The sequence below is a fragment of the Nitrobacter sp. MLSD-S21 genome (genome assembly GCF_058809865.1).
In genome coordinates this window covers 57672-115342 of record NZ_JBXASZ010000005.1, presented here as the reverse complement: position 1 = coordinate 115342, position 57671 = coordinate 57672, and the positions used below count along the sequence as shown (strand labels likewise).

Here is a 57671-nt window from a genome sequence, read left to right as displayed (position 1 = left end):
TGTCGATCGCCTCGCGCATCCGGTCCTGGTCGCAGATCGTGACGTGTCCGGTAGGCGCCGACACGGCGATGGTTTGCTGCTTGTTAACCGCTGATAGCTGATTGGCCTCGGAGACCTCGGCGACCAGCGCCGCGATATCGACCGGCTCGCGCTTTATAGTGATATCGAAAGCATCGGCCATGGCGTCTGAAATCAGGTGATCGACCATCGTAATCAGGCGCTTGGTGGCGTCGCGAATGTGATCGACCTGCACGGTGACGGTGTCACCGTACGAGCCTGCGCTGACAAGTTCGGCGAGCATTTCGGTCCGCCCCAGGATGACCCCGAGAGGATTCTTCAGGTCGTGCGCCACCGTTCCCAGAATCTCATTCTTGAACCCGTTGGCCCGCTGCAACCGCAGCCATTGCGCGGAAAGCCTGCGATTGGCTTGCATCAACGCGCGCGTGCGCTGCGCCACGCGGTCTTCGAGCTGCGCGTTGGCGTCCTGCAATTGCTCATAGAGGATCACGTTGTCGAATGCGATCGACAGCCGGCTGCCGAAGATCTCCACGAGGGACCGATCAGTATCCGATAGATCGCGCTCGGCCTGTAACAACACCACGACTTCGCGTCCACTGCCGGTGCGGATATAGAGGACCGAACGGTGATCGACGAATTCGTGCTTACGCCGCCTGAAGGCGTCCTCGACCGTCTGCTTGAGATCGGAATCGAGCGATGCCTGGCCGTCGACCCCGCTGAAGCAGCTGTAACAGCCGGACCCCGCAAGAACCGCAAAGTCATCATCGACCGCGCCGCCGTCGCGCAACACCAGAATGCCCGCACAGTCGATGTTCAAAAGCGACGCGATCTGCGTCAGGACGCCTTCGGCCAACCGCTGCATCGACTTAAAATCGTAGAGCGTGGAAGCCGCATCGATGATGATCTCGAGGCCGCGACGGGTCTGCACCATCCGTTCGAGCTGCTGATTGCTGCGCAGCGCCGCGGTCAAGGAGGTGAACAGTTTGTCGGCGGTGAGTTCCGTTTTGGCCTTGTAATCGTTGATGTCGTAGTCGACAATAACGCTGCGCTCCGGCGCTTGTCCCGGTTGCCCGGTGCGCAGGATGATGCGCACGGTTTCGTTCCGCAGCTCGTTACGGATGAATTCGACGAGATCGAGGCCGGCTTCGTCGGTCTCCATGATCACATCGAGGAGCACCGCGGCGATGTCAGGGTGCGCGCGCATTAGCTCACGTCCCTCGGCAGCCGAATAGGCCGACAGAATCTCCAGCGTCTGTCCGTTGAGACTGTAATCGCTCAGCGCAAAGCGCGTGCCTTCATGCACCGCCCGATCGTCGTCGATCACGGCGACCTTCCACTGGCGAACCGTCGACGCCCCGGGGCGATCAGCTCCAGAATCGTCGATCAGGTCGAGGAGATCATCCTGGTAGGCCATTGTACTGTCCCGCTGTCTGTTTCCGTGCCAGCGCCGGCGCCGGATCGCGGCATGATAATGCGAAAAGTCGTTCCTTGTCCCAGCTCTGATTTCACCGTCATCTGACCGCCGAGCTGCTGTATGACAAGATTGTAGACAATGTGAAGCCCAAGGCCGGTGCCACCCTCGTTGCGGCGTGTGGTAAAGAAGGGATCGAACGCCTGCCGCTGGACGTCCGGTGTCATCCCGATACCATTGTCGGAAAAAATGATCTCGATGTCATCATTGGCGCGCAGGCTCGCCGCGATGGAAATCGTACCCGATCGCCCATTGGGGAACGCGTGATTGGCAGCGTTGAGAAAAAGATTAGTCAAAATCTGCCCGTATGAGCCGGGAAACCCATCTATAATCAGACCCTCCGGGACATCGACAGCGATGTTTATCGGAGATCGCTTCAGAACCGGACGGAGGCTGGCGACGATCTGGCCGGTGGATTCACTCAAGCTGAACTGGCGGCGCTCAGCGTGAGATCGATCGACGGCAACCTGCTTGAAGGACTGGATCAGTTCGCCGGCCCGGTGCAGATTTGCAACCAGCTGACGAGCTGCATCGCGACAGGTGCTCACGAATTCCTCAAGCTGCGAACGCTTCAGTGGCGTCTTGGATCTCAATTCGGCGTCGAATGTGTCGGCGCGCCAAGCGAAACTCGAAGCAACAGTGAGGCTGATGCCGATCGGATTGTTCACCTCGTGCGCGACGCCCGCGACCAGCCCCCCGAGCACTGCAAGCCGCTCAGCGTCGATCAGATTGCGCTGCACCGCGTTCAATTCTAGCAAAGCATTTTCGGCCCTCTGCGTCGATGCCCGCAATTCGTCCTCCGCCGCGCGCTTGGCGATGGCGTTCTTGCGGAACATCTCGACCGCGCGCGCCATAGTGCCGATTTCATCCCGCGCGTCGGTGCCGGCGACTCTGCGACCGTAGTCGCCGGACATGATCGCGCGCATCGACGTCATGAGCTGCCGCAGGGGCAGACGGATGCTGAGCGCGATGACAACGCCGGCAATCACTATGATGGCGAGAAAGATCGCGGCGATCGACAGCATCTTGCGGGAGATGCTTGTGAGAGTGCGGTCAAACGTCAACTGCGCATTCTGCTCCCGCCGACGCATCTTGACAGACAAGCCGTCGATCGCAGCGATGGTCTCAGCCTGGCTGGCGTCGATGGAGTTGCGCGAAAGATCAGTTCGCTTGGTGAGCAGATCGGACAGGCTCGCGATCCCATCATGCAGCGCAGATGTTCGTGTTTTGAGCCGCTGTAATGCGTCGTGCTGGAGATCGTTCTCGGCAAAATCGATCATCGCCGGGATCGTGCGCGCGACCGCATCGATATTCTTTCGGACTTCGTCCGCACTGGTTGACGCGGGTGCGAGGTAGTAGGCGTTGGCGTCCACCAGCATCGCCGTGAATGCCTCGCGTGATTTGCCAAGTGTCGGCCATATCCGCGCGTCGCGGCGACTGGTCGCACCCTCGATGATCGAATAGAGGCCGGCCATGTCCTTGGTAGGCGTCAGGATTTGGTTCTCATAGGTCTTGGCAATCGTCGTCTGTAATGCGCGCAATTCCCTGAAACCGCTGAGAAAGCGTTCGGTGGCGCGTTCCAGTTCGTCGACCGTACCCAGCAATATCGGGTCAGTCGAAGCGCGCGCTCTCAAGGTGCCGAGGATGGCCTCGCGCAACAGCAGGATTTCCGCAAACAGATCGGGACCGGGCTGATTGACGTAGCGATGGATCAGGTTTTGCAGTCGACCGGTCTCGCTCTCGAGAACCGCAAGGATCTTATCGGAGTTCCTGACCTGACGCACGTCGTCCCATGCCGACCCCAGGGTCTTGGCACCGCTCCATATCAACAGCGCAAGAACCAGCACGGCCGCAGAATTCAAAGCCGTGATTGAGAAAATGCGCCAGCGGATCGGAATAGCGCGAACCAGGCCGACGATGCCCGAGCGGCCCTCTTGCTGCTCTTCGGCTATGCCGTTCTGGGTCTCGGCTGGAACCAAATGGAGCTACCTTGCGGATTCGTTCGCTGCGGCTTTCCCGGCGACAATGGCTTCAAACGACAGCCTGGCGACGATTGTCGCGCACGGCACACCGACGCGTGACCCCTTTGTGAGAGTCATCCATCTCAAGAAAAGGTTCAACGCGAGGAAATACCAATCTGACACTTGATGGACTGGGACTGGCAGGCGCCCCGGTCGTCAATTGCAGGCCGTGAGGGGTGTCAGGCAATGGCCGCGGAGTTCGGCTCCGCCGGGACAGAGGGCGCACAGGATGCAGGTACGAGCATGGAGACCGCGCTGCTGTTCTGCATGAGCCGAAATCCCCTTGGATTCCCGGTCGGCGACCTCAGCGTCATCTGTTCGATCATGATCGCAGACCCGAACACCTACTCCTTCTTCGGCTCTTTCGACATCCGTTCCAGGCGGTCCTGCATCTCCCTCATCTGCTGGCGAAGATCTTCGATATTGTCGCCGGGATCGGGAGTATCGGGCGTTTTCTCCGGCTCGGGCGCGGCGGTCCCATTGCGCGGCGGCACGAATGGCTTGAACATCGAGAACGTGCGCTCGAAAAGCTCCATGTTGCGGCGGACATGCTCCTCAAGCGGCGCGAACGGAGTGCCGCTGAAGCTGCTTGTCATCTGCTTGCGAAACTTCTCCTGCTCGCGGGTCAGCATGTCGATCGATCGTTCGAGATACTTCGGCACCACCATCTGCATGCTATCTCCGTAGAAACGGATCAGCTGCCGCAGGAAGGTGGTCGGGAGCAGGTTCTGCCCCGTTTTGTTTTCCTGTTCGAAAATGATCTGCGCCAGCACTGAACGGGTGATGTCGTCTCCAGTCTTTGCATCGAAGACAAGGAAATCCTCGCCCTGCTTGACCATCCCCGCGAGATCTTCGAGCGTCACATAGGTGCTGGTGCCGGTATTATAGAGCCGCCGGTTCGCATATTTCTTGATTGTCGTCGGTGTCTCTGATTTCGCCATAGATCCCACACGTCCCTGCCGAGGACAAGAAACCCCGCCGGCATCCACGATGGGGTTAACACGTAACGCATTGCAGCAAAGTAAGCACTTTCAGCCCGCTTCGGCTACCGTTTTATAAAAAACAGTTAATGCCAATGCATAGAAGTGCTCACGATCATGTACGGGTGCAACTTCCAGCCATTGGCATGATTGACACACTCTCGTGAGGTCAACAGGATATATATCTGAGTAGATCGCGGACCGCCGGTGCGGCCTGTCATCATCGAATTTCAAGTCACTCAAGCCCCAGCATGTCACTTAAGCTCCAGGAGGTGTCCATGTCAGACGGTGTCGTCATCGTCAGCGCCGCCCGCACTCCAGTGGGAAGTTTCAACGGCGCGCTTGCCACGACGCCCGCCCACGCCCTCGGTGCTATCGCCATCAAGGCTGCGCTGGAGCGGGCGGGAATCGAGCCCGGACGGGTCTCCGAAGTCATCATGGGCCAGATTCTGACTGCGGCGCAGGGCCAGAATCCGGCACGTCAGGCGTCGATCGCCGCTGGCGTTCCGGTGGAAAGCCCGGCCTGGGGCGTCAACCAGCTCTGCGGTTCGGGCCTGCGCACTGTCGCGCTCGGCTATCAGGCCATCCTGAACGGGGATTCGGATATCGTCGTCGCGGGCGGACAGGAATCCATGAGCATGGCGCCGCATGCGCAGCACCTGCGCGGCGGCGTGAAGATGGGCGGCCTTGAACTGATCGACACCATGATCAAGGACGGGCTGTGGGATGCGTTCAACGGCTACCACATGGGCAACACCGCCGAGAACGTCGCCCGTGAGTACCAGATCACCCGCCAGCAGCAGGACGAATTTGCCGCCGGCTCGCAGAACAAGGCGGAAGCCGCGCAGAAAGCGGGCCGATTCAAGGACGAGATCGTGCCCGTCACCGTCAAGAGCCGCAAAGGCGATGTTGTGGTCGACACGGACGAATATCCGAAGGCTGGCGTGACGGTCGACGCCATCGCCAAACTGCGACCCGCTTTTGAAAAGGACGGCACTGTGACCGCGGCCAACGCGTCGGGAATCAACGACGGCGCCGCGGCCGTCGTCCTGATGTCGGCCGCGCAGGCGGCGAAAGAGGGCAAGACCCCCCTCGCCCGCATCGTCTCCTGGGCCCATGCCGGGGTCGATCCGAAGATCATGGGCACCGGCCCGATTCCGGCCTCCCGTGCCGCGCTGAAAAAAGCAGGCTGGACGATCGGCGACCTCGACCTGATCGAAGCCAATGAAGCCTTCGCCGCACAGGCCTGCGCCGTCAATAAGGACCTCGGCTGGGATACCTCAAAGGTCAACGTCAATGGCGGCGCGATCGCCATCGGCCATCCGGTCGGTGCCTCGGGCGCGCGCGTGCTGGTGACCCTGCTGCACGAAATGCAGAAGCGAAACGTCAAGAAGGGCCTTGCCACGTTATGCATCGGCGGCGGCATGGGGATCGCCATGTGCGTTGAGCGCGGCTGAGCGGATGAAGGCGGCGAAAATGGACATTGAGTCGCGCTGACAACCAAATGCTCGGCCTCGTGCCGGGCATTTTTATCCGCAAAGCTTTTGTTTCAACGATCAGGATAAATCCGGCTTTCCGTAGCGTTTACGAGCGAAGTGGGTACCGGTTCGCGTCAAGAAGCGCGTCAAAACAAAAGCTGGAACTCCAGGAGGACGACGCATGGCAAGAGTGGCATTGGTGACGGGGGGAACGCGAGGCATCGGCGGCGCGATCAGCAGAGCGCTGAAAGCGGCCGGATACAACGTCGCGGCGAGCTACGCCGGCAACGACGCGGCGGCGGAAAAATTCAAGGCGGAAACCGGCATTCCCGTTTACAAGTGGGATGTCGCTTCCTTCGATGCCTGTGCTGGCGGCATCAAGCAGGTCGAAGCGGACCTCGGCCCCATCGAGGTGCTCGTGAATAATGCCGGCATCACCAAAGACGGCGCCTTCCACAAGATGACGCTCGAGCAGTGGAGCGCCGTCATCAACATCAATCTCGGCTCGCTGTTCAACATGACGCGCCCGGTGATCGAGGGAATGCGCGCGCGCAAGTTCGGCCGCATCATCAACATCTCTTCGATCAATGGCCAGAAGGGCCAGTTCGGCCAGGTGAACTATTCGGCGGCGAAGGCCGGAGACATCGGTTTCACCAAGGCGCTGGCGCTGGAGAATGCCAAGAACGGAATCACCGTGAATGCGATCTGCCCCGGATACATCAACACGGAAATGGTGCAGGCCGTGCCCAAGGACGTCATCGAGAAAAACATCCTGCCGCAGATTCCGGTGACCCGCCTCGGTGAGCCCGATGAGATCGCGCGCGCGGTGATATTCCTCGCCGCCGACGATGCCGGCTTCATCACGGGATCGACGCTGAGCATCAACGGCGGCCAGTATCAAGCGTAATGAAGAGTGCATAGGGTGGACATGCCGCTTCTTTCCTTCTCCCAAGAGAGGAGAAGGAAGAAATCATGACCTCCCGGACCGCCACACTCACCGGCCTCGCCGCCATCCTGATGTGGTCGCTGCTCGCGGTCATGACGGTCGCAACCGGGCACATTCCCGCGTTTCAACTCGCGGCCATGACGTTTGCAATTGGTGGTCTTGCCGGCTGCACGAGCTGGCTGTTCCGTCCCGAAGGCGTCAGCGCGTTGCGACAGCCGGCGGTTGTATGGCTCGTGGGGGTGGGAGGGCTGTTCGGCTATCATGCGTTGTATTTCATCGCGCTGCGACAGGCGCCACCCGCCGAAGCGGGCCTCCTGAATTATCTCTGGCCACTGTTGATCGTGCTGTTCTCCTCGATGCTGCCAGGCGAGCGGCTGGCGTCACATCATCTGATCGGCGCGATCCTCGGGCTGGCCGGGACGGTTTCGCTGTTTGCGGGCGGTACCTCGATTGTGTTCGAACGCGTCCAGATGTCCGGTCTTGCGGCAGCGTTCATGGCGGCGTTTGTCTGGGCAGCGTATTCGGTGCTGTCGCGACGCTTGGCCTCGGTTCCAACCGACGCGGTCGCGGGCTTTTGCCTGGCGACGGCTGCACTCGCGGCGGTTGCGCATCTGCTCATGGAACAGACGGTGTGGCCGGACAGCGCGGCACAGTGGCTCGCGATCGCCGCGCTCGGCATCGGTCCAGTCGGCCTTGCCTTCTATGTCTGGGATATCGGCATGAAGCGCGGCGACATTCGCGTGCTCGGCGCCGCCGCCTATGCGACGCCGCTACTTTCGACCGCGTTCCTGATACTGGCGGGTTTCGCGAAGCCGACTGCGGCGCTCGCCGTCGCGTCCGTGCTGATCGCGGGCGGCGGGTTGATCGCGGCAAAGGACATGATCTGGAAATAGCGTTTTCGAGCGAAGCCTATCCTCGGGCTTGACCCGAGGTAGGTACCGGTTCGCTGCGCCACCGTTTACGCCCGCAACGCGGCAAAGTGCCCGCGCCGCTGCAGCCAGGCCAGTAGGATCAGGCTTGGTATGGCAGCGGCAACGCAGATCGCAAAGAACAGCGGCCATCCCGTCGCCTCGGCGACGAACCCGGCGCTGGCGGACAGATAGGTTCGGCCGACCGCGGCAAGCGCCGTGAGAAGCGCATATTGGGTAGCGGTGTGCAGCGGATTGCGGCACATCGCCGACAGATAGGCGACGAAGATCACCGTGCCGATGGCGCTGGTGAAATTCTCCGCTGTGATAGCGAGAGCCAGCGCCCATTGATTGACGCCGACCAGCGCCAGCCATGAGAACGACAGGTTGGCGACCGCCTGCAAAATGCCGCCAACCCATAAGCTTGCCGCCAGCGGGTAGCGCCGCGCCACGAAGCCGCCGGCAAAACCGCCGATCAGCGTCGCGGCAAGACCGACGCCTTTGACGATGGCGGCGTAGTCGTTGCGGGTGAAGCCAAGATCGATGACGAACGGTGCGGTCATGGTGCCGGAAAACGCGTCGGTGAACTTGAACAGCACGATGAAGGCGAGCGCGGCGAGAGCGTCCTTGCGGCTCAGGAATTCAGAAAATGCGCCGACCGCGGCATTCATGACCCGCGCGAAACCGCCCTTAGCCCGCGTCGCCAGTTCGGCGCGCACGGATTGCTCGGGCTCAGTGGCCGCCAGCGCCGTGACGGTGCCGATCAGAACCATCGCCGCCATGCTAATGTAGCCCCACGCCCACGCCGAGGCGCGGACCTGGCCTGTCCCTTCGAATGCGCTGACCAGGAAGAGAGCTCCGGCGGTCGAGACCAACATGCCGATACGATAGGCGGCGACATAACCCGCCATGCCGGCAGCCTGCTCGCTTTCCGGCAGGCTCTCGACCCGAAAGGCGTCGACCACGATGTCCTGCGTCGCCGACGTCGCCGCCACGAGCACCGCGCCGAGCGCGACAAACCACGGCGCTTTCACTGGATCGGTCGAGGCCAGCAACAGGATTGCCGCGATCAGAAGCAATTGCGAAAAGACGAGCCAACCGCGACGGCGGCCGAACCGCCGCGTCAGCAGCGGAATATGCAGGGCATCGACCAACGGAGCCCACAGAAACTTCAGCGTATAGGGCGTGCCAACGAGAACAAACAGACCGATGTCGTGCAGATCGATGCCGGATTCTTTCATCCAAATCTGCAGAGTCGAGCCCGACAGCGCCAGCGGCAGGCCGGACGAGAAGCCGAGCATCATGACAATGAGGACGCGCGGTTGCAGATAGACCGCAATGCTCTCGCGCCAAGACGCGCGGGAGGCAGCCTCGGATACGGTTGGGGCGACGTCCGGAGTGGTCATGCCGCTGTGCTAGCAGATTCGGCCAGTTCCGCCCTCCTCTTACTCACCCGCCTGGATCTTGCGGGCGAACTGCGGCGGAAACACCGTCGGTTCGACGGGCTCGACGATCCGTGGCGTCTCCGCCGCCGCCTCGTCCTTGCTGAAATCGAGTTCCTCGATCCTCATAGCCCGTTTGCCGATCTTACCGGCCGAGATCAGGACCTGCCTCACATCCTCGCTGACCTGATCGAAATGGCTGCCGAGCCTGTTGACCCGGTCGCGCAGGCGCTCGACATCACCCATCATGTTCATGACCTCGATCCGTACCTGATCCGCGGCATCGCGCATCCGCGCGTCCTTGAGAAGCTGTTGCATCACCTGAATCGCCAGCATCAAGAGTGACGGCGATACCAGCACGATCCGGGCACGATAGGCCTTCTGGATCACATCGTCGAAGCTGTCGTAAATCTCGGCATAGACCGATTCCGATGGCACGAACATCAGCGCGGTGTCCTGGGTCTCGCCCGGGATCAGATATTTTCCGGCGATGTCGGTGACGTGCCGCATAACGTCAGCGCGCAGCCGCTGAGTTCCGAGTTTCCTTTCGTCGTCGGTTCGGGCGTCGCGCAGCGCCGTCATCGCCTCAAGCGGAAATTTCGCATCGATGCAAAGCGGGCGCTGATCGGGGAGGAAGATTACGCAATCCGGCCGCTTACCGTTTGGCAGCGTATACTGAAAGGCGAACGAGCCCTTCGGCATTCCGTCCTGCACGATCGCCTCCATCCGCGCCTGCCCGAACGCGCCGCGCGACTGCTTGTTGGCGAGCACATCGCGCAGCGTCGTCACCTGCGTCGTCAGTTCGGTCAGGTTCTGGTGCGCGTTGTCGATAATTCCGAGCCGTTCGTGCAGCACCCGCAGACTGTCCATGGTGTTGCGTGTGGTCTGCTCCATCGACTGGCCGACGCGGTGGGTGACCGCGTCCAGCCGATCGCTGACCGCCCTCGCCATCTCCGCCTGTCGCCCTGCGAGCGCCTTGCCCATGGCATCGACACGGCCGGTGGCCTCGGCCTGCGTACGCATCATGTCGATGAGACGCTCCTCGAGTTCATCCGCGCGACTTGCTTGCGCGGTCGCCATTTCGGTTCCCCGGCGTCCCGAGCGCGCGATCACGATCGCAATGCTCAGCAACAATGCCAGCGCCAGCGCGCCAAACGCGATCAGCACGGTGCCGGTCCGCACCGGCACATCGCCCAGCATGAAAAGAATGTCGCTCATCCGCCCATCGTAGCCGATTCGGCCATGTTCGCGAACGAAGAGCGAACACACGGAGTTAACGAAAGCTCAATGTGCCTGCTCATGACGGCCGGACGGTCAATGCAGCTCGCGGATTGACCCGGACAGACTCGGGGATTACATCGCCGGCATGGCCATTCGCGAAATCATCATTGTGCCGGACAAGCAGTTGCGCCTCGTGTCAAGGCCGATCGAAAAGGTCACGCCGGAAATCCGCAAGCTTGCCGACGACATGTTCGAGACCATGTACGACGCGCCGGGCATCGGGCTCGCCGGCATCCAGATCGCGCAGCCTGTCCGCATCGTCACCATGGACCTCGCCAAACGCGACGAAGAAGGAGAGACGAAACCGCGGCCGCGTGTTTTCATCAATCCGGAAATCCTCTCGGCTTCGGAGGAGCTGTCGGTCTATGAAGAAGGCTGCCTGTCGATCCCCGAATATTACGAGGAGGTCGAACGGCCGGCGCGCGTGCGGATTCGCTTCACCGATCTTGACGGCAAGGTTCACGAGGAGGATGCCGAGGGTCTTTTCGCCACCTGCATTCAGCATGAGATCGACCATCTCAATGGCGTGCTGTTTGTCGATTACCTCTCGAAACTGAAACGCGACCGTGTGATGAAAAAATTCACCAAGGCCGCGAAGCTCGCCGCAAGATAAAGCGGTTTTTTGCCGCGCAGAAATCAATCAGATGCCGCTTCGCCTGATTTTCATGGGCACGCCCGAATTTGCGGTGCCGACGCTGCTGCAACTCGTGGCCCACGGCCACGAGATCGCGGCCGTATACAGCCGCGAGGCGAGGCCCGCCGGCCGTGGCATGAAGCTGCAGCCGAGCCCGGTGGCGCGGGAAGCGCAGCGCCTCGGCCTCCCCGTGCTGACGCCAAAAACGCTGAAGACGCCGGAGGCGCTGCTTGAGTTTCAATCGTTCGTCCCCGATGCCGCGATCGTCGTCGCCTATGGCATGATCCTGCCGCAGGCGATCCTCGGTGCGCCGCGATATGGCTGCTACAATCTGCACGCATCGTTGCTACCGCGCTGGCGCGGTGCTGCACCGATCAACCGCGCCATCATGGCCGGTGATGCCGAAAGCGGCGTCATGGTCATGAAGATGGATGCCGGCCTCGACACCGGCGACGTGGCCCTGGCCGAGCGGATCACCATCACCGATGCGATGACGGCGTCGGATCTTCATGACGCGCTGGCGCCGCTTGGGGCTGATCTAATGGTGCGTGCGATGGCCTCGCTGTCGCGCGACGGCCTGCAGTTGACGAAGCAGAGCGAACAAGGCGTCACCTACGCTGCCAAGATCGATAAGACCGAGGCGCGCATCGACTGGAACAGACCCGCGCGCGACGTGCTGCGCCATATTCATGGCCTGTCGCCGTTTCCGGGCGCCTGGTGCGAGATGCCGGTGGATGGCGAGCCGGTCCGCGTCAAGCTCCTGCGTTGTGAGCTGGCGGAAGGCGCGGGATCGCCGGGGAGCCTCCTCGACGACCGCCTGACGGTCGCCTGCGGCGAAGGCGCGATCCGCATCCTTGAATTGCAGCGCGCGGGAAAGCCTCCGATGAAGGCCGGCGCCTTTCTGAACGGCACGCCGCTGACGCCGCCGCTGCGGCTCGTCTGATGCCCCGCTACAAGCTGACCATCGAATATGACGGAGGTCCCTTCTGCGGCTGGCAGTACCAGGACAACGGTCCCTCGGTACAGGGCGCGCTGGAGGCGGCAGTGAAGGCGATTTGCGGTGATTGCGTCCGCGTGCACGGCGCGGGCCGCACCGATGCCGGCGTCCATGCGCTGGCGCAGGTTGCCCATTGCGACATCGCGAAGCACTTCGTACCGAATCGATTGCGTGACGGGCTCAACGCGCACCTGCGCCCACATCCGATCGGCGTGCTCGAAGCCGAGATCGTGCCCGACAACTTCGAAGCGCGCTTCTCAGCACGCCGGCGACATTACATCTATCGCATCGCCAATCGGCGCGCGAACCTCGCCATCGATGTCGGCCATGTCTGGCGCGTGCCGCGGTCGCTCGATGCGGAGGCGATGCACACGGCGGCACAGCGGCTCATCGGAAAGCACGATTTCACGACATTTCGCGACACTGAATGTCAGGCGAAGTCGCCGGAGAAAACGCTCGATCAGCTCGACGTCGTCAGGAACGGCGACAGCGTCAACATCATCACGTCGGCGCGTTCGTACCTGCACAGCCAGGTGCGCTCGATGGTGGGATCACTGGTGTGGGTCGGGCATGGCCGCTGGAGCGCAGATGACCTGTCCAACGCGTTGGCTGCGCGGCGGCGTGAAGCGTGCGGGCCGGTGGCGCCGCCCGACGGATTGTATCTTGTGCGGGTGGATTACTAAGAGCGAATCCGTTCCAGCGCATCCCAGAACAGGCCCTCGCCATCCTTCACATTGGCGGTCCAGTCCTGATGCGCGAGGTCGTTGGCGTCGTCGGTGATGAACTTGAACGCACGCCACGGCAGGCCGTGCCGCCGGCACACCTGCGCCACCGCGAACAGCTCCATGTCGACGATGTCGATATTGTTCTCGATCAGCCACGGATCGGAGCTTGTGACAAAGCTGTCGCCGGTACCGCAGACGACACCGCCCTGGCCTGAAGTCAACAGATCAAGCTCCGGGGCGAACGGCGTACGTCCGCGCGGCGCCAGCGGCATCGCCATCATGTCGCGCTGGACGACGTTTGAAACCTCCACGAGACCCTGGAGCGTCTCATTGATCTTTCCCGCGGTACCGTAATTGATGACAAGTGACGGGTGCATCGTCAGCAGTGCCAGCGTGGTTGCGCTGGCGGCATTGATCTTGCCAACGCCGGTGTAGATCACCCGGACGCCATCGGGCGCGCGTGCCTTGTCGAGTTCGTCGTCGATGGCGGTGAGGACGAGGATTTTGTCGTTCATGCGAAGTAGCGATCCAGCACGCCGCGGTAGATACGGGTCAGCCTTTCGAGATCGGCCACCGGCGTACGCTCGTCGATCTGGTGCATGGTCTGCCCGACCAAACCAAACTCGATCACCGGGCAATAGTCCTTGATAAAGCGCGCATCCGAGGTGCCGCCGCCGGTGCTGAGCTCCGGTTTGCGGCCGGTGACCTCCTCTATGGCTGCGACCAGGAGATCGGTGAAGGGACCGGGCTCGGTCAGGAATACGTCGGCGTTCGACGGCTCCCAGACGATGCGCGTTTGGACACGGTTACCCGCGGCTGTGGCAACGCGCGCCTCGATCAGCGCACGCAGCGATTCCTGACTGTGATGGTCGTTGAAGCGGATGTTGAACTTCGCGCGCGCCTGTCCCGGAATCACATTGGCCGCCGGATTGCCGACATCGACCGAGGTGAATTCCAGATTGGAGGGCTGAAACTGAGCACTCCCCCGGTCCAGCGGCTCACTGACAAGCGCGGTAATCAACGCGGCGATGTCCGGAATCGGATTTGACGCGCGATGCGGGTAAGCGACGTGGCCCTGCACGCCATCGACATAAAGCGTGCCGGACTGTGAGCCCCGGCGGCCGATCTTGATGCAATCGCCAAGCTCCTCGATATTGCTGGGCTCGCCGAGCACGCAGTGGTCGAATTTTTCGCCGCGTGCAGCGGCCCATTGCATCAGCTTGACAGTGCCGTTGACGGCGATGTCTTCCTCGTCCCCGGTGATCAGGAACGAGATCGAGCCGTCGCCGTCTTTCCCCGGCTGGCCGCCATGCTCCGCGAGATAGTCAAGCGCGGCGGCGACGCTGCAGGCGATTCCGCCCTTCATGTCGACCGTGCCGCGCCCATAGAGAAAACCATCAACCACGTCACCTGAGAACGCGCCACGGGTCCAGGCGTCCTCATCGCCTGGAGGCACGACGTCGGTATGGCCGGCGAACGCGATGTGAGGGCCGGTCGTGCCGATACGGGCATAGAGATTGTCGATATCAGCGGCGCCCGGTTCGCTGAAGGTGATGCGGTGGACATCGAAGCCCGCACCCTTGAGCAGCGTTTCCAGCACGCCGAGCGCGCCTGCATCTGCCGGCGTCACCGACGGGCAACGGACGAGATCGCGGGCGATGGAGAGCGCGTCGGACGGCATCATTGCGGCGACGCTTCAAGTGGATCAGCGCCGAAGCGGTTTGGCCCTTGCGTGCCGCGCAGGCAGCCGAGTTCGATGATGATCCAGACGGTCACCGCGAAATTCCCGACGTCAAGGATGAACTTGCTGCTGGGCGTCGTGGCAGTCTCCTGCAGCAAGCCGACGATGGCACTGACTCCCCAAAACACGAGCATCCACCATCCGCTTTGGTCTCGGTCATGCAAACGCTTAATTCCCGTAGCTGTGCTTGACCATATCACCAATAGACCGACGACAACGAAGATCGCCATAAACAAGTAGTTCACCGGCGCGCCGGTCGAAGGAGTAGCGTTCGAAATCTCAAGCCCTATGAGGGCTAAGGCAAAGACCAGGCAAGCAGTAAGAATGGCAAGATTGATCAGCGCTACCCACCAGTATCTGGCTCGATTGATCCGGCCCTGAAAGCTGAACAGCAGCGTCGTCAGGTTCATGCGCGGTCTCCGGAAGGCGCTCAGTCCCGCAACAGTTCGTTGATGCCGGTCTTGGAGCGAGTGCGTTCGTCGACGCGCTTGACGATGACTGCGCAGGCGGTGGACGGACCGGGCTGGCCGTTCTTCAACGGCTTGCCCGGCAGCGCTCCCGGTACCACTACCGCATATTCCGGCACTTCGCCCATGAAGATCTCGCCGGTTGCACGATCGACGATCTTGGTCGAGGCACCGAGAAAAACGCCCATCGACAGCACAGCGCCCTTGCGTACGATGACGCCTTCCGCCACTTCCGAGCGCGCACCGATGAAGCAATCGTCCTCGATGATCACAGGCCCGGCTTGCAGCGGCTCCAATACACCACCGATGCCCGCGCCGCCGGAGATGTGGACCCGCTTGCCGATCTGGGCACAGGAGCCGACCGTGCACCAGGTGTCGACCATGGTGCTTTCGTCGACATAAGCGCCCAGATTGACGAACGACGGCATCAACACCGCGTTCTTCGCAATGAAGGCTGAGCGGCGCACGATCGCACCCGGCACGGCCCGAAAGCCCGCGTTACGAAACCGGTTCTCGTCCCAGCCCTCGAACTTCGACGGCACTTTGTCCCACCACACGGCGTTGCCGGGACCGCCCGGAATAACGCTCATGTCGTTGAGGCGAAACGACAGCAGCACGGCCTTCTTGAGCCACTGATTGACGATCCACTTGCCGTCTGCCGCGCGCACGGCGACGCGCACCTCACCCTTGTCGAGCAGGTCGAGCGCATGATCCACCGCCTCGCGCACCTCGCCTTTGGTCGCGGGGGTGACAGTCTCGCGTACATCGAACGCGCCGTTGATGGTGGTTTCGAGCGAGGCGAGCGACATCGGATTTCCTCGTGGCTTTACTGCGCGGTCGTAGTTTGTCAACGCGGTGTTCTCTTGGACGGAGGCAGACATGTCAAGCCGAGCGCGCCGTCAGCCCCGCCAGAAATCCGGAGAGGTCGTCGGTCACATGGTGGACATGCGGCGCGCCGCGGCCTTCCATTTCCCATTCCTCCCGCACCACCTCGCGCGTCCCGTCCGGCACCACCAGCACGGTCGTCATCCCCAGTTCATGCGGGACGACGAGATTGCGCGCCAGATCCTCGAACATCGCGCTTTTCGCAGCATCGACGTGATGCCGTTCGAGAAAGCGACGATAAGTCCGCGGCGACGGCTTTGGCTCCATCTCCGCGGCAATGATGTCGAACACGGCCTCGAAGTGATGACCGAAACCAAGCCGCTCCAGCACCTTACCGGCATGGGCGGTCGAACCGTTGGTCAGAATCAGCTTGCGGCCTGGAAGCCTTTCGATCGCCGCGCCCATCGCCGGATTAGGATCGAGCGGCGAGTGGTCGATCTGATGGACGTAAGCGAGATAGTCGTCAGGTGAGACGCCGTGCTCGGTCATCATGCCGCGCATGCTGGTGCCGAAGCGCTTGTAGTAATCCTTCTGGATGCGCCGGGCCTCGACGGGATCGACGTTGAGGAACTGGCCGATGTATTCGCCGATCCGGGCGTCGACCTGCTGCCAGAGGTTGACGTGATGCGGATAGAGCGTGTTGTCGAGATCGAACACCCACGTGTCGATGTGACTGAAGCCGCGGTGTGGATGTTGCTGCGCGTCGATCACTTGTGAATCAGCGTTCCCGTACCCTGATCGGTAAAGAGCTCCAGGAGAACCGCGTGAGGAGTCTTTCCATCGATGATGACGACGCCACCGACGCCCTGTTCGAGCGCGTAAATGCAGGTTTCGACTTTCGGGATCATGCCACCCGAAATAGTCCCGTCGGCGATAAGCTTGCGCGCGTCGCTGATCGAGAGCTCCGGAATGAGCTTCTTCGACTTGTCGAGCACGCCTGGAACGTCCGTGAGAAGCAAGAGACGCTTGGCTTTCAGCGCGCCTGCCACTGCCCCGGCGAAAATATCGGCATTGACGTTGAATGTCTGGCCGCCTTTTGAGGTAGCCAGCGGCGCCAGAACCGGAATCAGTTCGTGACCGATCAACTGATTCAATAGCGTCAGATCGACGTGTTCGGGTTCGCCGACAAAGCCGAGATCGACGACCTTCTCGATGTTCGAATCCGGATCCGCCATCATTCGCGTAGCCTTCAAGGCGGTAACCATGTTGCCGTCCTTGCCGCAAAGTCCGACGGCCTTGCCGCCGGCCTCGTTAATGTAGCCAACCAGTTGCTTGTTGATCGAACCGGCGAGCACCATCTCGACGATTTCAATCGTCGCGGCATCGGTAATGCGCAGGCCGGCGGCGAACTCGGATTTTATCCCGAGCCGTTGCAGCATAGCCGCGATCTGAGGACCCCCGCCATGCACCACCACCGGATTGATCGCGGTCTGCTCGAGCAGCACGATGTCGCGGGCAAACTGGCGGGCGACCTCCTCCGAGCCCATGGCATGGCCGCCGTACTTGATGACGATGGTCTCCTCGTCATATCGCTGCATGTGCGGCAGCGCCTCGGACAGGATGCGCGCCTGATCGAGCGGGCTGATGCGGGATTCATCGGACATGAAGCTGATCTCTTGAGACTAATCTCTTGGCCGGCGGGATAAGCGGGTTCTGAGCAGTATCGCTTCTGATTGAATCAGAAGCGAAGCTCAATCTTTATGTTTGACGCGTTTTCTTTACGCGAACCGGAATCCACTTCGCTCGAAAACGCTATAACCGATTGGCGGCAGGACCGCAAAGCCGCTTCGGGTCAGGATCCAGACTGCTCGGAACGGGACGCCGCACGAGGCCAGATGGCGGCGATCGCGAGCAAAAACCAACCCAGAATCATCAGCGTTCCGCCGGACGGAGCGGCTCTCGGGAAAAGGTGGTGGTCGAGGAATTGCCGCACCGTCAAGTCCACGCTGAACAGGATTGCGCCTGCGGCAAAGCAGCTGGCAATCGCGAGACCGAGACGTGGGCGAATAATCTGCCGATCCGCCAGGAGCACCGCCAGCAGCGCGGCGGGAGCATGAAACAACAGCATCGACGAGGCCGAGAGCAGAAGTGTGCCCCCTGTCTTGTGCGCCGCGACCGCAGCCAGGATGACGCCGGCGCCGCCCATCAGCCCCGCCGCAAAAACGATGATCCGAAAACAGCAGAACTGCGTCATCGCTGAAGCTCTCCGATCAGGCGGGCCATGGCGGCGCGCAACTCCGGTATTCCGTAGCCCGTGCGCGACGACGTGACCAGCACATCCGGGAACGCTGCAGGATGTTTGGCGAGCAGCGCCTTGATCGCTTCGGTACGCTCCGCCATCTCAGCGGCCTTGACCTCGTCCGCCTTGGTCAGCACGATCTGATAGCTCACCGCGGACCTGTCGAGCGTGGTCAGGATGTCCTGGTCGGTATCCTTGATGCCATGGCGCGCATCGATCAGGACATAGACGCGCGCAAGGGTCGCCCGGCCGAGCAGGAATTGGTGGATCAGCGACGTCCACGACGCGATTTTGGCCTTCGGCGCCGACGCGAAGCCGTATCCCGGCATGTCGACCAGCCGGACGTCGGCACCCTTGGGACCCTCGAAGAAGATCAGCTCCTGGGTTCGTCCCGGCGTGCGTGACGTTCGGGCCAGCGTGCTGCGCCCCGTCAGCGCGTTGATCAGGCTCGACTTGCCGACGTTGGAGCGTCCGGCGAATGCGACCTCGAGGCCCGCCATGGGCGGTAACGTTTCGATCGACGGCGACGCCCAGATGAATTGCCAGTCTCCGGCAAACAGTCTTCGGCCTTGCTCGATCAGCTCCGTATCAAGGCCGGTTGTCATGCGAAGAGGCCTTCCTGACTTGGCATTGCACCTTCGCGGCAAGATCAGCCGATTTTGCGCGGAGCGACGGAATCAGAAACGTTCCCGCCGATCATTGGACGGCTTCGTCCGCAATGCGCCCCCGCAACGATCGCAAGGCGGCGATCCGTCTATGTGGTCTTCGCCGGCTTGTCGGAGGATTTGCGGCGGAAGGTCGATTTCACGTTATCAAACAGTTCTACTTTCACGCCGTTGCGGCGCATGATGTAGCTCTGCTGGATCACCGAGAGCGTGTTATTCCACGCCCAATAGATCACGAGACCGGCCGGGAAAGACGCGAGCATGAAGGTGAAGATTACCGGCATCCAGTCGAAGATAATCTTCTGAGTCGGATCCGGCGGTGTCGGATTCAGCTTCATCTGAAACCACATCGTGATGCCCATGATGATCGGCCACGCACCGATCGCCAGATAAGGCCCGAGCAGCGGCACCACCGAGGGATCGTATGGCAGCAGTCCGAACAGGTTGAAAATGTGGGTCGGATCGGGCGCGGACAGGTCCTTGATCCAGGCGAAGAACGGTGCGTGACGCATTTCAATGGTCACGAACAACACCTTGTACAGCGAGAAGAACACGGGAATCTGAAGGAGGACCGGAAGACAGCCCGAGATCGGGTTGATCTTCTCCTTCTTGTAGATCTCCATCATCTCCTGCTGCAGCTTCATCTTGTCGTCAGGGAAGCGTTCTTTCAGTGCGTTGATCTGAGGCTGGACCGCCTTCATCTTCGCCATCGAGGCATAGGACTTGTTGGCGAGCGGGAAGAAAATCAGCTTGACCAGTACGGTCACGACCAGAATCGCGACGCCGAAGTTGCCGAACACATGAAAGAAGAAGTCCAGCGCGAGGAACATCGGCTTGGTGATGAAGTGGAACCAACCCCAGTCGATCAGCAGGTCGAAATGGTTGAGGTCGAGTTGCTTGTTGTAGCCGCCAAGCTCCACGAACGGAAAATTGAGGCCGACAACACCGGCTTCCTTGGCGCCGGCAAAAAGACGCGTGTTTACCGAACCGGTACCGCCAACCGGGATCGTCTGCGCATCCTCCAGATAGTCGGTCTGGTAGGTCCTGACTGAACCCGCCAGATCGGATGAGAAGCGCGCCTGCAATCGCGCGCTGGTGTCAGGCAGCAGGGCCGCGGCCCAGTATTTGTCGGTGATGCCGAGCCAGCCGTTGGTGACATTGAAGGTCACCGATTGGGCTTCGTCGATCTTCTTGTATGTATATTCCTGCAGCTTCTGATCGCCGAGAAAGCCAATAAGGCCTTCGTGTAGAATGTAGTAACCGGAAACCGCCGGAGTACCATGCCGTGAAATCAGCGCGAACGGGTACAGTGTCACCGGCGCGCTGCCGGCGTTTGTGACCTCATCCTTGACCGTGAACAGATAGTGCTCGTCCACCGAGATGGTGCGACGGAACGTCAGCCCTTCGCCATTGTCATACTTCAGCGTGACCGGCGTGGACTGCGTCAGCGCCCCCGACCCTTCCTGCACCCACACCGTCTTCTGATCTGGAACCCGGACGGTGGATCCGGTGGCGGGAACCCATCCGAATTCGGCATAATACGGATTGGCCGTACCGGAGGGTGAAAACAGCTCGATCGCAGGCGAAGCGGGATCGACCGTCTCGCGATACTTGGTCAGCAGGAGGTCATCGATACGCGCGCCAGTCAGCGACAGGCTTCCGCTCAGGCGAGGGGTGCTGATCTTGACGCGCGGCTTGGACGCGATGGCAGCATCCCGGGCAACCACCGCGGTTTCAGCTGCGGGTTGAGCGGGCGTGGGGGAATTCGGCGCCGCCTCAGTCTGAGACTTGGCAAGCTCGCTTTGCGCCTGGTGCGCGGCGCGATCCTTTTCCATCTGCGGAATGTTGTAGAAATACTGCCAGGCGATCAGCACGAGAGCCGACAGAACGATAGCGATGATGGTATTGCGGTTCTCAGACATCGTTCAGGATCTCGTCACTCAATTCGGATTGCGGCTGTATACACCGTTGATGTCGTCGATTTGACGCTGCGTTCATCCTGGATGCCGGCGGTCGAGGCGATGAAACGCCGAACGCAAATCATCAAGCATCACGGCATAACGGCGGTTGAGCGCAGCACGGCGGCCGATTATCACATAATCGCTGTGCGGTCGCATGGATACGGCGTCCAGGCGCTTCACCAATTCGCGAAGTCTGCGGCGGATGCGGTTTCGCTCGGTCGCGGTGCCATTTTTTTTTGTCACCGTGAAGCCGATCCTGATCGGACCGCCATCGTTGCGGCGACGATTTTGTACCACGAAGGCAGGGGTGCTCACCCGCGGCCCATTGGCAACGGCGAGGAAATCCGCCCGCTGCCTCAACCGGTCCATGATGGTTCTCGGGACGATCCGCTCAGGCACTCAGGCGCTTGCGGCCCCGCGCGCGCCGCGCGGCAAGAACCTTCCGGCCGCCGGTGGTCGCGAGGCGGGCACGAAAACCGTGGCGGCGCTTGCGCACCAATTTGCTGGGTTGATAAGTCCGTTTCACGGGAGTCTCCGCTGACCGGGCACGTCGCCTGATGTTGAGGTTAAGTCCGGTAATACCGACCTGAACCGAGCCTTTATTCGGCCCGAACAAGCCGTCCCGATCGAAACCGAGCCGTCACGGACAATTGGCGCGGCTTATACGGGAGTGGCCTCTTTTCGTCAATCTTGCCCTGTACCGTTTCCCAGCCCGGCCGAATTGGCCAAAATCTCGCGCCGACCTATATTACGCATGTGTTCCGGCAGTGGTTCAGAGGCCGGCGTGCTCCATTCCAGGAGCGCGGATCACGGTCAGTTTGCCGCAGGCCCTTCAGAGGACAACCGTGTCACAGGCGATCGAACAGCTCCGGATTCGGGCCTCACGTCTCTCATTGCGCGGCCGGCTCGGCCTGTCCGGCAAGCTCCTGCTGCTGACGATTCCGCTGGTCATGATCGCCGAAATACTGATCTACGTCCCCGCTATCGCCAATTTTCGGCTGAATCGACTCAACGATCGCCTGGCAGCCGCCAACACCGCAGCGCTGGTGCTTGATGCAGCTCCCTCTGGCATGGTGCCCGACTCGCTCGCACGGCAGATTCTCAACAGCATCGGCGCCCGTGCGGTCGCCATCAAGATGGGTCAGCAGCGCCGGCTGCTCGCCAGTGCCGATCTACCGGCGGCGATCGATCATGACATCGACATGCGCACCATGACTCCGTGGTCGGCCATTGTCGGTTCATTCGAAACCATGCTGGAGAGCGGCAACCAGGCGATCCGCATCATCGGACCGGGGTCGCGCGGCGCGCAGTTCATCGAGGTCGTCACCGACGAGGAGCCGCTGCGCCAGTCGATGTACCGCTTTTCGCGCAACCTGCTGCTGGTCTCGCTGGCGATAGCGATTCTGACTGCAGGTTTGGTCTATCTGGCGCTGCACTACCTGTTCGTCCGCCCGATGCGGCGCCTGACCGCGAATCTCGTGGGCTTTCACCAGAATCCCGAAAGCTCGGCGCGGATCATCGTGCCGTCGCAGCGCGGCGACGAAATCGGCGTCGCCGAGCGTGAACTCTCCGACATGCAGCGTGACCTGGTGTCGATGCTGCATCAGAAGAGCCGGCTGGCAGCGCTCGGTCTCGCCGTCTCGAAGATCAATCACGACCTTCGCAATCTGCTGGCGTCCTCGCAGCTGCTCTCCGACCAACTGGCCAGCGTGCCCGATCCCCGGGTGCAGCGGTTCGCGCCAAAGCTGATGCGCTCGCTGGAACGCGCCATCGCATTCTGTCAGTCGACGTTGTCTTATGGACGGGCGCAGGAGGCCGCCCCCGACCGGCGGCTGATGGCGATTGAACCTATCGTCAACGAGGTGCGGGAGTCGGCGGGACTGGCGCCGGACGGATCCATCACCTGGATCAACGCGATCGAGCGCGGCCTTACCATCGACGCGGATCCGGATCAGCTTTTCCGTATTCTGCTCAATCTCGTGCGCAACGCCGCACAGGCTTTGGAGAGCCAACCGCGAAACGACGCTGATGCTGCGACCCGGCAAATCCGGGTTACCGGCCGCCGCGAAGGCGCGGTGGCGATCGTTGAGGTTTCCGACACCGGACCTGGCGTTCCGCAACAGGCGCGCAACCATCTGTTCGAGGCCTTCCAGGGATCGGTACGCCCCGGCGGCAGCGGTCTCGGCCTTGCGATCGCGGCAGAACTGGTGCGTGCGCACGGCGGCGACATTGCTCTGGTCGAAGGCACCATAGGCGCAACGTTCCGGATAGCGATCCCGGATCGTCCCGTGGAGTTGCAAACGATCCGTAACGAACGCGCCCGAGCCTGATCAATCTCAAGATGTCGCTGCTTCGTGTACTAGATTTCGATTTCTTGCCATTATAGCGTTTTCGAGCAAAGTGGATGCCGGTTCGCGTGAAGAAAACACGTCAAATCAAAATCCTGGAGCCACGCTTCTAATTCCCGCAGAAGCGGAAAGGCCCTAGGCGAGGAAGCAGCCTTGTCGTGCCCCTCACCGCGAATCATCATATGGGATTTCCTGTCGTACGGCGCTGCCGGTGCAGCCGCACCGCTTGCAAAGCCGACCGGGAGCCGTTAGCAATGGCGCGCCTTCGGGACGCTGGTTCCCGAAACGCAAGCACTGTGAATTTCAGCGATTTTTGCCGACAAACGCGCCCGTAGCTCAGCTGGATAGAGCACCAGACTACGAATCTGGGGGTCAGGAGTTCGAATCTCTTCGGGCGCGCCAGTTAATCTTACAGCACCGTAGTTCTCTGGTCCTGGTCACGGATTGGTCATTTTTCGCGCAGCGCCGAGTAAACGAATTTCAAAGGCTGCGGGATGCGACGAGAAACGCCCCGGAAACCAGAAGCCCCGCGCCTGCGATAGCGGTGAGCCAGCTTTGTACGCCGGTGACGTCGGACCTTGCCATGTCGAGCGCCAGCCCGAAGATCAACTGGCTTGCGACCAGAATCGAAATCGTCGCCGCCGGCCCGAGACGTTGGTAGCCGACTATGCTGGCGAACACGAAGAACGAGCCGAGCAATCCCGGCAAGACGCCCCAAATCCGGACAGCGCCGAAGGCTTCGGAAATACCCGCAAGGCCGGAGCGACTGACCAACAGGATCGATAGGGCAACGAGGCCGACCGCCGAGTTCATCACCAACGCAATCAGAACAGTGGAAGCGCCAGCTGTCATGTGCGCCATCAGGAGATTCTGCGCCACGATGGCGGCACCGGCAGCGACAAGCAAAGCGACGATCAGTGGGGTCATCACGGCTTGCCGATTTCATCGGGGGACGTGCGCGTATCCAGCATGAGTTGCAGGAAGACCAGATCGAGCCACACGCCGAATTTGGTCCCGACCTGCTTCAAGTGACCGACAGACTCGAACCCGAGCTTCTCATGTAGCCGGATCGACGCGGTGTTTCCCGCCTCAATGCCGGCCACGATCACGTGTTTGCCAATGCCGCGCGCCCTTTCGATCAGTCCCAGCATAAGCGCCTTTCCGATGCCGTTCCCGCGCTGGTCGGCCCTGACATAGACGGAATGCTCAACCGTATGGCGATAGCCGTCCCATGCGCGCCATTCTCCGAACGAGGCGTAGCCAAGAACGGTGCCGGCGTCATCCACCGCGACCAGCACCGGATAGCCCACCCGCTGCCGGTCGGCGAGCCACGAGAGGCGGTTTCCAGTGTCGATCTTCGTGTCGTTCCAGATCGCCGTCGTGTTTTCGACGGCGTCGTTGTAAATCGCGGTGACCCCTTCCACATCGGTCGGGCCGGCGTCGCGAATCTCCATATCGCTCTCCTGTTACCATAGAAGCACTATTGTCTACTATATGAAACAGAAGCCAAGTGTCAACAGGGCCATTTCCCGGCGTCACTTCATTGCGCGGTAAGAATCCGTCTACCATAGTAGTATGATGAAAAAGAATGACGACATAGACAGCCGGATTGGCGCGCGCATTCGCACCGAGCGGGAAAGCCGAGGCTGGTCGCTAACCGACCTTGCGGAGAAGGCGTCGGTGTCCCGCGCTATGATCTACAAGATTGAGCGCGGCGACAGCAGCCCGACCGCCAACCTCCTTGGCAAGCTCACCGGCGCATTCGGCCTCAGCATGTCAGCATTGATGGCTCGCGCCGAGGTTCGGCAGGGCCGCATGCTGCGGAAGGCCGATCAGCCGGTTTGGACTGACCCCGAAACGGGGTATGTGCGCCGGCACGTTTCACCGCGTTCGGATATGCCGCTCGATCTGGTTCAAGTTGCCTTGCCTGCCGGCAAGGCGGTTCCTATGCCGGCGTCCGCCTATGCCTTCCTGCGACAACTCATTTGGGTTCTGGAGGGCGAACTGGTCTTTGTCGAAGGCGAGGTACGGCACGAAATGAAGCAGGGCGACTGCCTGGAACTCGGCCCGCCAATGGATTGCGTCTTCAAGAACGAAGGCAAGCACACCTGCATCTATGCGGTCGCGGCACTGAGCGTCGCGTAGAGCTGCGCCTTGGCTCCCAGGCGCAGAGCGATCCTAAAATTATATAGGCCCCGCAATGACATAGCGGTGCCCAGTTTCATCTCCACCGGCGCGCCAAAACTGCCGATTGCCCTCCATAGCCGCCGATACTCGCAGAAACTACGCTCGCGCAGAGAGCGGGAGATAGGCGACGGATGAAAAAGCGTAGAAACAGTGGCGTCTGGCGGTGAAAAAGTTCGAATCGCTCACGGTGGTGTCATACTGAATGCGCTGTGGACTCGGTCAGCCGGCCTCACGACCGTGTTGGAAGGCCAAGCTCCCAAGTGATGATCATGCCAGTTGCCGTTACGATATCGCTGTTGAAGCGAAATTCGCGACACGCCGCTTTTCGATCAGGAAATCCACCAGCGCGCGCAGCTTCGCAGGCATCTGCTGACTGACGCGGACGAGATCGATTTCGAGATCACGGAGCGGACTGAGCCGTTCAAGGGAACGGAAATCGCGCGCAAGAGCGTGGCGGCCGTCGTTGCTGATCTTGCCGGTGCCTCAAGACCACTCGGCAATCGCAATATCGGCATCAACAAGCCAAATACTGATGGCGTCCGATTTCGGCATTTTTCTCGGACACGGTCATGAAACCTCGGTCGATCGCGAGGTGTCGTCCGTCGGTTGCGACTTCCACTACGCGTCCGACCATTGCCATTCGCCTCCTGCGGGTGGTTCTCCGCGAAGACAGGATTATGCGGCGGTATCCTGAACACGCAATGCGTGTATTAGGGTAGGGTTAATCGCAGAAAGGTTACCTCGGTCTGATGTGCCAGACCCCCGGCCGAGTTCATCGATGCGAACTGGTGCGGCCTCCAGCCTCTTCAACGTATTGTAGGACGCCATCAGCCAACGAAATGGATCGACGTCGTTATCGGTGGCGTGGCGTTTGTCGAGATTGCCGGTCTCGTTGTGGTCGGCGAGCTTGAAGCGTCCGGCTGCCGCGTCGAGCCGATGCACGACCATGATCCGAGTCCGGCCCTCATGGTCGAGCCGGATCAAGTCGCCTTTGTGAATACGCATCACCAGCTTCGCGCCCTTGTTGGCGTCACGCCATTGCGGCGCATGCGCTATCCTTGGGCCGGCATTTTTCTTGTTGGCATCGAAACGGCGAACAGCCTCGCCATCCCATTTACCCTCCGCCGTCTCGAAGACCTCGATGCAGAAATTCTCGCCGGCGCTATAGGCCTTGTAGGCTATGCCGCTCGCGCGGTTCGCGATCGGGACGAGATAGTCACCCTTCTCTTTCTTGAGAATACGGACATGGCGCAAGCCATGCTTGAGCTGCGGATAGTCATCGGAGGGTGCTTGCAACTGCCGCAGCGCATCCGCAAGCGCGATGCCCTTTGTCTTTTCGGCATTCACATGGTCACGGACGATGGTGCGCAGCTGCCGGTCGCGGATGCGATCGACCTCGTTCTCGTTCAGGCTTTCGATCGCCTTGCGATAGACGAGGTTAGCGCCGTCTTTGTCCTCATCGTCGATCTTCTCCGGCAGATTCACGAAGCCGTAGGCGCTGTCTTCGTGCAGCTTGCCTTCGATGCCGTGATCCGGCTTGTGCGAGACCACCATTTTCTCGAGTGCGGCCTTGAGATCGTCGCGCATCGTCGCCCATGGCGGTTCGATGACGAACTTCTCGCGTTCCTCGTCATAGGCGCTAGCCATCTTCCATAGCAGCGAGCGATCCGTCAGCGCGACGACGAGACCGTCGATGGCATGGTGGCGATGATCGGCGCGGTTCTTGATGCCGGTGAATTCCATGTCGTCGGTGGACGCGAGAAATTCTTCGGCCTTGTCCTGCACCCCGGCGTAGTTGTCCGACGGCAAAAGACCATTAAGCCCCCATTTGCCGCGCAGCATGCTGGTGAGACGGCCCGGCACGACCCAGATCTGATTGGGATCGGTGACGGCGCCGAGATATTGTTTGGCCAGTCGCGCCAGCCAGCCGGTCTCATTGAGTTGTCGGGCAAGGAAACCACCCCGCTTGTCGAATTCCTCGCGGGCATTGGCGTCGAAGCGCCAGCGCTTGTTGCGCGGCAGGCCGGCGGCGCGGGCGGCGATGTCGTCCCAATTGTAGCGATGACCTTGAATCGTTGGGCTTGATCCGAAGGCTTCCGCGGGCGTCATCTTGCGCTTGTGGCGATTGGCATAGCGCATGCAGATGATCTTGTTTGCGGCGCTGTCGTCCAACGTCATCGCAACCGGAAGGATGTGGTCGATATCGACTTCGTCCGACAACAGCCGCTCAATGCTGATCTGCTCGCCGGTGTAGGCGCATTTGCGATCCATCGGATCGCGCGCGAGTTCTTCCCATAACCGCATTTTGAGCAGGTTGCGCGGATTGGCCGGGCGGCCAAACTTGGCCAGTTCCTCAGCGCGCGCTTTATTCTTGTCCTGATTTTGGCGCTGCTCGCGCTGTCGCTCGGCCTTCTGTTGCTCTGACAGCTTCAACGCGCGGGTGAACTCGATGGAAATCTCCGTGGGCGGACCATATTTGTCGATCAGGTCGTTGACGACGCGGCGCAATTGCCCAAGTCCGATATGCACGGTCGGGTTCGGAAACTGGCCGAACTGCTTTTCCTTCTGGTCCCGCGCATCGCCGCTGCCGACAACGGCATCCTGTAGCCACTGGCCATAATAGGGCAAACGATCGAGCTGCTCGCCGGTCGGCAGCTTGGCGTGGTCGTAGCCGGCGCGCTTGGCCGCAATGTGATAGCCCGCGCCCGACACGCCATCTTCATCGAATTCATCCTGCATGATCGGCACGATCTTTTTGATCGCGCGCAGGCCGAGCCGGCAATGGCCGTCCGGCAGCGTCGTGTTGGCGGCGCGCGCGGCCGCTGCGCCGTCAAGTGCGCATTCCTTTTCGAGCCATGCGATCAGTTCGTTTTCGTCTTCGGTTTCTTCCAGCTTGGCGACGATCGCGATCTGCCGCTCCGGAGGAAATCCGCGCCAAGCCTTGTGGAAGCCTTTCTTGTCCGACAGCCGCGCAGCGGTCTGGTCGCCGTCGAGCGCCGCGCGCCGGTCGGATTCAAGATTGAACCTGGCTTCCGCCGGAAGCTTGAGCAGGGTGCGCAGCTTGTCGAATTTCACTTCCTTGTTGGCCAGCAATGCGGCCACGACGAGATCGCTCTGCTCCTTGGTCAGTCTGCGCGAGGTCTTGCCGGTTTCGCGGATTTCGAGGTTGCGCGCCTCCGAGAGAATACGAAAGCGCTGCGCCAGCGGATGCGACCACGGCGCGCGATAGCCTTCGGGGTCTTCCTTGAAAGGGCGGGTGGCGGGATCGAGCGTGCATTTGCCGACAATCGCAGGCTTCAGCGGGCGCTGGTAGAAGATGATGTGCTCGATTTCCGTCCTCGCCTCGTCCGTCATCGCGGCATGGTGTTCGCGCTGCGCGGCCCAGATGGCATTGAATTCATCCAGCAGCATCGCGCGGGTCGGGTAGAAATCGTAGCTCGCCTTGGTGCCGGTGATAGTGGCACGCGCGCGCACACCGTCCGGCGCATCCTTTGGCGGCAGCACGTCATCGCCGAACAGACGCTTGCGGACTTTGGCCCAAGCCTTCTTACGGGCGTTACCGGTGAGACGGTCCTTGCCGAGCCGCACAAGCTCGGCGCGGATCGCGGTCTGCCGGTCTTCATAGGATTTGCGCAGGTGCATGTCAGCGAAGAATGCGCCGAGCGTCGGCGCGGCTTCTTCGTCCATTCTCGCCTTCAGTTTCGAGGCGGCCTGCTTGATAGCGCCGTCCTCGCTCTGCTTGCTGTCGGTTTTGCGATTGGACTGGAAACCGCGGCGCTGGTTGAGGTGGAAGATAGCGCGGCCGACATGATGCGCAGGCAAAGAATCTGTCAGCGCAGCCTTGCGCAATGCATAGGGATCGCGTTTCCCAAGCGCCTTGCGTTCGCGTGCATCGTCCGGGAGCAGGCCGTATTTGATGAGCGCCGCGATCAATTCCCTGCGGCGCTCGACGAAGCGGTCACGCCGCTTGCGCGCGCCCCGCGCCATCCGCCGATCGACGGCGTTGGACATGCCGGACTGCGGATCGCGGCCGTCAGGGAAAATGCGGACGCCGCCGGGACCGAGCGCGACAGGCTCATAACGATCACCGCGTTTCTCAAGATGGGTGACAAACCAGCCGAGGGAATTGGAGCCGAGGTCTAGCCCAAGGCGATACGGCCTTGAAATCTTTTTATGCATCTCTCATGCTCCCCAAAACATGAGAGACGGAAGCGAATCAGGAAGGCAACGCTTGCACCTGCTGTCTCACTGATCCGCTCCCGCCTCCTTGCCCCCAGCCATCTCGCGAATCGGTACGAGCGTTTTATTTTGAAAGTTTACCCCTGGGGTTGCGGTTGGCTTTCAATCAGAGGTCGCAAAAGCGACCAAAGGAAGCTTCTGCAATTTGATTGAGATTACGGTTGGCTTCAGCCCCCTTGACGGTTCCATTTAACCATTGCACAATCTTTGCGTGCAATAGCCTTACGGCAGACTTACTGGTTTTAGCGGACTGGTGATTGAGGGCCTCCCGTTAACAAGCTTATGCACAAAATGGGGCACCCTGCGGGGTGCCCCTTCCATTTGCGACAGCCGTTTAATCCGTCGAACTCCTGTCCTGCGTTCGCCCGCGCAAGCGCGCCTCGCCTCTGCCCGCCGAGCCGCGGGTCGATCACTTCAGCCATCAATGTCTTTGCCTGCGCAATCGCTTCTGCAATCCGGTCACGTGACGGCGCCGCGAGCCGATCGACTTGCATCAGGCGCGCATAGGCCAGTGGCGGATCCTCCTCATCCAGCACAGCTGGATGCGTGAGAACGAAATCTGTCAGTTCGGCGATTGAGATATCGGCCAGGCTGCGACGATGGTCTGAGCTGAGTGGCTTGCGGAACGACAAACGCTGCGTCACCGAACCCGGCTTCCACAGAAACGTGCCTGTGGTCTCGTCTGTGCGCTCCAGCTTGCGTAGATGCAGCGCGATCTGTTCGCGGATGCGCGCGCCCGTGCGAAGCCAGCCGTGCGCCCGCGCCACCCGCTGGGCCAGGACATCGTCCCTCACCGGTGCCTCCGCATCCATCACGGCATCGACCATGGCCTGAATGGTCGGCCGATAGGAGAATTCGAAGAACAGGTCGGGGTCGGCTTTGAACGTCGATAATTCCGCAGTCGCGAAGAATCCTTGTCCAGACTCGGCTGTGCGCCTTTCGGATGAGGCCACCTGCCGCTCACCGATTTCGAGCCGCGCATCTGTCGGAGTGCCGGGCAAATCCTCGTCATCGCTGGTTTGAACGATATCAAAATCGGGCTTTAAAGGATCAGGATCGGCAACTGCAGCTTCTTCATGTTTACCGTCGACGAGCCTGTCCGTCACCATGGATACATCGGACCCGGGGGCTTGCGCCGCAGCACGGCTGTCGGCCAACGCTTCATCCAGCGCCTGATGCACTCGCTCGATGGCTTCTTCGGCGTTGAACCACCAGTCCGTGGACCAGACCCGCAGGATGGTCCAGCCGAGCCCACGGAGAACCTGTTCGCGCACCTTGTCGCGGTAATGAGAAAGTTGACAGGGCTATCTCGTCTGCGACTTCGAAGCCAGGGGTGTCGCGCACCGCATGACGGAACTGCTCGAGCACCTGGAGTACGTCAATGCCACTGCCATCCTGTGGCAAGCCATCGCGGAAATCCGGCAACGTCAGGTCGAAGTCGCGCTGGACGAATTGCAGCAACGTGGCGTTCAGCCGTGGTTCGTCCTCATGATACCTGAGCCGAAACCGGGAGGCTGCACTGGAGCGCTCGAGCTTGACCGGCAATAGCAGGATAGGCGCGCGATAGCTCCGTTCATCGGTTGGCTTCTTCTTCCATTTCAACACGCCCACAGCGAGATAAAGCGTGTTGGTGCCACCTTCCGTCATGTCGCTTTTCGCCTGCCGGTACAAGGCGATCAGGCGCGCTTCCAGTTCTCTCGCTTCCAGCATCGACGACAGTTCGTCCCGCTGTAGCGCCTGAGCAGCGAATTCTCGGTGAAGATCATGACCACGTCTCTCGCGGTGCAACTCGGCATCGCGCTCGCCCAGGGGATTTTGCTCGGGCAGCGAGATGAGCTTGATCCGGATGTTCTCGGCCAGTCTGTCCTCGAGATAGGCAACGTCCGGGCAGACGAAGGACACTGTTTTCTTGCTATCGGTAAAGTTCAGCAATCGGTTCCGCAGCGACAGGTCGAGCAGCTTCGTTTGCCAACGCTCGATACGGCCGGCCGCCGTGGTCGGTTTCTGTTCAACCAGATCGGCCGGCATCGGGAAATCTGGCTCCGCCGGCAGCGGAATATCCAATGGCTCTTCTGGTTGATCGGTTGTCTGCGGAGTTTCGTGCGACGCCAGCGGCATGATGCCGGCGGACCGTGAGCGTGTGATATCGATGGCGGACACGAAACGTTGCGCTGTGTTTTCGTCGAGCTTGGCCTCACCGATTTTACTGGCCTGTTCGAAGGTCATGGCCGGTCGATTCGTCACGCCGGTGGTTTCGAATACGACAAGTTCGCGCGCGGCGATCGCTTTGCGAATTTCGACGACATCGTCTTCTATGGTTCGTGGCAGCGTGCGTTTGACCAGCCAGACGCCGGCAATCGCGTGGCCGTCGAAGAGCAGGACTACCGCATTGAGCCCGGCGGCCTCCAGGCAAGCCGCGAACAGCAGCGTCGTATCCAGGCATGTGGCGAGTAAGTCCTGAACGATCTTGCTGGGCCCACGAACTTTCTGACCCCGCGATTCGAAGCTCGCTGGAGGTTGCGCATAATGCGTGCCGAGTCCTGCGATGGCCGAATAGATCGCGGCCGTGAGCATGTAGGCGCGTTTCGGATCGTTGCTCTGATATCCATCGAGCGCCGAGGAATGGCCGTGCGCGGCCAGCCGTTCAGCGACTGATCGCAGCAGTTTGAAAACTGCCGGATCGTTCGGCATCACGAAAGCTGGAAGAAGCTGGCCCGTATCGGCCACGCCACCCCATTCATCGCGGGCCAACAATCTGACCGGAAGTATCGTTTCAGCGAGGGCGCGATCCCCCTGAAGCAATCTTAGCGTGATGTCGCCACGTTCGGCTTCATTCAATCCTGCGAGATAGGCAGCGTCGAGGTCGATACGACGATCCGATAATGTGACGCTTTCACCCGCAATAATGCGGTCGATGATCCAGGTCTTGGCTCTGAGAAATGGAGGGCAGGACGTGAACTGCAACTGGAGGTGTTCAAGCGAATCCGCGACGACCTGTATATTGCTCATAGAAATGCGTTTCACCTTTATTCATGCCGCCGATCTCCATATTGATAGCCCCCTCGCCGGCCTCGGCCTGAAAGACAAAACTGTTGCGGAGCGATTTGCCGACGCCGGTCGCCGTGCGGTGGAAGCCCTCATCGCCGAGACGATCGAAAGCAAGGCCGCCTTTCTTATTATCGCCGGCGACATTTTTGACGGCGACTGGAAGGACGTCACGACCGGTCTGTTTTTCGTCCGCGTCATTAGCGCCCTGCACCGCGCCGGCATTCCCGTCTTTATGGTGAAGGGCAATCACGACGCCGAAAGTGTGATATCGCGCGGCCTTCCTTATCCCGAGACGGTTCGTATCTTTCCGTCCGACAAGGCGGCAACAATACCGATCGAGACTCACCGTGTTGCGCTGCACGGGCGCAGTTTCCCCAATCGGCTCACCAACGATTTCGTCGCCACCTACCCGGTGCGCCGCGAGGGTTGGCTCAACATTGGCGTGCTGCATACGTCGCTCGACGGAACGCGCGGTCACGAAGGATACGCGCCGTGTACGGTCGATGACCTGAAGCGCTTCGGTTACGATTACTGGGCGCTCGGGCATGTCCACGCGGCGGAGATCGTGAGCCGCGATCCCTGGATCGTCTATCCCGGCAATCTGCAGGGGCGCAGCGTACGGGAAACAGGCGCAAAAGGCGCAATGCGCGTTACTGTCGAGAATGGCTTTATCGTGGAGGTGGCGCCGTTGGTGCTGGACCGCGCGCGATGGGCGCACCTCACGGTCGATGTGTCGAAAGCGGCGAACGAAGCCGATATGATAGAGCAAGTCTCGGCCGAATTGGCAGGCGCGCACGCGCAAAGCGAGGGTCGCCCGATGGCCGTTCGCGTCACGCTGGTCGGTGCGACGGCGCTGCATAATCAACTCGTTGCCAGGCGTGAGCTGTTGCAGGACGATATTCGTGCCAGTGGTTTCCGGCTCTCCGATGATTGCTGGGTCGAGCAGGTGAAAGTGAAAACCGGGTTACCGCAGCGATCGGCCGCTCCCTTGCCAGCCGAAAGCCTGGATGTCGATGCTCTTCTTGAGCAAATGGCCAATGATCCCGGATTCGCTACGGACTTGGCCGAATTGGTCGAAGCGGTGAAAGCCAGGCTGCCGAAAGACCTGCACGACGGCTTCTTCGGCACCGACATGCTGAGGGCGCTGGGCCGCGATGCGCACGCGCTGCTCGCCGGAGAATCGTCGTGAGAATCGAACGGCTGATTCTCGAGCGTTACGGCATCTTCGCGAACCATACCCTGTCGTTTCATCCGGAGGCGGCGCTGCATGTCGTGTACGGCGCCAACGAAGCCGGAAAAACATCGGCGCTCTCGGCCATCGGCGATCTGTTGTTCGGATTCGGCGCGCGAACGCCCTATGATTTCAGGCATGACGGCAAGACGTTGCGTGTCGGAGGCGTATTTCGCCACTCGAATGGCCAGACAGTCGCAGCCCGTCGGCGCAAGGGTAACAAGAATACGCTCATTGACGCCAACGATCAGCCGTTGCCGAACGACTGGCTTGCCTCCCTTCTTGGCGAGGTGTCTCGCGAGATCTACAACCGCGAATTCGGCCTGACCGCGCAGGCGTTGCGTGACGGCGGGCATGAACTCCTCAATGCCGGTGGACGATTGGCGGAGACCCTTGCCGCAAGCTCGGCGGGGATGACGACGCTGTCACAAGTCAGGGAGCGGCTTCAAGGCGAGGCGGACGATCTGTTCACGACCCGCCGATCAAGCGGCAAGCCGTTCTATCTGGCGCTGGATCGCCGTGACTATGCGGACAAGAGATTACGTGAAGCCATCGTAACGCACGAAGCCGTACAGCAGTTGGAGAACGCGGCGCGTGACGCGAACGCGCATCTGGAGGCGCTGACCTCGGAACATAAGGTGAGTGGCAGTACGCTGGCGCGCTGGCAGCGGACATTGCGCGTGCGCCCGAAGCTGGCGCGGCTTGAGCAACTCGCCGCGGAATTGGCGGGATTTGATGACCTGCCGGCGATATCGTCGCAATCGATCATGGAATGGCGTCAATCGCTTGACGCGGAAATAGCGCTCGATCGCGAGATGTCCGTTCTGGACATGGCCGACGCGGCGGATGCGGCAGAGATTGCTGCCCTAGCCCTTAACGAGACGCTGCTCTCGGAGGGAGATGTGATCGACGCGCTGCGCGAACGGCTCGGCGCGATACGCAAGGCCATCGAGGACCTGCCACGACGCCGGCAGGCGCGGGATGCTGCGAGAGACGCGCTGGACGATGCCGCCAGGCGCCTCGGTCTGACGTCGCATGCAGCGCTGCTGGAACGATTGCCGACGGACCTCGCACTGGCGCAGGTGCGAGATCTGCTCGATCGGTCCGCGCGTTCCGAACAGGCGATCATCGATGCTGATATGCGGCGCACTCGTGCGGAGCAGGAGCTTCAGGATATCGCGGCCGGGGAGAACGAAACTCATGCCGTGATCGACCCCGAACAGTTGCGGCAGCGACTCGATGCTTTGAGCGACATTCCCGCACAAGCCGACCGGCTGCGTCACGACACCGCATCGCTCAATATCGAGTCCGGCGCGCTGGTCGCGGAGGTGGCGTCGCTGGATCCCGTGCCGGGCGCGCTCGAAACGTTACGGTCGCTACCGTTGCCCGATGGGGCCAGCATTGCAAACCATGCCCATGCTGCGGAGTGGTGCGAACGCGAGGAGAAGCGGCTTCGCGACGCGCTCGATGCCGCCGACGATGCGATCGCCGCGTCCGAGGCTGAGCTTGCCCGGCTGGCGAGCATCGGCTCCGTGCCAACCCGTGCTGATCTTGCTGGCGCGCGACAAGAGCGGGACATCCACCTTGACGGACTGCGTTCCGTGCTCGACGGAGATCTGGCCTCGCGCATTTCGCGCTTGTCCGACGTTGCGCGATCGTCTCAGATAATCGATAGCGTGACGGATTTGTTGCTGGCCGACACCGGGCGCGCCATTCGGCAGGAGGATACGCAACTGCGCATCGCCGCCAGCCGCGCAGAACGTGAACGGATCATGATGAAACTGGCCGACATGCGGACGCAGAGAGCTGCGGCTACCGCGGCATGGACGCAGCAATGGGCGCCATCGGGTCTGACGCCACGCAGTCCGGCCGAGATGCAGCGTTGGCGCGAGCGTCTGGACGGCATTCTCCATCGTCTGGACAAACGCGACGCGCAAAAGGCGGGCATAGATGCTCTGGTGGCAATGCTCGACGCAAACAAAGCGGCCGTCATTGCGCTTCTCGGAAGCGCCGGTCGTTCACCGGATCGCACATTGCCGCCGAATCTCCTTTTCCGTGAAGCCAAAGCGCGATTTGATGAATTGCAAAGAGCGTGGGCCGACGCGAGAGCGCGTTCGGCGTCAAAGATGCGGATCGAACGTGATGTGAGGGAAGCCGTTGCGGCGCGCGATGTGGCGCGATCAGACCGCTCGGATCTGCTTCAGGCATGGCCGATGGCAATGACCGGCATCGGTTTGACGAGCGAGACGACGCAGCCTCAGGCCGAAGCGGCATTGGCAGTCTGGAACTCGGTGGCGGTGCCTAAAGCGAGCCATGAGCGTGAGGGACGCAGCGTCGAGACCATGGAAGCGGATATTCAGACGTTCGATAGTGACGTGTTCCAGATCACAAGCAGCGTCGCGCCGCATCTCGGAAGCGAGAACGCGCAAGACACATTGGCGCGGCTCCTGGCTGCGCTGGCAGAAACGCGGAGAGCCAGTGAGGCTCGCAAGCGTCTGTTTGAAGCGTGCGCGAAACGGGCTGCATCCCGCAAGGGACTCGAAATGCAGCGCGCAGCGGCCAAAATGGTCCTTGATGAAGCTCGCCGAATATTGGGCGTCGCCGGCAGTTCCGCATTGCATGATGCAATAGATCATCTTTCAGCAAGGGGGCAACTGGAGAACGAGCGGACGCGATTGCTGCGCGATCTTCATGAAGCGAGCGACGGCCGCGACGAGGCCACGTTGAGGGAGGAGCAGGAGGGGCTCGATCTCGATCAATTACCGGCTGACATCGCGCTTGAAACGATTCGACAGGAGCAATTGATCAGGGACATCGCCGCCGCGTCCGCTTTCGGCCATCAAAAGCAGGCCGAGCTTGATGCCCTGCTGAAGGGACGCGATGCGAGCGGCACGGCTGCCGAACGCGCGGAGGCCAATGCCGAACTTTTGTCCATTGCCGAGCGCTGGCTGCTGCGAGCTGCCGCATCCCGGCTTGCCGCCCGTACCATTGAGCGGCATCGCGCCATGGTGCAGGATCCGCTGATTTCGCGCGCGAGTACGCTGTTTGCGATGGCGACCGACGACGCTTTCACCGGCCTCGGCGTCGCTTATGGGGCCGACGATCAGCCAATCCTTATCGCGCAGCGCAATAACGGGGAGCAGGTGCAAATCACGGGTCTCAGCGAAGGAACACGCGATCAGTTGTTTTTGGCATTACGTTTGGCGCTGCTTGAGCGCCGGATATCAGAGCCGATGCCATTCCTTGGAGACGACCTGCTGATCAGCTTCGACGATGAGCGCACACTCGCGGGACTTCGGTTGTTGGCCGCTGCCGGGAAGCATCGGCAGATTATTTTATTCACGCATCATAAGCATGTCGTGCACCTGGCCAGAACTGTTCAGGACCATCTGGTCGATTTCATCGATCTGTGATGTTAAGCAGCCAAGATCCGATGAGGGGCAGAGCGGCGATTGCGGACGGCTTGGACCTTCATGCGTCGCGTTATGAAATTATATATCGATTTCAATCGTATACGAGTTCGCAGTTTTATTCTGAATGGCGCGCCAGCTATTTGCTTTTTTCATAACTGATTTCGCGATCGGTCCGGAGATATGACGGCCCGCTTTGTCGGGTCGACCTGACCGCACGCAACACATCGAGAGCCCCATCCACTTCGGGCTGTCGGGGACAAAGTCATCTCTCCGCTTACCTAGCAACCAAAGCCTATTAGAACTTCATGGATGCAAACAAACAAATGTTGCGTCCCGGCTGTAAGATCTCGTCCTTCTTGTATGATTGATGAAAACGAATGTCGTCATTCAGGAGGTTCTGACGGAATCCGGAGCGTGCAGAGCAAATTGGCCAAGGGGATTATCGGTATACCGACCGTTCGCCTTCCCTTGCGGTGCATCGGGCTAGCGCGTCAGGGAATGTCACTCGCTAGCGCTTTGCCTCCTCGTAAAAGGACTTGGCAAAGCATCATTAGCGGCGCGCTCCGGACGTGTCGCTGGCCTCATCCGAATGGTAAGCCAGACAGTAGTCTAGTGCTCTGCTCGTTTCATCGCCTTGCGTGCCAGCGCTAGCCCCATCAGCACGAAGGCGGAGGTCACCTCCGGACCACCCACCACGATGCGGGTCGGAGTTTTCATCTTGTTCCATTCATAAGCCCTGAAGGGTCCGCGCCGTCCGCCTTCGCCGGCGTGGCTGACGATGCAGTTCAGCGCAGGCGTGAAAGCCGCCCGATCCGCGCCGAGATGACCTAAGGCGATGAGCGCCAGCGCCGCATCGAACGCGTTCATTTCGGCGGCGATCAGGATGTCCTGCACATAGACCAGAACCCGGCCGCGCATGTAGCCGAAGCTGTCATCGGGATCGATCGCCTGACGGGCAGCATCCGGCAGCATCGCGAATGCGGCGTAACAACGTCCGAAGTAGGCGCAATAAAGCTCCGGCAGATAGTAGATATGCGATCTGGGATCGCTGAACGCGCCGCTCTCGACCAGGCGTTTTTGGAAGCGGATGATCCGCTGCACCGTTTGCAGGCGTTGCGGCGTCTCAAGAATGCGCCACCGCGAACAGTTGCGGAAGCTGACCTCGAGGACATCGAGATTGAGGGTAGGATCGAGATCGTTGCCGTAAGGACGGTCGCCCGCGAGATTGTCGATCCAGGTGACGATGCCGCCGTCGTAATCAATGTTGTCGTTCAATGGCACAGTCACAAGCGGTTCATTGGCGCCGCTATCAACCTGATAGCCGGCGTAGAAATCGAGCAAGGGCTGATCAAGGATCGGATCGTTCGAGCCGACTTGCGTGGCGGCCGAAAACGAACAGGCTGTGGTGTCGCAGTCCGGGACGTAAATGCCGAAGCCGAGATTCTGCTTGATGTGTGTGAAAAACCGGCTGAACCGCGGATGGGGATTCGGCGCCAGCGCCGTGATCACGCTGACCCGGCTACCGTCGCGCGAAAACACCTCCTCGCGGCTGGTTTTAAGGCAGAAATCGATCATCTCATTGCTCGCGCGGCGGATCGCATTGGTTTCCGCAAGCGTGGCAAGACCGGTTTCGGCAAAACTCAACAGCGCCTCGGTGAAGAATGCATCGTAATAGGCCGAGCGATGGCGGATCTGAACCGGCTCCCACATCGGTTCGGCGATGCCGCGCCACGGCGGGTTGATCACGTCGCGTGCCGGCGACCGCGCAATGAAGACCCGCGCTAGATTAAAGAGCAGCGTCGAGTTCTTGTAGCCGCGCGCGTCGAGCCCGGTAAGGGCGGCGAGAAAATCCCGACCACGCAGATCGGGATCGCCGATTAGATTGAACGCCGCAAAGGTGGGGATGAACCCGTTGTTTCGAAATGATTGAAGCAGATGCGCGCCGCAGGTCCGGATAACGCGCTCGATATCGGCAAGGCTCGGCTCAGGCGCAGAGCGGGACATTGCTCCGGGCCGGGGATGGCTCAAAGTCACCGTGTCCAGTAATGCGGCCACCGGTCGGCCGATCGTCGCCCAATCCGGCGTTTCATCGTCCCGCGCTTGTCGCAGCGCGTTTTGCAGTTCCTGAAAACTGGTCTGGTCCCTCAGTTCTGGCAGGCCGGCGCGCCGCAACAGCGGGCGCAGTGCCGGATTCGCCAGCGCGGTCTTGTAGAATCTGGCGAGATGGCCGTCGCCACCCTGGTGGCGCAACAGCACAGGATCGCACACATCGTACAGTGTCGGGCCGTCCTTACGGTTCGTCAGCGCGCGGTAGACAGCGCCGGCCACATGGCGAGCAGTCATGATTTTCTTTCGGCGTCCCCATGCGCGCTCAAGGCTTGTTCCAGCCAAGCTATTGGAAAAATTACACGAATAGTGAAAAATAACAAATGGCGACCACCAAGCCACGGCATCCGGCCATCGGTAACACCTGCTTGATTATCGGACGTCCGGCCCTCCTAACTTTCGCGGCCGTAACGTTGCTTAACCAATTGTGTTTCCAATAAATAAAGGTTTCATGTTGCTCATTGAGGAGCCGCGATGTATGACCCTTTCTTATGCTGCGGTGCCGCAAAACGAGCGTAATTGACCGCAATAGGTCAGGCGCTCCCTGAAACCAATCTGGCGTTGGCGCGACTTACAAGCGCAATTGAGCGCGACCGGGAATCGATTGTTATGAAGTTCGGGCAGTTTCGCGTTTCCCCACGGTCCTTCACATTGGCCGCAGTCTTCGTCGGGATGGTATCGCTGGCGATCGGAGCCCATGCAGCCTTTAACAAGCGCAGCGTGGAGGTCGCGAAGGCCCTCGACGTCGAGGACACGACCGGCAGCATCGCCGTCAAGTCGTCGCGGGTCGCGCTGGTGATCGGCAACGGGCACTACCCGGATGCGAACCAGCCCTTGAAACAGTCCCTCAACGATGCCCGGGCGCTGGCAACGGTTCTGCGGCGCGACGGCTTCGACGTCATCATGGTCGAGGATGCCGACAAGGACGACATGTCCCGCGCGGTCCGCCGTCTGGAATCAAAGATCGGTCCAGATACGACGGCGCTGCTGTTCTTCAGCGGGTTCGGCATTCAGTCTGGGCGCGAGAGCTACATGATCCCGGTCAATGCGCAGATCTGGAAGGAAGCCGACGTTCGGCGCGACGGGCTCTCCGTCGAAACCGTTCTCGGGGCGATGAAGGAGCGCGCCGCCAAGGTCAAGCTCGCCGTGATCGACGCATCGCGGCGCAATCCGTATGAACGGCGCTTTCGCTCCTACTCGCACGGTCTTGCGCCGATCAACGTGCCGGACAACGCGCTGATCCTGTCCTCGGCCACGCCAGGACGGGTCATCGACGAATCAAGCGGACAATACAGCCTGCTGATGGCTGAATTGCTCAAGAATCTCGATAAGTCGGATGCGGACGCCGAAGCCGTTTTCAGCAGGACTCGCGTAGCGGTTTCGCGTGCGAGCGAAGGGGAACAGGTCCCAACCGTGTCGTCCTCGCTGGCTCAGGGCGTACCTTTCAGGTCTGATGCGGCGGTGGCCGCGCACAAAGAACGATAGCTAGCGCTGAGAGCCCTCCGCTCTGATTGAAACAGAAGCAGGGGTCTCTGTTTTCGTTGACGCGTTTCCCTCACGCGAATCGGTAGCCACTTCGCTCGAAAAGACCTGTCCTGCCGTGAGGCAGACGCTTCGGCCGATCCAGCATCGAGAGATCGAAACCGTCGCCCGATCCTTTCCTTGGACGAGGAGCGCTCACCGCGGCGACCCACTCCCGAAATCCGGGAGAGATCTAGCGGGCCGCACTCGCTTCCATGGCGATCGGTCTGACCGGATCACCTTCGCGTAGCAAGGCGCCCGCGCGCGCCACCACAACGTCGCCTTCCGACAATCCCTCGCGGATCTCAACCTGCCCTCCCGATCGCAATCCAACCTCGACGTGCCGCATTTCAACACGCTGACGCCGGACGACCTGAACCACTGCGCCCGCGTTTCCATACAGGATCGCGGTCAGGGGCACCGCAATGCCGCAGCTTTCGCCGGTCTTGATGATCGCGCGGCCAAACGCATTGACCAACAGGTGCTTGCTGGGGTCAACGGAGATGAAGACCTGCCCGAGTTGGCTGTTCGGTTCGACCGTCGGCGCAATCAGTCGGACCTTGCCGTCCATTTCGCCGGCACCGACGGCCTTGACCTTAACGGTCTGATCGACCGCGAGTTTCGCCAGGTCGCTGCTCGGCACCTGACCCACCAGATCGAACTCGTTGCCTGTGACAATATTGAACAACGCCTCCCCCTTGCCCGACGCCACCGCCCCGATCTCGGCAGACGAACGGCTAACGAGTCCCGCCACCGGAGAAGAAACCAGGATCGTTCCGCCTTCGGGCCGAGTCACGCGGGCAAGCGCCTGCCCGGCGGTGACGTTCTGTCCCGGCTCTGCCAGAACCTCAGCGACCTTCAAGCCCGGCCGCTCCGGCCGCACCGCGGTCTCATTCTTCGGGATCAGGATTCCCGTTACCTGGACGCTCGCCAAGAAGCAGGATCTGGTGGCTTTCAGGACGCTAACGGCGGCCGCATTCGGAGCAACCTGTTCATCCGCGGACAATCCCGACGGAGCAATGATGGTTGCCACCAGCACAACGGCGAGAGCGAGAACCTGCATTGTAATGTAGTGCGGACCCGGAAGTTTCGTGGACATTGATCAAAGACTCTTTCCGGGAAAATCGCTGCGAGAACGCGATCCACTTCGCTTGAGAACGCTATAATCAAGCCACGATCGCGTTTCAACAACCGGCACGATCGGAAGCACGACAAGCTTCATGCGGCCTGCGCCCGAGCGTATAGGTCCGCGCTCGGCGTGATCTCGCGGCGATGGATATCGACGGCCGCGATCAGATAGGGGAAGCCTTTCAGAACCAGCGGCGCCAATTCAGTCGCGTCGACCCGGTCGATCGACCATGCCATGGCCGCGCTGCAATAAGCTCACGCTCCTCAACCAACCTCAATCTTTGCAGACAGCACGAGAAACCCCGCCGGAGCGGGGTTGTGCTTCGACTCGTGCCTTACGTCGACGCGAACTTTTGTCTCAGCGCTTTTTCTTCAACTCCGAGTGTATCGCAAATCGCCTTCAGACGCGAAGGATCCGGAAACTGAATGCCGCGCATGTAGAGTGAGATATCGCAACGGCGAAAATCCTGGGTGCCGCGAAACAGCTTCGATGCTTTGCGAGCAAATTCCGCCTCTGTCCAATGCTTGTCAGCGACAAGTTTTGCAAGGCGATTTCCAAACCCTACTTTATCTGCATCTGTCATCATTTTCTTTTCTTCCTGACTTCCCCTTCACGCGCATCAATCGTCCGGACAACGATCCGCGACGCAAGCCGCCGGCCTTCCGGCGAGTTTTCTTCCGTCAAAGGGAATGTATGTCTTACTATACATCGCTTCATTTACTTCCCACGCCAGCGTCGGAGCACCCCTGCGCATTCCGCATAGGGATTTCACTTTCGAACATCGCGCGCAGCTTCGAACGTAAAGCTCTTGACTCAACTAGTCTCCTCTCCGGTTTGAATGCGCCGAACTCTCGAAGACAATTCTAGCGAGCCGCATTCGATAGCTCGACTTCAGCCATCGCCACGACGAGGGACGCGATTGATGATTGTTTGGCGAGCGCCAGCGCAACGTGAGGATGACAATCGCAGCGATGCCAACGTCTTTCCGTTCTGATAACGTCGGGAGCGCAAGTCGCTCTCGCTTCAACCACGATTCGTCGTCGCGCTTTCCAAATATGGGACGCCGCCATAGAGTCGGTCTCCACCGACCTTAGATCTGGCCAAATCGGCTAAAGCCGAGTAATCCGGGATGGTGAGGTTCAGCCAGCGCTACCAGATATGACAAACGCAGGCAGTCACCGTGGCAGTGAGTATATCCATTTGAGCTAACCACGCCTTCTGACATGCGATCACTCCGTCATCTAAAGTGAATTGCCGAAGCCACCTCCGCCGACACAGGTCGTCATCCTCCGTCGAAAGATCGAAAGTCAGTCTCATATGGCAACTTCCACGACCTCCGACCACGACCAGACACGCATCGAAGCGCCCAAAGCCCAGGCCGACAAATCGCTTGGCCCCGACTTCGATTCCATGACGGACCGCGAACTCCTCATGGCCGCGGCTAGCAACGCCTTTCATAACGGGAGAGCCTTGCGTCAAATCAAGATCATGGCGACGGTGCTGGCGCTCGTCGTTAGTCTCATTCTGATAAAGCTTTTTGGCCTGACGTGACAGGATGCCGCGCCGGCAGGTTTCCGCAGGGATCCGGTCATAGGCGGTCACCACATGACCGGGTCGTCGCGCAGATCACGATAAGCATGTTGGGTGTCGCAAGCCGCTATCAGCAGACGCTAATGCGCCCTGATGCGCAGCCAGGACGCCTCAGGCCCCGTCAACCGGGGGGCGTCCGTCAATGGCGCGTCGAATGACCTGACGGACCTTCGCGTTAGACAGAAACAGGTCGTGGTTGATAAAGCCCCAACCCTGCGCCGAGGCGTCGATGACGCGCAGCCCAAGTTGCTCAAGTTTGGCCTTTTCGGCAGCGCCGACGCGGGTGATGCCACCGGCCAGGAAGCCCGAGAGAGCCAACGCGCGGTCGTTGGTAGCGGTGACGACCGTGATCTTCCCGGCGAGCGGGCCGACGCGCGCGACCGAGGAGGTGAAGACATCGAGGTCGATGTCGGGCGAAGCGAAGACAACGGCTCCGATGCGATCGCCTGCCGCCGGCTGCCGCGCGCAAATCTGGCGCAGCGCCTCCATCGTCAGCATGGTGCCGACCGAATGCGCGACGATGTGGATACGGCCAGTGATCGGACTCGCCATCAGCCCGGTCAACACTTGATCAAGCGCGTCGCGCGACCACATCGCACTCTCTCGGTCGTAGCCGTAGTCGAGCAGGCTCGCTTTCGAAGGCCAAGAAAACACCATGGTCTCGCCGCGAAAGCGGATGCCTTCGGAGATTCGGGCGGCGTCGAGCGCCGCGTTTTCAAAGGTCTGGTTGAAGCCGTGCACGTAGATAAGCACGTCACGGGTGCCGCCTGGTTCAGCGTAGAGGTCGCCGATTTGGCTGGTCGGCTCGATTGCGTCCAGGCGCCAATCGTCCAGCCCGACGGCGTTGAGTGAGAAGCGCCCCCCGCTTGGCGGTGTGAGCTTGGCGCGAGCGACGTTCAGTCGCGCGGCTCGTTCAGACCCATACCAGGGCTTGGCGCGCGCACCGTTCACAGGCTTGCGTGTGGTGGCGACGAGAAGCGTCGGATTGGTGGAGAGTTCGGCGGCATCGAAGGTCGCGCCGCCGGAGGAGAGAGCGGCACTGGTGCAGCCGCCGACGGACGCGCCGAGAGTCAACGTGCAGGCGGCGCCTGCAAACGCGCGTAACACAGCGCGGCGGGACGCGAGCGACGGTTGGTGAACATGATGTGACAATTTGCAGGTGTCCCCACGATCGGAGCGTGGTGCACGGCAATCGCGGCGAGAATGCGGACATATTGAATTGATGCGAGCAGGCCTCGGTTCCCGAGGCCGCCCGCAGATTGTCTCTGACCCAGGGTATTTGTATAGCCGGTATTGGTATGGCGTGGTTAGCAAGATGGCTAGCGCAAGCTTCGGACCGACGACGCATGCCGTGGTGTTGGCCATGCCTCAGCACTCTTACCGGGCCATTGGGCAGACGAGAAATCGCTGCGCACCTCCCTTGGCTAGGTTGTCTTGGCAAGTTTGCCGCCAATTTGGCGCGCTTTTCACTGGTTCTGATCTCAATAATTTAGCGCTTTTCGCGGAGGCTGATGTCGGATCACCAGAAAATCTGGAGCTCCGAGTTAACCGCACAAGGGTCTGGAACCATCGTTTAACCGACGGAGAGCTAAAATGCGGAAATTCATCTTCGCTATGACTACTCTTGCCGTCTTCGGTTTTTTTGCAAGCGAGGCATCGGCGGTCACGGTGCTCAACACGACACAGGCCGACGTGAAAAAGCAGTGTGAGGGTAAAACCAAGTGTAGTGGAGCCTGTGGCAGCACAATATGCAATTACGTTTGCGACAACCCAAAAAAGCAATGCACCGTGTCGATATACTTGAAGCGCCCACCCGGTCGGGTCCCAGGATCGACCGACGGGTCCGGGATGACACGCAGCAATCAATGACGACCCGATGATCGTCACTGCCCGTGACGGCGGCATACGGCCCGCCGTCACAAAGCCGACGCCCACAAAGCGTGGCTTTCGAGCTGCACCGTTGGCTGAGAGAACCGCCAAGAAGGAGCTAAAATCAGGGATCCTTGCGGTGGAAGCTGTCGTCTTCTTCCGGAAGGCGACGATCATCTCTTCCAAAGAGGCGACAGCGAACAGCATCCGGTATGGGGAAGTTTATGGCTCCGGAGTAGATATCCTGCATCACTTCGCTAAAAAGAGGAGACTAATTTAGCGACGGGGCCGTCGCTTACTTCATTTCGGATTCAGTCGGAGGATCGATGCTCTTTATTATCGTTGTGGCTTTGGTGGCGACCTACCTGATATCGCGGCTGGTCGGGCTGGTTGCCAGGAAGTGGCCGGACACAATCGGCAAGGCCGTATGCGTCAATGCCGTGAGCGCTATAATTGCCGTGGCAGCGGGGACACTGGCCTCCGCAGCGGACGGCGGGCAGCCGAAATTTTATTTGGCGTTTTTGATTTACGGCGGCGCGCAGTTGATTGTGCTGATTTTTGATGTGCTCCGGATTATGCAGCTTAAGTCGACAGCGTAACCACGAGAGTGCCGACGACTCAAAGGTGATCCTGCCAAACCGGACATGGCGCGCCTGCTGGAATGCAGGCGATCTCCTGCCCGAGGACTATTGCGCTATCCATGAGGGTGCCGCCTGGACAGTTCACAACATTGCCAGGCTTGGGGCACGCAGTTTTACAGACGCGCGCCGCGCTGTATAGGATGGCAATCCAACCGGACGATCCAGGGTGGGAAAGGCCGTCTCAGCGCAGGGAGTAGCAATCGTGGTGACCGCCATCGAGACGATCGAGCAGCTCGAGGCCATTTATGGCCAGCCGGGCGAGGCGGCGACGATCAAGGTGGCGCAGCGGATCACGCCGTCCTATCGCGCGCTGATCGAAAGCTCCCCGTTCGCCATCTTGGCGACCTGCGGGGAGGAAGGGCTTGACTGCTCGCCGCGCGGCGATCTGCCCGGCTTCGTTCGGGTTCATGACGATCTCACGTTGATCATTCCGGATCGGCGCGGCAACAACCGCATCGATTCGCTGCGAAATCTCATCCGCGATCCAAAGGCCGCGCTTCTGTTTCTGATCCCGGGATCCGGCACCACCCTGCGCGTCAACGGCCGCGCGCTGGTGTCAGCCGACCCCGAGCTGCTCGCGTCGTTTGGAGTCGAAGGCAAAACACCCCGTTCGGTCATCGTCATGACCGTGGAGGAAATTTACTTTCAATGCGCGCGCGCCATCATCCGTTCGCACCTCTGGGATCCGGACAGGCACGTCGACCCCAAGAGCTTGCCGACGCCCGGAGAAATCCTCGCGGAGATGAGCAAGAGCCGCGTCGGCGGCGAGGAATATGACAAGGCGTGGCTCGAGCGCGCGCGGCAGACGATGTGGTAATGCGCCTCCACGTCCGGCGCGCCATTGCGATCCTGCAACAGAGCGTTTGATTCAACACAGTTGAATCGGACTCAATATTTTTGATTGGACGCATTTTCTTCACGCGAACCGGATCTACTTCGCTCGAAAACGCTCTAGCGGCCGAACAGTTGTTTCATCATCTCATCGAGAGGTGGCGGCTTGTCTCGGGATGGCACGTTTTGGTGCGACGGTCCTTGAGAAGGCTTGTCCTTAGCGGGAGGTTCGTCAGGAGCGGGATCCGTTCCTGAGCCGAGACCTTGCCGGATCAAGGTATCAAGGGTCTCTCCGATGCTGGGGCCGGACTGGTCAGAACTGCCGCTCGCGCTGCGGCCGAACAATCCCTGCCCCCATTCCCTCAGCTTCGCATAGACCGCGCCGGGATCGTCCAGAATGCCGGCTACGTCAGGATAGATGCGCGGCTCACTCCATGTCCCTTGCACGACGACCGGAATGCCGAGGCCGATCGGATCGGCGGGCGCCCCTTGGCCCTCGGTGGTCATAACGAGTTTCGGCTCGACCCGGAATGCCAGCATCTTCGAGCCGAGATCGACGGTGCCGGCACCGCTCATCCGCACAAGTGGGCCGGTTAGAAACAGGTCGTTCGTGGTGGCCTGTCCTTTCGCGATGGTCGCGGTTGCGCTGAGTTGCGACATGTCAGTGGCCTGATCAGGGCGCTCCTGCCACCCCGACAGAGTACCGGACGTCAACGCACGGATCATTCTCGCAATGTTGAGGTTGCGGATCGCACCGTCGCGGACGTCGATCGAAGCTGTCCCAGTGAGGCTCGACATGATCGCGCGCGCGCTGACGCCAGTGCCGCGGACGTCGGCTGTCGCCCGCATCCTGCCATCGACATTGTCGAAGTCGGCAAGGCTCGACAACAGCGGCAGCGCGCGAACACCGCTCACGTCAGCCTTGAGCGCGTAGGACGGATCGTTCGGAGACACGTCGATCGACAGGCTGCCATTGGCTCGCCCGTCATAGGCGCCGAGGTTCGAAAATGACGCTTTCAACACGCCGCGATCGATGGCGGTCTCGACCTGGGCCGGCGCAAAGCGCGCTCGGCCGATATTTAGTTCCGCCGCTGAAATCGTCGCCTGCGCGTCGACATACTTTAGCCCGCTGACATCGATCGGCGCATCGCTCCATGGTTGCGCGCCGGAGCGCGGTGCCGAAGGCTGGCTCGCTGCTGCGCCGAGGTCGAGCCGCTGAAAATCGAGATCGACTTTCACAAGCGGCTTGCTCGAAAGATCGACCGATGCCCAGCCGTTGAACTTTCCGTCGTCGAACGATCCGGACAAGCCATTGATGAGAAGCATCTCCCCGTTGATCCGGACCTCGGCCCTGGCTGTCAGTCGGCGGGTCCGCGCACCTAAAATCTCGAGTTTCAATTCGGTCGGGATATTTCGACGCCCGAGCGAACCTGCAGGCTGCGTTGCTGCCATGGCGAATGTCAGCGGACGGTCGCCAGGACGCGCCTCGCCCGTGATGTTGATTCGCCGGTCAGCACCAAGCGTTACGCTCGCGTTCACACCATCGACGCGATTCTCCCAGCCCGTTTGCGGATCGAAGAAAACGATCGTGCCGTTGGAAACCGTCACCCGGTCGACCGGAAATTCCGTATTGCCTCCCGCTGTCTCTTCGGAGCGGTCTGACCTGGATGAAACGCCGCTGCCGGTGCGTTCACGAAGCAGCGGCACCCGCAGCGTGGGGCGATCGATACCCAGTTCCGAGATCTTTAAAGTTCCCGACAGGAGGCTCGCAAACTCGAGACGGGCGCGGACTTCCCCCACGGCAAGCTGCGCATCTGTCGCTTCCTTTCCCGGATGATCGAACGTAACGTGACGCAGCGCGAATCCGAGCGACGGCCATAGGTCGATGCCGATCGTGCCTTTGATCGCAATCCGGTACCCCGTGTCGCGCTCGATCCGGTCCTGCACCAGCGACGCGACGTAACCGGAAGGAAATCCGGTTACGAGAATCACGATGACGATCACGATCAGGCTGGCTGCGACGACGCCTGCGATTTTCAGTGCTCTTGTCATCTCGAAACAGCGTGTCCTTGCATGCAAACCGTCAGAAATTGAACAGCAATGTGATTCCGCGTTGAATATGGAGATGTCGTGTCAAACTGGCCCGAAAGGGCTAGTGGAGTGAATTTGACATTCGCCAGAAACGCGTCAGATCAGAATCTGAGAACCCCGCTTCTGATTCCGTTAGAAGCGGAACGGCTATAGCGCTTATTCGGCGCCCGGAAGCGAGACGGCGTTCGGCGGCTTTTGTTCTGCGGCTACCGGCTCGGCGAGATCCGCGCCCGAGGTGAATAGCCGTTTGCTGTGGCGCCAGATGAACTTTCCGACATCATCCATCAGCAGGAACATCGCAGGCACGAACACGAGCGAGAGCATCGTCGAAAACAGAAGGCCGCCGATCACCGCGAGCGCCATCGGCGAGCGGAATTCACCGCCGGCACCGAACGCCAGCGCGCTCGGCATCATGCCCGCGACCATCGCGACGGTCGTCATGACGATCGGGCGAGCGCGCTTCATGCCGGCATCGATGATCGCCTCTTCCCGCGCGTGGCCTCCGCGGATTGATCCGACCGCGAACTCCACCAGCATGATCGCGTTCTTTGTGACGATGCCCATCAGCATCAGGATGCCGATCCAGACGGGTGTCGTGAGCTGCTTACCGGTGAGCAGCAAGGCCATGATCGCGCCGCCGATCGATAACGGCAGCGAGAACAGGATGGTGATCGGTTGCAGGAACGTGCCGAACAGCAGCACCAGAACCGCATAAACCATCATCAGTCCGGCCGTGATCGCCGTTGCGAATCCTTCAGATAGCTCATTCAGGCTCTCAGCGTCGCCCGAAGGACTGACCTTCACGCCCTTGGGCAAGGTCTTCATCACCGGCAGATCGTTGATCTTCTTGGTCGCGTCGCCGAGCGCGGCCGTGCCGACGAGGTCGGCCGCAACGGTGGCCTGCCGCTCGCGGTCGTAGCGGTTGATGTTGGTGGGGCCTTGATCCAGCCTGATATCGGCAACGACGGAAAGCGGGACATGACCGCGGCCGCCACCGATCGGCACGCGCATCTGCTCCAGCATCTTCAAATCGGAGCGCGCGTCCTCATCGAGTTGCACGCGGATTGGAACCTGGCGGTCACCGGCATCAAACTTCGCCAACGCCGGGCCAACGTCGCCGATCGTCGCCACGCGAATGGTTTGCGAGAGTTGCTCGGTCGATACTCCGAGACGCGCGGCGAGATCGGCTCGCGGCTGGATTCTGAGTTCGGGACGGTCGAGCGACGTCTCCGGCGTGACATTGGCAATCAGCGGAATGCGCTTCATCTGCGTCGCCAACTCGTTCGCAACATTGCTGACGATACCGATGTCGGCTCCGGTCACCACAAGCGAAACCGCGCGCAAGCCGTTCTCGTCAAGGAACCAGTAACGGATGTCGGGAACACTTTCGAGTTCCTGCCCGATCGAGAGTTCAAGTTCCCGCTGGGTGATGTTGCGGTCTTGCTTCGGGGTATAGTTGATGATCAGGGATGCACGACGCACCTCCTGCAGTCCTGGCGGCACGCGCCCGCCGTCCACGAATACGCTCATCACCTCCGGCCGCTTGCGCAGCCGCGACGCGATCTCTTCCGTCACCTTTTCGGTATGAGCGAGTTGCGACCCCGGCGGCAGCTCCATCGCCAGCAGCGAGCGCGCGGTGTCCTGCGCCGGCAAGAAACCCTGCGGCAACAGCTTGATGCTCCAGATCGAGGCGGCAAAGACCGCGAAGCCGATCAAGACGGTGATGATGTAGTGCCGCACCGACCAAGTAACGAGGCTGATATAGGCGCGCAGCACGCGGCCCGGCGGCGGTGGATCATGCGGATGGTCCTTCATGAAGTAAGCGGCGAGTACGGGCGTCACCAAACGCGCGGCCAACAACGAGAAGAACACCTGCACCGACACCGTGATGCCGAACTGCTTGAAGAACTGCCCCGCGATGCCCGACATGAAACTCGCCGGCGCGAAAATCGCGATGATAGTGAGGCTGATCGCGATCACCGCGAGGCCGATTTCATCGGCAGCTTCGAGCGCGGCGCGGTAGGGCGATTTGCCCATTCGCATGTGGCGCACGATGTTCTCGATTTCAACGATAGCGTCGTCGACGAGAATACCGGTTGAAAGTGTGATGGCGAGGAAGCTGACCAGATTCAGCGAGAAGCCGAGAATGTCCATCGCCCAGAAGGCTGGAAAGATCGACAACGGCAGCGAGATCGCGGCGATAATGGTGGCGCGGATGTCGCGAAGGAACAGAAAAACGATGATGACGGCGAGCGTCGCGCCTTCGAACAGAGTCGAGATTGCCGCCTCATAGTTGCCTTTGGTGAACTCGACGGAGGAGTCGATCAGCTTCAGATCGACGTCGGGATATTGCCCTTTCAGCGCGTCGATCCGATTCTGCACGGCCTTAGCCACCACAACGTCACTCGCTCCCTTGGAGCGTTTGATGCCGAGCGCGACCACCGGCTGGCCGTTGAAGCGGGCAAAGGTCCGACGGTCTGCGATGGTGTCAGTCACCGTGCCGAGGTCGTCGAGACGGATTTCGCTGCCACCCGGCAGAGAAATCATCGTGCCTGCCAGCTCGTTGAGGGTCTTGGCGCCGGCCAGGGTCCGGATCGCCTGATCGTTCTGTCCAATCTCCGCTCGCCCCCCGGCGACATCGACGTTGATGCCACGCAGCCTCTGGCTGACATCGACCGCCGTCAGTCCCACCGCGTGCAGGCGATCCGGATCGAGCGACACCAGAATTTCACGCTCGACACCACCGATGCGCTCGACCTGGGCGACGCCACGGACGCCTTGTAATGCCCGCTTGACCACGTCATCGACAAAGTATGACAGTTGTTCGGGCGTTTTTCCGGGCGAGATCGCGGCATAGGTGACGATCGGCAACCCGATGACGTCGACACGCTGGATCAGCGGCTCGTTGACGTTCTGCGGGAGATTGGCGCGGACCCGCGTCACGGCGTCCTTGACGTCGTTCAGCGCCCGGTCCGTATTGGTCTCGAGCGCAAACTGAATCGTGGTCAGCGACAAGCCATCTGTGATCGAGGACGAAATATGACGGACGCCCTCGACGCCCGAGACGCCATCCTCGATAGTCTTGGTGACTTGTGACTCGAGTTCGGCGGGCGCAGCGCCAAACTGCGAGACCGTCACAGAGATCACAGGGATATCCGCGCTCGGCAACCGCGTGATCGCGAGCTTGGTGAAGCTGACCCAGCCCAGTATCAGCAATATTATCGAGAAGAGGACGGACGGGAGCGGATGCCGGATCGACCAGGCGGAAATATTGGAGGCCATCAACGTGCTCGCGATCGATCGAGATCATCGGAGAATATGGCCTTAACCCGATCGCCGTCATGCAGCGACGTGCCGGCATCGGCCACGACGATTTCTCCGACTTTCAATCCTTCCAGGATCTCGACGGCGGCGTCGGACGTCAATCCGACGCGAACGCGCCGCGTCTCCACGACATCTCCGTTTACCACCTGAACCGTCAGGTGATCGATCGCGGATCGGGGAATGGCCACGCCGCAACTGCGCTTGGCGTCGATGCTGGCGCGGGCGAACATTCCGATCCGCAACGTCGGGTCTTCGCTCAGAGACAGCCGGACATGACCCATTTGGGTTTTACGATCGATCTCGGGCGAAACCAGCCGGATGTGGCCGACCAGATCGGGCCCATCCTCGCGGCTGACGCGCGCGCTCGCGCCCGGGTTAAGCTTGAGCACATGGATCGACGGCACCTCGGCATCCAGCTCAACCTCATTATTGATTGCAATCCGGAACATCGGCCCGGCTCGTAGCGAGGCCGGCGCTCCGACGGCGGTACGAACTTGGGTGACGAGGCCCGCAGCAGGCGCGCGCACGGCCGATCCCGATTTCCCGCCGGGCGGTGGCGTCAGCCGGGCCAGTTCCTGATTCAGCGCGACAGTGTCGCCCTCACGGACAAGCACGTCGGTGACCTGCGATCCTTCAGAGTCGGGGCTGACCACCGCTTCCTGACGCGCAACAACGAAGCCAGTCACACGAACCATGTCGGAAAAGCAGGCATTGGTCGCGCGAGCGACCGTCACCAGGGCGCCTCCAGATGTTCCGGTGTCATCGGCGGCGTACGAAGGGCTCACGACGCCGATAGTCGTCACCATTGCGCCAAAAAACAGGCCGGAGGCGAGCTTATGCGCGCATCGCGGTCGAAATCCTGAATCCGAAAGTTGCCTCACCCTGCAATTCTCACATTGAACGCGCCGCGTGTATCGATACGGCGACAACCTATACGGCGCATCCGTAATCGCAAAACAAACGGGTCGAAATCATCGCCGTGCAGGTACACGACCTCAGCGCACGCCGTATCCGGTAAACTCCTTCACGATGTCCGGATCCATTGCCTTGGCGTTGGCGATGTCCAGGTTACCCTCCGCGACGGCGCCGCTGCGCTGCCTGGCAAGGCCCCGGCCGTAAAGCGAGGAGGTCAGCCTGGGGTTGATCTTGAGCGCCGCATCGAAGTCCGCGATCGCATCCTTGTTCGCGCCGCTCTTCAGGTTGAGCAGGCCGCGGCTGTCCAGCGCATCCACAAAATCCGGCCTCAACCGGAGAGCCTCGTCGCAGTCTCGCCGCGCGGATGGCAACTCGCCGATCACAGTCCGGGTCCAGCAGCGATTGTTGTAGGCCTCAACGTCCTTCGGATTGAGTCGGATCGTCGCATCGAAATCCTTGATGGCGAGTGCATAGGCGCCCTTGCTGGCATAGACCTGTCCACGCCGATACAGTGCGTTGGCATCGTCTGCCTTGGCGGCGATCCTGGTCGTCAGCGATTTGATCGTTGGATCGTCGGCCAATGCCAGCGCGGTCTTTCCGTCATCCCGGCTTTGCGGCGGAGGTTCCGCCGGAGGTTTGGCTTGGCCTGATGAGGCTTTGGGCGTCGGAGGCGCCGACGCAACAGGCGTCGGTGCGGGCGGGGACGGCGAAACGGATGGAGATAAAGCCTCGGTCTGCGGGCTGGGCGGCAGCGATGGCGTTGCGGCGACATCAGGCTGGCCATCCCGGCCGGGAATAAAATGGAAATCCTCGGCCAAAGACGACGAAATCCACGGCACCTGCTCAGCGCGCGAGGCTCGCGTCACCCCGACACGGGTGCGGTTCAGCGTTTCCTCAGCTGTCAGGCCGGGGACGCGGATCTCCTTCAGCAATTCGCTGACGAACAAGCTGTGATCGGTGCCGGCATCGCTGGACACCGAACTCAGCGCCGCAGAATACATCACCAGCGTTCCGCTCGGCGCGATCACCGGAGCCAAACCGGCCGAAAAGCTGCGGAAGCGGCGCTCGAACGGATTGCGGCGGGAGGCGTCAAGCAACGCGATCTTGACCCCTGCACCGCGATTGTTGATCTCACCCAGAATGGTCTCGAGGCTGAAGCCGTCGCGGCGCACATCCGCTTCGGTCCAGAGTTGTGCGTCGACCGGGATGAGATAGCTTTGGCGTCCGGACTGGATGCCGTATCCGCTGAAGAAGATCAGCGCGACGCTGCCGGGCTTGATGCGAGTGTATAGACGCTTCAGCGCGAGGCGCATGGCTTCGCCGGTCAGATTTTCACCGGTTTCTACATCGAAGCCGTCGTGCTTGAGTTCGGCGGCAACATCGCGGGCATCGTTGACCGGCTCCTTGAGCGGCGCTTCGCTGTCCGGATAGACGGCATTGCCGATGACAAGCGCAATCCGCGTGCTTCCGTCGGTCGCGGCCGATGCGACCGACGGCGCCATCGCAAGCACCATCGTCAGCGTCAACACGGCCAGCACCGCAACCCGAATGTTCATGCGACGACAGTCCAAAGTCAGACGCCGTTCCAGCCCGCGCCGTGGCGACCTTATCTTACGCGATCCGCATTTTCAAACCAACGACGCGGCGGCTGTCAACGGCCGACAAAATGCAAGGCTAGCGCGTCGACGACTACATCGGGCTGCGTAGTCATGCGAGCGACATAGTGTGCGGCATAAGCGCGGCGCGGCAATATCAGCATTATTTATTCGCGGCCTGCTCTTTCGCCGCCATGTTGACGACCTCGACGCGACGGTTTTCCGGAGAGAACGGGTCTGCAGAATTCTTGTATCCCTCTTTTCCATATCCGGCCGCGACCAGATTTTCCGCCGGAATCTTATATGTCTCAATAAGGAATCGCTTCACGGCTTCAGCGCGGCGTTCAGAGAGGTCATGATTGTAGGCATCGGAGCCCTTGCCGTCAGTGTGGCCACCGAGCATGATGACGGAGCCTGCCAGCTCGTCGCTCGTCAGCGCCTTCCCAAGGCTGTGCAACTGCGGCTCAGTCCGCGGCGTCACGGCCGCAGAATCGAAATCGAAGTTGATATCCAGATCGATCTTCGGGCGCTGGGCGGCAATCTCAGCCAGATGATCGCGATCACCCATGGACAGCGAGCGGGTCTTGCCGCGCACGTTCCTGACGAAATCCAGATCGCTGGGGCTCAGCGCTGGCCGTGTTGGCGCGCTCAGGCTACGCGTCTTCGAAGTCTTAAGTCCGTCGATAATCTGCTGCGCGGAAAGGTCGCCGGCCGAGGCGCCCTGTGGTGCGGCGATCACAACCAGGCCGGACGCCAGAATGGCCGCCCTCAGCCTTTTTCCGGAAATCGTCTGAACCCACATGATCATCTCCCTTTCTGTTCATTGGTCCGCCACACGATAGGTTGTCGCGCAGCATTCTATGGGCGACCTGCGGTACCACTACGTGACTGGCATCACAAAGATAGCCGGTTGTCACCGCCCGAACTGTCCTGATTTGACGCCACTCGGCGGAAGTTCGTTCAAAATGATTCAAAGCCTGGACGCGCATCAATATGGACGCGGACGAGCCAGCCCTTCGAAATCGGGGAACTAGGAAGCGGAGTGGCGCGTTTCTGGTCAGCCAACAGGCGGGAACAGGGCCTGCCAGCGGCGGCGGATTGCCGACGGAACCATGGAATATCACTTGGAATATCACTGAGCGGCCCTGAGCATTGCGCTCAACCTTCATCGTTGCTTGCGAACGGCCGGGAGAGCCGGCCGGGCAACGCGTTCTGACGACTGAAAGGTTATCATTGCAGGAACCGAAGGACCGGATCGTCGCGACAGACATTCCCGCGCGTCTCGACAGCCTGCGCTGGAGCCCATTTCATACGCGGGTCGTGACCGCCCTTGGAATCACCTGGATACTGGACGGGCTGGAGGTAACGCTCGCCGGCGCGCTGTCCGGCGCGCTCAAGGACAGCCCCATCCTTCGCTTCAGCAACCTCGATATCGGCATCGCCGGCAGCGCCTATCTTGTTGGAGCGGTTCTCGGGGCGCTGGGCTTCGGCTGGCTGACGGATCGCATCGGGCGCAAGAAACTTTTTTTCGTCACCTTGACGCTCTATCTAGCCGCGACGGCGGCGACATCGCTGTCTTGGAATGTCGCCAGCTTCGCGCTGTTCCGGTTTCTCACAGGGGCAGGCATCGGCGGCGAATATACCGCGATCAACTCGACGATCCAGGAACTGGTGCCAGCGCGGTACCGTGGCTGGACCGACCTGACCATCAATGGCAGTTTCTGGATTGGCGCCGCTCTTGGCGCGGTAGGCGCGATCGTGCTGCTCGACCCACAAGTCATCGATCCGGAACTAGGGTGGCGGCTCGCGTTTCTCACCGGCGCAGTCTTGGGACTTGTGGTGTTTGTGATGCGGCTGTGGATCCCGGAAAGCCCCCGCTGGCTAATGATTCACGGACGGCCGGACGAAGCGGTGGGCATCGTCGCCGGCATCGAACGGATAGCGGTTCGCCATTCCGACGCTCCCCCCGGAGGGGTCTGGCCGACGATCAGGCTTCGGATGCGCAGCCACACACCGCTGCGCGAGGTGGCGCGGACGCTATTCAAAACGTATCGGCAACGCGCGCTGGTGGGCCTTGCGCTGATGACCGCGCAAGCGTTCTTCTACAATGCGATCTTCTTTACTTACGCGCTGGTGCTGTCGACCTTCTACAACATTCCGGCGGAGCGGATCGGCTGGTACCTTCTGCCGTTCGCGGCGGGTAATTTTCTCGGGCCGTTGCTGCTCGGCCGGCTGTTCGATACCGTCGGACGCCGCGCGATGATCGCGTTCACCTACGGAATCTCCGGCGTTCTGCTCGCCATAACGGGCTATCTCTTCGCCACCGGCGTTCTGACCGCACAGACCCAGACGATCGCGTGGATGGTCATCTTTTTCTTTGCTTCGCCGGCCGCCAGCTCGGCCTACCTGACCGTGAGCGAGACCTTTCCCCTTGAAGTGCGGGCGCTGGCAATCGCGGTGTTCTATTCTGTGGGGACCGCGATCGGCGGCGTCGCCGGCCCGACGCTATTTGGTGCCTTGATCGACAGCGGCTCGCGTGACAGCGTATTCGCCGGATACTGTTTCGGGTCGGCGCTAATGATCGCAGCCGCGCTGATCGGCTGGCGATATGGAATCGCTGCCGAGCGTCAGTCGCTCGAGTCGGTAGCGTCGCCGCTTGCCGTTGTGGAGTCACGATGAATCAGGATGTAATGGAAAACGTGCCGAACAAAACCGCTTCCGTGACCGACGACCC

At 60.9% G+C, this 57671-nt stretch carries 47 protein-coding genes, 1 tRNA gene and 1 pseudogene (2 of these 49 cut by a window edge); 18 read left to right on the top strand and 31 right to left on the bottom strand.

From position 1 onward, the window contains the following. The 3 genes from AC1RT6_RS15105 to phaR form a co-directional block, all read right to left on the bottom strand. Nucleotides 1-1432, bottom strand: the 5' portion of a protein-coding gene (locus AC1RT6_RS15105; protein WP_472791008.1) for an ATP-binding response regulator. The gene continues 311 nt to the left of window position 1, outside the view; only the first 1432 of its 1743 coding nucleotides appear in the window; its start codon is at nucleotides 1430-1432; its stop codon lies beyond the left edge, outside the window. Continuing rightward, nucleotides 1402-3441, bottom strand: a complete 2040-nt coding sequence (locus tag AC1RT6_RS15100; RefSeq protein WP_079448220.1) for a sensor histidine kinase — start codon at nucleotides 3439-3441, stop codon at nucleotides 1402-1404. Before AC1RT6_RS15100 ends, AC1RT6_RS15105 begins: the two co-directional genes overlap by 31 nt. Before the next feature lie 413 nt (nucleotides 3442-3854). Further along, nucleotides 3855-4451, bottom strand: coding sequence for a polyhydroxyalkanoate synthesis repressor PhaR (phaR, locus tag AC1RT6_RS15095; protein WP_079448158.1), 597 nt, complete (start codon nucleotides 4449-4451; stop codon nucleotides 3855-3857). Nucleotides 4452-4768: 317 nt separating this feature from the next. Here phaR and AC1RT6_RS15090 point away from each other — a divergent pair, with 317 nt between their 5' ends. The 3 genes from AC1RT6_RS15090 to yddG all read left to right on the top strand — a co-directional run bounded on the left by AC1RT6_RS15090 (nucleotide 4769) and on the right by yddG (nucleotide 7807). Continuing rightward, the gene (locus AC1RT6_RS15090; RefSeq protein ID WP_079448221.1) at nucleotides 4769-5947 is read left to right on the top strand and encodes an acetyl-CoA C-acetyltransferase; all 1179 of its coding nucleotides are present in this window, start codon (nucleotides 4769-4771) and stop codon (nucleotides 5945-5947) included. Between the two features lie 202 nt (nucleotides 5948-6149). After that, nucleotides 6150-6875: an acetoacetyl-CoA reductase gene (phbB, locus tag AC1RT6_RS15085; protein ID WP_079448159.1), complete on the top strand. Its 726-nt coding sequence runs from the start codon at nucleotides 6150-6152 to the stop codon at nucleotides 6873-6875. Between the two features lie 65 nt (nucleotides 6876-6940). Then, complete coding sequence (yddG, locus tag AC1RT6_RS15080) at nucleotides 6941-7807, top strand: aromatic amino acid exporter YddG (protein ID WP_079448160.1); 867 nt, start codon at nucleotides 6941-6943, stop codon at nucleotides 7805-7807. 65 nt (nucleotides 7808-7872) lie between these two features. Here yddG and AC1RT6_RS15075 read toward each other — a convergent pair whose 3' ends face one another. After that, a complete protein-coding gene (locus AC1RT6_RS15075) occupies nucleotides 7873-9228 on the bottom strand; it encodes an AmpG family muropeptide MFS transporter (RefSeq protein ID WP_079448161.1) in 1356 nt (451 codons plus the stop codon). A 39-nt stretch (nucleotides 9229-9267) separates the two neighbouring features. After that, nucleotides 9268-10482 (bottom strand): DNA recombination protein RmuC, encoded by a 1215-nt coding sequence (locus AC1RT6_RS15070; protein WP_079448222.1) that lies wholly within the window; start codon nucleotides 10480-10482, stop codon nucleotides 9268-9270. 148 nt (nucleotides 10483-10630) lie between these two features. Here AC1RT6_RS15070 and def point away from each other — a divergent pair, with 148 nt between their 5' ends. From def to truA, 3 genes are read left to right on the top strand one after another with little or no spacing between them, the layout of a single operon-like run. Further along, nucleotides 10631-11158 carry a peptide deformylase gene (def, locus tag AC1RT6_RS15065; RefSeq protein ID WP_079448162.1) on the top strand — a complete coding sequence of 176 codons (528 nt, stop codon included), beginning with the start codon at nucleotides 10631-10633 and terminating at the stop codon, nucleotides 11156-11158. 31 nt (nucleotides 11159-11189) lie between these two features. Continuing rightward, the gene (gene fmt, locus AC1RT6_RS15060; protein ID WP_472791009.1) at nucleotides 11190-12122 is read left to right on the top strand and encodes a methionyl-tRNA formyltransferase; all 933 of its coding nucleotides are present in this window, start codon (nucleotides 11190-11192) and stop codon (nucleotides 12120-12122) included. Then, nucleotides 12122-12859 (top strand): tRNA pseudouridine(38-40) synthase TruA, encoded by a 738-nt coding sequence (gene truA, locus AC1RT6_RS15055; protein ID WP_079448164.1) that lies wholly within the window; start codon nucleotides 12122-12124, stop codon nucleotides 12857-12859. Before fmt ends, truA begins: the two co-directional genes overlap by 1 nt. Here the strand turns inward: truA and AC1RT6_RS15050 are convergent. From AC1RT6_RS15050 to rpmH, 11 genes are all read right to left on the bottom strand, one after another. Beyond that, nucleotides 12856-13416 (bottom strand): phosphorylase family protein, encoded by a 561-nt coding sequence (locus AC1RT6_RS15050; RefSeq protein ID WP_079448165.1) that lies wholly within the window; start codon nucleotides 13414-13416, stop codon nucleotides 12856-12858. The two genes, truA and AC1RT6_RS15050, sit on opposite strands and share 4 nt — an antisense overlap. Next, nucleotides 13413-14582: a succinyl-diaminopimelate desuccinylase gene (dapE, locus tag AC1RT6_RS15045; protein WP_079448223.1), complete on the bottom strand. Its 1170-nt coding sequence runs from the start codon at nucleotides 14580-14582 to the stop codon at nucleotides 13413-13415. Before dapE ends, AC1RT6_RS15050 begins: the two co-directional genes overlap by 4 nt. Further along, on the bottom strand, nucleotides 14582-15052 hold the full coding sequence (locus AC1RT6_RS15040; protein WP_079448166.1) for a DUF805 domain-containing protein: 471 nt from the start codon (nucleotides 15050-15052) through the stop codon (nucleotides 14582-14584). Before AC1RT6_RS15040 ends, dapE begins: the two co-directional genes overlap by 1 nt. A gap of 20 nt (nucleotides 15053-15072) precedes the next feature. Beyond that, nucleotides 15073-15918 carry a 2,3,4,5-tetrahydropyridine-2,6-dicarboxylate N-succinyltransferase gene (gene dapD / locus AC1RT6_RS15035; RefSeq protein ID WP_079448224.1) on the bottom strand — a complete coding sequence of 282 codons (846 nt, stop codon included), beginning with the start codon at nucleotides 15916-15918 and terminating at the stop codon, nucleotides 15073-15075. A gap of 73 nt (nucleotides 15919-15991) precedes the next feature. Further along, nucleotides 15992-16705, bottom strand: a complete 714-nt coding sequence (locus AC1RT6_RS15030; RefSeq protein ID WP_079448167.1) for a pyrimidine 5'-nucleotidase — start codon at nucleotides 16703-16705, stop codon at nucleotides 15992-15994. Next, nucleotides 16702-17598, bottom strand: coding sequence for an acetylglutamate kinase (argB, locus tag AC1RT6_RS15025; protein ID WP_079448168.1), 897 nt, complete (start codon nucleotides 17596-17598; stop codon nucleotides 16702-16704). The genes AC1RT6_RS15030 and argB overlap by 4 nt, the downstream gene beginning before the upstream one ends. A gap of 188 nt (nucleotides 17599-17786) precedes the next feature. Next, on the bottom strand, nucleotides 17787-18188 hold the full coding sequence (locus AC1RT6_RS15020; RefSeq protein ID WP_079448169.1) for a DUF423 domain-containing protein: 402 nt from the start codon (nucleotides 18186-18188) through the stop codon (nucleotides 17787-17789). Beyond that, nucleotides 18185-18838, bottom strand: a complete 654-nt coding sequence (gene yihA, locus AC1RT6_RS15015) for a ribosome biogenesis GTP-binding protein YihA/YsxC (protein ID WP_079448170.1) — start codon at nucleotides 18836-18838, stop codon at nucleotides 18185-18187. The genes AC1RT6_RS15020 and yihA overlap by 4 nt, the downstream gene beginning before the upstream one ends. A gap of 149 nt (nucleotides 18839-18987) precedes the next feature. Then, nucleotides 18988-20820 (bottom strand): membrane protein insertase YidC, encoded by a 1833-nt coding sequence (yidC, locus tag AC1RT6_RS15010; protein WP_079448171.1) that lies wholly within the window; start codon nucleotides 20818-20820, stop codon nucleotides 18988-18990. A 72-nt stretch (nucleotides 20821-20892) separates the two neighbouring features. Continuing rightward, a complete protein-coding gene (gene rnpA, locus AC1RT6_RS15005; RefSeq protein ID WP_079448172.1) occupies nucleotides 20893-21228 on the bottom strand; it encodes a ribonuclease P protein component in 336 nt (111 codons plus the stop codon). A 22-nt stretch (nucleotides 21229-21250) separates the two neighbouring features. Then, on the bottom strand, nucleotides 21251-21385 hold the full coding sequence (rpmH, locus tag AC1RT6_RS15000) for a 50S ribosomal protein L34 (RefSeq protein ID WP_006609582.1): 135 nt from the start codon (nucleotides 21383-21385) through the stop codon (nucleotides 21251-21253). A gap of 319 nt (nucleotides 21386-21704) precedes the next feature. Between rpmH and AC1RT6_RS14995 the strand changes: the two genes are divergently transcribed. Continuing rightward, entirely contained in the window at nucleotides 21705-23189 is a 1485-nt protein-coding gene (locus AC1RT6_RS14995) for a sensor histidine kinase (protein ID WP_079448173.1), read from the top strand. Nucleotides 23190-23532: 343 nt separating this feature from the next. Next, nucleotides 23533-23609 (top strand) — tRNA-Arg (locus tag AC1RT6_RS14990). Between the two features lie 78 nt (nucleotides 23610-23687). Here the strand turns inward: AC1RT6_RS14990 and AC1RT6_RS14985 are convergent. Then, nucleotides 23688-24134: a DMT family transporter gene (locus tag AC1RT6_RS14985; protein ID WP_309774096.1), complete on the bottom strand. Its 447-nt coding sequence runs from the start codon at nucleotides 24132-24134 to the stop codon at nucleotides 23688-23690. After that, entirely contained in the window at nucleotides 24134-24661 is a 528-nt protein-coding gene (locus tag AC1RT6_RS14980; protein WP_493029520.1) for a GNAT family N-acetyltransferase, read from the bottom strand. The genes AC1RT6_RS14985 and AC1RT6_RS14980 overlap by 1 nt, the downstream gene beginning before the upstream one ends. A gap of 124 nt (nucleotides 24662-24785) precedes the next feature. On the opposite strand from AC1RT6_RS14980, the gene AC1RT6_RS14975 reads away from it, so the two are divergent. After that, on the top strand, nucleotides 24786-25352 hold the full coding sequence (locus AC1RT6_RS14975; protein ID WP_309774169.1) for a helix-turn-helix domain-containing protein: 567 nt from the start codon (nucleotides 24786-24788) through the stop codon (nucleotides 25350-25352). A gap of 717 nt (nucleotides 25353-26069) precedes the next feature. Here AC1RT6_RS14975 and cas9 read toward each other — a convergent pair. From cas9 to AC1RT6_RS14960, 3 genes and pseudogenes are all read right to left on the bottom strand, one after another. Further along, nucleotides 26070-29573 (bottom strand): type II CRISPR RNA-guided endonuclease Cas9, encoded by a 3504-nt coding sequence (gene cas9, locus AC1RT6_RS14970; RefSeq protein WP_493029519.1) that lies wholly within the window; start codon nucleotides 29571-29573, stop codon nucleotides 26070-26072. A gap of 302 nt (nucleotides 29574-29875) precedes the next feature. Beyond that, a complete protein-coding gene (locus AC1RT6_RS14965) occupies nucleotides 29876-30907 on the bottom strand; it encodes a DUF3320 domain-containing protein (protein ID WP_493029518.1) in 1032 nt (343 codons plus the stop codon). Between the two features lie 4 nt (nucleotides 30908-30911). Further along, nucleotides 30912-32612 (bottom strand): annotated as a pseudogene (locus AC1RT6_RS14960) (DUF4011 domain-containing protein); the annotation flags it as partial. 34 nt (nucleotides 32613-32646) lie between these two features. On the opposite strand from AC1RT6_RS14960, the gene AC1RT6_RS14955 reads away from it, so the two are divergent. Beyond that, on the top strand, nucleotides 32647-33870 hold the full coding sequence (locus AC1RT6_RS14955) for a metallophosphoesterase family protein (RefSeq protein ID WP_472791012.1): 1224 nt from the start codon (nucleotides 32647-32649) through the stop codon (nucleotides 33868-33870). Next, complete coding sequence (locus AC1RT6_RS14950) at nucleotides 33867-37325, top strand: AAA family ATPase (protein WP_472791013.1); 3459 nt, start codon at nucleotides 33867-33869, stop codon at nucleotides 37323-37325. The genes AC1RT6_RS14955 and AC1RT6_RS14950 overlap by 4 nt, the downstream gene beginning before the upstream one ends. A 609-nt stretch (nucleotides 37326-37934) precedes the next feature. On the opposite strand, the gene AC1RT6_RS14945 is transcribed toward AC1RT6_RS14950, so the two are convergent. Then, nucleotides 37935-39668 (bottom strand): hypothetical protein, encoded by a 1734-nt coding sequence (locus AC1RT6_RS14945; protein ID WP_079448174.1) that lies wholly within the window; start codon nucleotides 39666-39668, stop codon nucleotides 37935-37937. 372 nt (nucleotides 39669-40040) lie between these two features. On the opposite strand from AC1RT6_RS14945, the gene AC1RT6_RS14940 reads away from it, so the two are divergent. After that, on the top strand, nucleotides 40041-40916 hold the full coding sequence (locus AC1RT6_RS14940; RefSeq protein ID WP_079448175.1) for a caspase family protein: 876 nt from the start codon (nucleotides 40041-40043) through the stop codon (nucleotides 40914-40916). A 229-nt stretch (nucleotides 40917-41145) separates the two neighbouring features. Here AC1RT6_RS14940 and AC1RT6_RS14935 read toward each other — a convergent pair whose 3' ends face one another. The 3 genes from AC1RT6_RS14935 to AC1RT6_RS14925 all read right to left on the bottom strand — a co-directional run bounded on the left by AC1RT6_RS14935 (nucleotide 41146) and on the right by AC1RT6_RS14925 (nucleotide 42667). After that, on the bottom strand, nucleotides 41146-42051 hold the full coding sequence (locus tag AC1RT6_RS14935; RefSeq protein WP_079448176.1) for an efflux RND transporter periplasmic adaptor subunit: 906 nt from the start codon (nucleotides 42049-42051) through the stop codon (nucleotides 41146-41148). Nucleotides 42052-42170: 119 nt separating this feature from the next. Further along, nucleotides 42171-42317 (bottom strand): hypothetical protein, encoded by a 147-nt coding sequence (locus AC1RT6_RS14930; protein WP_158081556.1) that lies wholly within the window; start codon nucleotides 42315-42317, stop codon nucleotides 42171-42173. A 98-nt stretch (nucleotides 42318-42415) separates the two neighbouring features. Continuing rightward, complete coding sequence (locus AC1RT6_RS14925; RefSeq protein WP_079448177.1) at nucleotides 42416-42667, bottom strand: hypothetical protein; 252 nt, start codon at nucleotides 42665-42667, stop codon at nucleotides 42416-42418. A 731-nt stretch (nucleotides 42668-43398) separates the two neighbouring features. Here AC1RT6_RS14925 and AC1RT6_RS14920 point away from each other — a divergent pair. Next, nucleotides 43399-43632: a hypothetical protein gene (locus tag AC1RT6_RS14920; protein WP_472791014.1), complete on the top strand. Its 234-nt coding sequence runs from the start codon at nucleotides 43399-43401 to the stop codon at nucleotides 43630-43632. Between the two features lie 150 nt (nucleotides 43633-43782). Here AC1RT6_RS14920 and AC1RT6_RS14915 read toward each other — a convergent pair whose 3' ends face one another. Beyond that, complete coding sequence (locus AC1RT6_RS14915; RefSeq protein ID WP_420799323.1) at nucleotides 43783-44823, bottom strand: alpha/beta hydrolase; 1041 nt, start codon at nucleotides 44821-44823, stop codon at nucleotides 43783-43785. Nucleotides 44824-45547: 724 nt separating this feature from the next. On the opposite strand from AC1RT6_RS14915, the gene AC1RT6_RS14910 reads away from it, so the two are divergent. The 3 genes from AC1RT6_RS14910 (at nucleotide 45548) to AC1RT6_RS14900 (ending at nucleotide 46998) form a co-directional block, all read left to right on the top strand. Next, entirely contained in the window at nucleotides 45548-45820 is a 273-nt protein-coding gene (locus tag AC1RT6_RS14910; RefSeq protein WP_079448179.1) for a hypothetical protein, read from the top strand. 46 nt (nucleotides 45821-45866) lie between these two features. Beyond that, nucleotides 45867-46139 carry a hypothetical protein gene (locus AC1RT6_RS14905; protein ID WP_079448180.1) on the top strand — a complete coding sequence of 91 codons (273 nt, stop codon included), beginning with the start codon at nucleotides 45867-45869 and terminating at the stop codon, nucleotides 46137-46139. Nucleotides 46140-46386: 247 nt separating this feature from the next. After that, nucleotides 46387-46998: a pyridoxamine 5'-phosphate oxidase family protein gene (locus AC1RT6_RS14900; protein ID WP_173816057.1), complete on the top strand. Its 612-nt coding sequence runs from the start codon at nucleotides 46387-46389 to the stop codon at nucleotides 46996-46998. 134 nt (nucleotides 46999-47132) lie between these two features. Here the strand turns inward: AC1RT6_RS14900 and AC1RT6_RS14895 are convergent, their stop codons facing one another. The 5 genes from AC1RT6_RS14895 to AC1RT6_RS14875 all read right to left on the bottom strand — a co-directional run bounded on the left by AC1RT6_RS14895 (nucleotide 47133) and on the right by AC1RT6_RS14875 (nucleotide 55745). Further along, a complete protein-coding gene (locus AC1RT6_RS14895) occupies nucleotides 47133-49064 on the bottom strand; it encodes an AsmA family protein (RefSeq protein ID WP_079448181.1) in 1932 nt (643 codons plus the stop codon). 195 nt (nucleotides 49065-49259) lie between these two features. Beyond that, nucleotides 49260-52385: an efflux RND transporter permease subunit gene (locus tag AC1RT6_RS14890; protein ID WP_079448182.1), complete on the bottom strand. Its 3126-nt coding sequence runs from the start codon at nucleotides 52383-52385 to the stop codon at nucleotides 49260-49262. Continuing rightward, nucleotides 52385-53233 carry an efflux RND transporter periplasmic adaptor subunit gene (locus tag AC1RT6_RS14885; protein ID WP_079448183.1) on the bottom strand — a complete coding sequence of 283 codons (849 nt, stop codon included), beginning with the start codon at nucleotides 53231-53233 and terminating at the stop codon, nucleotides 52385-52387. Before AC1RT6_RS14885 ends, AC1RT6_RS14890 begins: the two co-directional genes overlap by 1 nt. Nucleotides 53234-53422: 189 nt before the next feature. Next, nucleotides 53423-54898: a caspase family protein gene (locus AC1RT6_RS14880; RefSeq protein ID WP_173816051.1), complete on the bottom strand. Its 1476-nt coding sequence runs from the start codon at nucleotides 54896-54898 to the stop codon at nucleotides 53423-53425. Nucleotides 54899-55100: 202 nt separating this feature from the next. Then, nucleotides 55101-55745 carry an OmpA family protein gene (locus AC1RT6_RS14875; RefSeq protein ID WP_079448184.1) on the bottom strand — a complete coding sequence of 215 codons (645 nt, stop codon included), beginning with the start codon at nucleotides 55743-55745 and terminating at the stop codon, nucleotides 55101-55103. Between the two features lie 425 nt (nucleotides 55746-56170). Here AC1RT6_RS14875 and AC1RT6_RS14870 point away from each other — a divergent pair, with 425 nt between their 5' ends. Both AC1RT6_RS14870 and otsB read left to right on the top strand, forming a co-directional pair. Next, the gene (locus AC1RT6_RS14870) at nucleotides 56171-57616 is read left to right on the top strand and encodes an MFS transporter (protein ID WP_244553573.1); all 1446 of its coding nucleotides are present in this window, start codon (nucleotides 56171-56173) and stop codon (nucleotides 57614-57616) included. Further along, nucleotides 57613-57671, top strand: the start of a protein-coding gene (gene otsB, locus AC1RT6_RS14865; protein WP_079448185.1) for a trehalose-phosphatase. The gene runs 751 nt beyond the window's last position; 59 of the gene's 810 nt are visible here — the first part of the coding sequence; its start codon is at nucleotides 57613-57615; the stop codon falls past the right edge of the window. The genes AC1RT6_RS14870 and otsB overlap by 4 nt, the downstream gene beginning before the upstream one ends.

Excerpts from the sequence above, each read along its gene's own strand:
- AC1RT6_RS14975 (WP_309774169.1), top strand. The coding sequence starts at position 24,786 with ATGAAAAAGAATGACGACATAGACAGCCGGATTGGCGCGCGCATTCGC.
- AC1RT6_RS14925 (WP_079448177.1), bottom strand. The coding sequence starts at position 42,667 with ATGATGACAGATGCAGATAAAGTAGGGTTTGGAAATCGCCTTGCAAAA.
- AC1RT6_RS15040 (WP_079448166.1), bottom strand. The coding sequence starts at position 15,052 with ATGAACCTGACGACGCTGCTGTTCAGCTTTCAGGGCCGGATCAATCGA.
- AC1RT6_RS14930 (WP_158081556.1), bottom strand. The coding sequence starts at position 42,317 with ATGGCATGGTCGATCGACCGGGTCGACGCGACTGAATTGGCGCCGCTG.
- truA (WP_079448164.1), top strand. The coding sequence starts at position 12,122 with ATGCCCCGCTACAAGCTGACCATCGAATATGACGGAGGTCCCTTCTGC.
- cas9 (WP_493029519.1), bottom strand. The coding sequence starts at position 29,573 with ATGCATAAAAAGATTTCAAGGCCGTATCGCCTTGGGCTAGACCTCGGC.
- AC1RT6_RS14905 (WP_079448180.1), top strand. The coding sequence starts at position 45,867 with ATGCTCTTTATTATCGTTGTGGCTTTGGTGGCGACCTACCTGATATCG.
- AC1RT6_RS15050 (WP_079448165.1), bottom strand. The coding sequence starts at position 13,416 with ATGAACGACAAAATCCTCGTCCTCACCGCCATCGACGACGAACTCGAC.
- AC1RT6_RS14890 (WP_079448182.1), bottom strand. The coding sequence starts at position 52,385 with ATGGCCTCCAATATTTCCGCCTGGTCGATCCGGCATCCGCTCCCGTCC.
- AC1RT6_RS15070 (WP_079448222.1), bottom strand. The coding sequence starts at position 10,482 with ATGAGCGACATTCTTTTCATGCTGGGCGATGTGCCGGTGCGGACCGGC.
- AC1RT6_RS14895 (WP_079448181.1), bottom strand. The coding sequence starts at position 49,064 with ATGACAAGAGCACTGAAAATCGCAGGCGTCGTCGCAGCCAGCCTGATC.
- AC1RT6_RS14910 (WP_079448179.1), top strand. The coding sequence starts at position 45,548 with ATGATCGTCACTGCCCGTGACGGCGGCATACGGCCCGCCGTCACAAAG.
- AC1RT6_RS14920 (WP_472791014.1), top strand. The coding sequence starts at position 43,399 with ATGGCAACTTCCACGACCTCCGACCACGACCAGACACGCATCGAAGCG.
- AC1RT6_RS14880 (WP_173816051.1), bottom strand. The coding sequence starts at position 54,898 with ATGAACATTCGGGTTGCGGTGCTGGCCGTGTTGACGCTGACGATGGTG.
- argB (WP_079448168.1), bottom strand. The coding sequence starts at position 17,598 with ATGTCCGATGAATCCCGCATCAGCCCGCTCGATCAGGCGCGCATCCTG.
- AC1RT6_RS14985 (WP_309774096.1), bottom strand. The coding sequence starts at position 24,134 with ATGACCCCACTGATCGTCGCTTTGCTTGTCGCTGCCGGTGCCGCCATC.
- AC1RT6_RS15090 (WP_079448221.1), top strand. The coding sequence starts at position 4,769 with ATGTCAGACGGTGTCGTCATCGTCAGCGCCGCCCGCACTCCAGTGGGA.
- fmt (WP_472791009.1), top strand. The coding sequence starts at position 11,190 with ATGCCGCTTCGCCTGATTTTCATGGGCACGCCCGAATTTGCGGTGCCG.
- dapD (WP_079448224.1), bottom strand. The coding sequence starts at position 15,918 with ATGTCGCTCGCCTCGCTCGAAACCACCATCAACGGCGCGTTCGATGTA.
- AC1RT6_RS14935 (WP_079448176.1), bottom strand. The coding sequence starts at position 42,051 with ATGTCCACGAAACTTCCGGGTCCGCACTACATTACAATGCAGGTTCTC.
- AC1RT6_RS14955 (WP_472791012.1), top strand. The coding sequence starts at position 32,647 with ATGCGTTTCACCTTTATTCATGCCGCCGATCTCCATATTGATAGCCCC.
- def (WP_079448162.1), top strand. The coding sequence starts at position 10,631 with ATGGCCATTCGCGAAATCATCATTGTGCCGGACAAGCAGTTGCGCCTC.
- phbB (WP_079448159.1), top strand. The coding sequence starts at position 6,150 with ATGGCAAGAGTGGCATTGGTGACGGGGGGAACGCGAGGCATCGGCGGC.
- AC1RT6_RS14875 (WP_079448184.1), bottom strand. The coding sequence starts at position 55,745 with ATGATCATGTGGGTTCAGACGATTTCCGGAAAAAGGCTGAGGGCGGCC.
- yddG (WP_079448160.1), top strand. The coding sequence starts at position 6,941 with ATGACCTCCCGGACCGCCACACTCACCGGCCTCGCCGCCATCCTGATG.
- yihA (WP_079448170.1), bottom strand. The coding sequence starts at position 18,838 with ATGACAACCGGCCTTGATACGGAGCTGATCGAGCAAGGCCGAAGACTG.
- AC1RT6_RS15020 (WP_079448169.1), bottom strand. The coding sequence starts at position 18,188 with ATGACGCAGTTCTGCTGTTTTCGGATCATCGTTTTTGCGGCGGGGCTG.
- AC1RT6_RS14945 (WP_079448174.1), bottom strand. The coding sequence starts at position 39,668 with ATGACTGCTCGCCATGTGGCCGGCGCTGTCTACCGCGCGCTGACGAAC.
- dapE (WP_079448223.1), bottom strand. The coding sequence starts at position 14,582 with ATGCCGTCCGACGCGCTCTCCATCGCCCGCGATCTCGTCCGTTGCCCG.
- yidC (WP_079448171.1), bottom strand. The coding sequence starts at position 20,820 with ATGTCTGAGAACCGCAATACCATCATCGCTATCGTTCTGTCGGCTCTC.
- AC1RT6_RS14885 (WP_079448183.1), bottom strand. The coding sequence starts at position 53,233 with ATGGTGACGACTATCGGCGTCGTGAGCCCTTCGTACGCCGCCGATGAC.
- AC1RT6_RS14940 (WP_079448175.1), top strand. The coding sequence starts at position 40,041 with ATGAAGTTCGGGCAGTTTCGCGTTTCCCCACGGTCCTTCACATTGGCC.
- AC1RT6_RS15075 (WP_079448161.1), bottom strand. The coding sequence starts at position 9,228 with ATGACCACTCCGGACGTCGCCCCAACCGTATCCGAGGCTGCCTCCCGC.
- AC1RT6_RS14980 (WP_493029520.1), bottom strand. The coding sequence starts at position 24,661 with ATGGAGATTCGCGACGCCGGCCCGACCGATGTGGAAGGGGTCACCGCG.
- phaR (WP_079448158.1), bottom strand. The coding sequence starts at position 4,451 with ATGGCGAAATCAGAGACACCGACGACAATCAAGAAATATGCGAACCGG.
- rnpA (WP_079448172.1), bottom strand. The coding sequence starts at position 21,228 with ATGGACCGGTTGAGGCAGCGGGCGGATTTCCTCGCCGTTGCCAATGGG.